We start from the raw sequence: 57,671 nt of genomic DNA, 5'->3' as shown, positions 1-57,671 counted from the left end.
AGGTGATCATATTGTTGCACTTAAATTACACTCAGATATTATTCAAGATTTTTCTGATAATTTAATTACTACTTTAAAACAAATTGCTCGCGAAAAAGAATTTTTATTATTCGAAGACCGAAAATTTGGTGATATAGGAAACACTCAAGAATTACAATTCAAAAAATCTATTTATAAAATTTCTGATTGGGCTGATTTAGTTACAGTACATCCTATTGGAGGTTTAGAATCATTAAAAGTTTTTGAAAACACTGGAGTTATAACTATTGTTGAAATGTCTTCTAAAGGTACTTTAACTGATGATTATTACTTTACAAAAGCAATTAATGTTTCGGAAGAATCTGGAAATGTATTAGGAGCTGTTGCCCAACGTCAAATCCCAGATAATTTATTACTGTTCACTCCTGGAGTAAATATTTCTTCTTCTGGAGATAATAAAGGACAGCAATACAATACTCCTGAACTTGTATTTAAAAACTACCATACAGATTTTATGATAGTTGGTCGTGGAATTTATAAAGCTGCTGATGTAAAAACAGCTGCAAAAGAATACCAAACATTAGGTTGGATTTCTTATTTACAAAGTTTAAATGATTAATTTTAAATTTATATATTCAATAAAAAAGCAAGCTAAAATAGCTTGCTTTTTTATTTATTATCCTTTATTAATATTTTAATTGAAATTTTACGTAAGTAATTTTTTTACCCTCTTCTAAAAATTTTGATTCATAATATGTTTGTACATCAGTAACAATATCTGGAATATCAGAATGATCTGGATGATAAACATCGTGTGTAGAACGAATAACTTTATGACCTTCAATATGAATTACACCATGTGTATAACCATGAAGAAATTCTGAATCAGTTTTCAAATTAACTGTTCCTTCTGGTTTTAAAATTTTATTATATCTTCTTAAAAATTCAGGATCGGTTAAACGATGTTTTGTTCTTCTAAATTTTATTTGAGGATCTGGGAAAGTAATCCAAATTTCACTTACTTCATTTTCAGCAAAAAGATGATCTATAATTTCAATTTGAGTTCTCAAAAAACCTGCATTATCAATACCTTCTTCTAAACAAGTTTTTGCCCCTCTCCAAAATCTAGCTCCTTTTATATCAACACCAATAAAGTTTCTGTCTTTATCTTTACGAGCCATAGCTACAGTATATTCACCTTTACCACAACCAAGTTCTAAAACAATTGGTTTATCATTTTTAAAAAAGTCTTTATTCCAATTTCCTTTTAATGCAAATTCATTTGTAGCTTCTTCTCTTGTAGGTTGAACTACATTTTCAAAAGTTTCATTTTCATTAAATCTTCTGATTTTATCTTTTCCCATATCGGATAATATTTTGCGCAAAATTACATGATTTTGATTAATCTAAAAAACTGTTCTAAAAACACATATATATCAGTAAATAGTAATAATGTAAAAAGGTTTATTATTTTTGTATCGAAAAACAAAAATTAAAATAATGGATTTTATCAAACAATTTCATAGTGGATGGGCTTATTTAGTGATTCTTATGGGAGTTATCTTTATTGTGTCTACACTAATTTATGCTATATCTAAAAATCAAACAACACCTTCTTTGAGAAAAATTGGATTAGTAACAACAATCGTATTTCATGTTCAATTATTAATTGGTTTAATATTTTACATCATGAAATTCACAGCTTTAGAACCTTCTAATATAATGTCTGACCCTGCGTTAAGATTAACTTTTGTTGAACACCCAATGATGATGATTGCTGGAGTTGTATTTATGACAATTGCTAATGCAAAATTAAAAAGATCTCCAATTGTAAAAATGAATGTAGTAATTTTTGCTATTATAGGTTTAGCTTGTATTTTAAGCAGAATACCATACGACATTTGGTTATCTTAATAAAGTAAATTTATTTCATCTCTAACTACTTTTATAAATTATAATTTTTGGCACTTCATTTGTGTGTGTATAACAAAATGAATTAAAATGAAATACATTAAATATTTATTTTCGCTACTATTAGTCTTTTCTTGTATGAATATTTTTGCTCAAGGCTTTCATACAGCTAATATAAAAGTGGACTACGAACAAGAGACAGGAACACTAAATATAACTGCTCGTACATTTACAGATCAGTTAGAAAAAGTTGTAGGTACAGATGTTTCTAATAAATCTACTTTTGAAAACAAATTAAAATCTTATGTAAATAATAATCTTGACCTTAAAGTCAATGGTAAATCATTAGGAACATCATATTATGGATATCAAGTAAATGATAAGTCTACTAGAATTTTCTTCAAATTTGAAAATGTTTCTGATATAAACTCAATTGAATTAAAGATTAGTTTATTAACTGATGTATTTTCTGATCAACAAAACATTGTAACATTTGATGTTAAAAACAAGAAAAATACAACTTTCCTTACAAAACAAAATACAGTAGTTAGTTTAACTTTTTAAAGAATTAAATAGAAACTATTAAAAAAAAGCCTGATAATTATCAGGCTTTTTTTTACATATTTTAGATATTATTTTTCTCCATTAAGAACTTTATGCATTTGCTCTTTATCTAATTGACCTTCCCAATTTGATACAACAACTGTAGCAACTCCATTCCCTATAACATTTGTTAAAGCTCTACATTCTGACATAAATTTATCTATACCAAGAATCAAAGTCATCCCTGCTATTGGAATGTCTGGGACCACTGCTAATGTTGCTGCAAGTGTAATAAACCCAGCTCCTGTAACTCCAGCAGCTCCTTTTGAACTTAAAATTGCAACACCTAATAATGTTGCCATTTGCGAAACACTTAAATCTATGTTACAAGCTTGAGCAATAAAAAGAGCAGACAATGTCATGTAAATATTAGTACCATCCAAGTTAAAAGAATAACCAGTTGGTATTACTAAACCTACTACACTTTTTTCACATCCCATGTTTGTAAGTTTACTCATCATTCCAGGAAGCGCTGGTTCAGAAGAACTCGTTCCTAAAACCAAGAAAACCTCCTCCTTTATATAAGCAATGAATTTAAATATATTAAACCCATTTAGCTTTGCTACAAAACCTAGAATAACAGATACGAATATAAAAGACGTAAAATAGAATGTTAAAACTAATCCAAATAAATTTTTAAGAGATTCTATCCCAAATTTACCAATTGTAAAAGCTATAGCTCCAAAAGCACCAATAGGAGCTAACTTCATTAATATTGCTACAATTTTAAATACAGGAATCATACAAGCATTTAAAAATTCTGTTACAGGTTTACTTTTTTCTCCTGTAAGAGCTAAACCAACACCAAATAAAATTGCAACAAATAAAACTTGAAGAATAACATCACCAACCAAAGGTTGAAAAAGTGAATCTGGTATTATATTAAAAACAAATGACTTTAAATCACTCTCTTCAGCAGCTTTTACATATTTTGATATCTGAGAGGAATCTAAACTTGCAGGATCTATATTTAATCCTTTTCCTGGTTGAATAAAATGACTAACAATTAATCCAACTATTAAAGCTAACGTAGAAAAGAATATAAAATAACTAAATGCTTTTCCCGCAACTCTTCCAACTTTTTTAAGATCATTCATTCCAGCAATTCCTGTAGAAACAGTCAAAAATATTACTGGAGAGATAATCATTTTAATTAATTTAATAAATCCATCCCCAAGAGGTTGCATTTTTTCTCCTGTTTCTGGATAATAATACCCTAAAGCGACTCCTATAACGATTGCGAAGATCACTTGTACATACAACAATTGATAAAACTTTTTAGGTTTTTTCTCTTGTGTTTCTTCTAAATTGATGTGCATTATGTGGTTTTTTTATACCCTCCAAATATATAAATCTTTTGAAAAATTAAAGGTTATTAGTTATTTTATTTAAATATATTAACTAATTCTCTAAAAAATGTATAATTATTATACAAATTGAAAATTATATGCTTAATTACATTAAAAATCATCATTAAATAATAAAATTATTAAAACAAATCATAAAACAACTTGTTTTTTCAAACAAAAAACACATAAAACACTGTTAATCAGCACGAAAATTTTACGAAAACTGTACTTTAAAATAAAAAAATCATATAATAAACCTTAATAGTATACTTATTATGAATTTTTTATAATCATTTTTTTTCATGAAATTTGTCATAACAAACAAAAGAATTAAAAAAATATGTCAATAGCAAAAACAGCAAAAGAATCTTTTTCTGTGATGACCAATCTCGTTTTACCAAGTGAAACAAATAATTTGGGAAATATGTTTGGTGGAGAATTATTAGCATCAATGGATAGAATTTCATCTATTTCTGCAAAAATGCACGGAGGAAGCTTCTTAGTCGTTACTGCAAGTGTAAACCACGTTGCGTTTAACATACCTATTCCTATGGGAAGTACAGTTAAACTTGAATCAAAAGTTACACGAGCTTTTAACTCCTCTATGGAAGTATATGTAGATGTTTTTGTTTATGATTATGAAAACAGTTGCTATAACCAAACAAATACAGGTATCTATACATTTGTAGCAGTAGATAAAGATAATAAACCTGTAAAAGTTCCTGAATTGATTCCTGAAACTGAACAAGAAATAGAACGATATAATGGCGCACTAAGAAGAAAGCAATTGAGTTTAGTTTTATCTGGACGAATGAAACCAGAAGAAGCTACTGAATTAAAATCATTATTTATCAAATAGAAAAATCTGTCCAAATTTGGACAGATTTTTTTTTGACATAAATACAATAATTTATTTTAATATTTAAAGAATAATATTCTGTTTTTATAATCTCATATCTAATTCATTAATAAATGCATACATTCACTTAACTATCATTATTTATAAATTCAATAATGATTAAAGTGGAAATTCTTTTCTCATTAGATACATTTTAACTTCGGTTCAATTACCAATTAAGAAGTAATTGTAAGTTAAAGCCAAATATGGAGAATGAACATGGTAAAAAATAAAAATGCTGAGCATTGCCCAACATTTTTAGATTTAGTTCTTATAAAAAAACTATTATTTTACGACAACAGTTGTTGTTGCTTTTTGTATTTCACCTGTCTTTTGTGACTCAACATCCAATTGTAACTTATAATTTCCTTTTGTTGTAAATGTATAAGATAAAACTCTTTGATTACTTATTATTGTATTACCATCTGTTAAATTTGTCCAAGTATAAGTAGCCAAAGGAAAACCTGTTATATTTGGTTTTATATATGTTTGTACATCAACTTTTGTACTATAGCTAGAGTTTAATTTCACACTATCATACAATTGTATTGTTGTTTCGTCTTCGCTACAACTTTGTAAAAAAGATAAACCCAATACAACTGCTACTATTTTTGAATATTTCATATTTTCTTATTTTTTACTTATATAAAAAAGCAATGTGCCCCGGAATAATTCCTGTTGCTACTTTTGTTTTGTAAACTCCGTTTTTATCAAAAGAATAAAGATAACCAGAAGATGTATAATTACCAGCATCTGTGATATAAATATCTTTTGAAATTGGATTAACACTAATACTATACGGCGATACAATATCTTTCACATTAGAATCAGTAATAAAATCACTTGAAGTCACTGTCTCTGTTTTTGTATTTATTAAACCATAAGTTGCTGAAGAAGTTACATAACTATATGAATAATAGTAAAGTTGATTATTGTCTATTGTAAAATTAGAAATAGGTAAATTAAATGTTTTTTTGACTTGATGGCTTTGTGAATCTATAACATACAAATTAGATGAAACATCAGAATAATTTCCTCTTGAAGAAATATATAAATCATTATCTGAATCTTTTTCTATTTGATTTAAATTAATACCAACTTCAATTTTAGATGTTTCTACGAAAGAACTTAAATCTATAACAGATACCGTATTTTCATAATCATTTGTAGTTGTATATCCTCCAGAATTAGCTACAAACAATTCATTTCCTACAATTTCTAAACCATCTGGCTGACGACCTACTTCTAACTCTCTTGTAATAGCTAATGTTAATGTATCTATTTCTACAACTTTTCCATTAGAAGAACTTATATCTGTTGATATTGGAGCATATGATGTTGCATAAGCTTTACCATTTGCGAATTTTATATATCTTCCATTATCTAAAGAAATAGTCGCTAAATGTTTTGCTGTTTTTGCATTCATAACTTCAATGATATTTGAACCATTGATGATAGCATACATTTTACTTCCATATATTTTCACGTCATTACCTGTATCTCCTAATTCTTTTACAATTGTTGGGTTAGCAGTTGCATAAATATCAGATTTATAAACTCCATTTTCAAGATCCATAAAATCTAAAGAAGCACTATTTGTTCCATAATTACCTTCGTTTAATACATAAAACCCTGATAGCTCTGTATTTTCAGGATCAGTAACATCAGTATCATCTCCATCAAAAACATAGTTATCTTGTTGACAACTGTATAAAGATATTAGTACTATAATAAAAGAAAAAATTAGTTTATAATTTTTCATAAATCTATATTTAATATTAATTTAAATTGACGCCCAGGCATTGGATAATTTAAAACTACATCATATTGTTGATTCAATATGTTATTTAGTTCTAATGAAATTTTTAATGTTTTATTGTTTAGTTGAAACATTTTTTGTAATCCTAAATCATTCGTAAACCAAGGATTTAATCTATTTTTTTTGATATTATCCATATGAACATTGTATCTTTCTCCTACATAAATAAAACTATAATTTAAATTCCATGTTTTCCAAGTTGAATTAAGAACAAAAGATCCACTATTTTTCGGAGTATATGAAATTTGATTTTTATAATATGAATCTTTTGAATTTGTTACATTTATAGCTTCAAGATAACTATAATTAATCATTGTAAAAAAATCTACATTACCTAAAGTAAATTTTGTATTAAATTTTACATCAATACCTTTCATTTTTGTACGCCCAAGATTCATCATTGTCCATCGGAACATATTCCCAGATGGTATTGCTACAATTTTATCTTTTACTTCATTATAATAGGCATCTGTGGACAATTTAATTGATTTTAAAAAACCATCAAACATTTTTGTATAAGAAAATCCTAAATCATATTGTGTTGTATATTCTGGCTTTAGATTTGCATAACCTATATTTGTATAATACAAATCATTGAAAGTTGGCATTCTAAAAACTCGCTTGTAGAAACCTTTTAATTCGAAATCTTGATCTTGAAATGGTTTATAAGTTGCTATAAAAGTTGGTGTCCAAATATTTTTATCTGGGGATGCTGTATTTTTTTCAACTTTATCTTTTACAAACGTCCCTAATAAACTTCCTTGTACATTTACTTTTCCAAAACGATATGTAGAAGCTAAAGCGATTAAGTTTGTATTCCTTGTAGGATAAGAAAAATTACCTAAATCAGCATCCATATTATTGTATTGATGATCGATAGAAAGATTTACATCCCAATCCTTATTTATTGAATATAAATTTGACCATGATATGTAAAATTCTCTTTGTGTATATCTATTATTTGTTTTGTAAGACGATATTGTATCTATATAATGTGTAAAATCATAGGCAAATTTTGCATTAATTTTTGATTGAAAATTTTTAATTCTTCGCTCATAAGTTCCTTGTAGAAAATAATCTTTGTCTTGTAATGTTTGCCCTCTTGTATCAAATTGATTACGAACAATTGCAGCTGGTATTCCTCTATCAGAATTATATAAATAACCTTTTACATTCCAGTTAGAATTATTCCCTTTTCCAAACAAACTTAATTCGACTCTTTTTGCATCTACCTGGCCATCTCTTCTTTTTAGTACAGTATCGTAAGCAATTTTACCATTTCTAAAATACCTCTTATAACGATATTTATATACTCCATTTGTTTTAATATATTCAGTACTTAAAACAGCTGACAATTGATTATTAATTTTATATTCTACTCTTACAGAAGGATTAATTAATTGTATAGATCCTAATTTATAACGTAAAAATGCATTAACAGATTTATCCTCTTTAAAAATAGGTTTTTTGGACTGTAAATAAATAGAAGATGCAGTAGAATAATCCTTTGCTGACTGAAAAATATTACTTTTCTGCCCGTTATATAATGAAATAGATTCTAAGTCATCTAAAGAAAATTTACCTAAATCAACAATTCCATTCTGTGCATTACCCAATTGTATTCCATCATAAAAAACACCAACATGTTGTGATCCCATTCCACGCACATCTACTGTTTTTAAACCTCCTGTTCCCCCATAATCTTTTATCTGCACACCAGAAAAAAATCGAATAGCATCAGCAACAGAATGGCTATTAAGAGATTGAAGTTGTTCTCCTTTTAATATTTGTGCTGGAATAACTGATTTTTGATTTGCAGAAAGAATTTCAACTTGTTGTAATTCCAAAATACTATCTCGATTAATTTGTGCAAACGCAGAATGAATCGAAATGATAAATAATAAAAAGCTATATACTATTTTTTTCATTGAAATTATCAGTTAACAAAAAGAAAGAATGCCCAACATTTCTTCTTTCTACTTTATAAAGTTAAGACAAAGTTAAAATAAAGATATTTAATACACTAGGCAAAACAACTTATTAGCTTCTACTTTAAAATAATTTTTAATCTCTAAAAGTTGATAATTAGTAGAGTAAGTTGAGTATATATAAATAATATAAGTGTTTAAAAAAAGTTAATCTATTTAATTATCAATATATTATAAATAAAAAATAGTATCTTCATTAAAATTGTCAAACTTAATTTTATTAATTCATGAGTATAAAAGACCAATTATTAGAATTAGCGAACAAGAAAAATTCGCCTTCAGTAACAATCGCTTTCAATACACACAGAACTTCGCCTGATAATCAAAAAGATTTGATTCAATTAAAAAACCTTGTTAAAGAGGCTGAAGAAAGAATCTTGAAAGAATACGATAAAAAAGAAGTTCAGGATATTTTAGAAAAATTAAATCAATTGCCTGATGAACTTGAGGTTCACAAAAATTTAGAAAGTATAAATATCTATTTATCAAAGAATACTTTCGAGTTTATTCGTACAACTTGGCCTTTAACTACAGAAGGTGTTTGGATTGATGATTCTTTTGCTATCCGCCCTCTTATCAAGGAAATCAACAGAAATAAAGAATATTTTGTTCTATACCTTACTCAAAAAGGTGTTCATCTATACGAAGCGTTAAATGATTCTATTGTTAGAGAAATAGAAAATGATGATTTTCCATATACAGAAGCTAATTACGATCTGTCTCACTTATTCTCAAAAGGAAACAAACAATCTAATCAATTAAAAGAATTTTATAACCAAGTCGATAAAGCATTACTTCGTGCGAATCCCGAAGCTTCTTTACCTTGTTTGGTTGTTTCTACAGAAGAAAACTATAGTCTTCTACTTGCAGTAGCAGATAATCCATCAATTTACATCGGAAGCGTTTCTACAGATTTCAATTCTCCAACTCAAAAAAATGAGTTCATGAAATTGGCTTGGGAATTTATAAAAAAATTACAACATAACGATCGTGCAAAATATATTGCAGAAATGCAAGAAGCTGTTGGTAAAGGACAAGTTATTACTGATCTACAAGAAATTTATCAAGCTGCATTAGATGGAAAAGGAGATTTGTTAATTGTACATCAAGATTTTCATCAACCTGTAAAATTTATAAACGAAAGAACTTTCGAAATTATTGATGATGCTACAGAAAATGGAGCTGTCGATGATATAACAAGCACAATTGCTTGGGAAGTAATAACCAAGAAAGGTAAAGTATTCTTTACGAGTCAAGAAGAAATAAAAGATTTAGGAAAAATTGTTTTAAAAACGAGATATTAAAAGTAATCTTCTCGAATTAAAATAGGGTAGAAAGATAAAATCTTTCTACCCTATTTTAATTCGTACCAAAAACATTCAATATCCCAATTAACTAAAGGAAATGAATGTGTAACTTCAAATCCTATTTTTTCTAAAACATGTCTAGAAGCTAAATTATCAACATGCGTAATTGCATTCAATTTAAAATGCGTCATATTATTTTTGTAATAATCTATACATGCTTTTGCAGCTTCTGTAGCATATCCTTTTCCCCAAGCTTCTTTTCTGAATCGATAACCAAAATCCAAATAATCAAATTTATTGTCTATTGCCTCTTTTTCCTCAATAAATTTAAAGCCTGTCCAACCTATAAACTGATTGGTTTCCTTTTCAATAACCGCAACTCTTGCAACGCCAAATTTTTCGTATTGTTCCAATAAAGCATTTATAACCTCTGTTGTTTCATCTAAACTTTGTAATGGCTCAGCTCTCAAAAAAGTATGAACTTCAGGTTGAGAATCCATTTCATAATATGCTTGTAGATCATCAATGGTGATTGGACGAATAATTAATCTATCCGTTTCTAAAACTGGTGTATAATTCATTTTTAATATTTTAATAAAAATATTTATATTTGATAAGATATGAAATTTTATATTTTTAGCCTACTTTTTTCTTTAAATCTATTATTAAGTTTTGGACAAACAGTCTACAAAACACCTTCTGGAAGTAAGTATCATACTTCTAGTTGTCGTTATGTTAAAAATGTTTCTAATAAATTAAGTATTTCCGAAGCAAAATCAATAGGATTAACTCCTTGTAGCCAATGTAATCCAACAAAAATAACTTCAAATAATAAATCTACAGGATTAGGAATAAGAGTTAACGAAGCAAAAGGAGTTTCTAGTAGAGCTGTACAATGTAGAGGAAGAACAAAATCTGGGGTTAGATGTAAAAGAATGACAAAAAATAAAAACGGTTATTGTTTTCAACATGAGCAATAAATTTTGATTAAAATAAGAAACCCCAATATTTAAAATATTGAGGTTTTTTTAATTCATTTATTTCAACTCTAAATACGAGAAGCTTTCTTTATCCTACAATGTTAATAATCTTTCCTGGAACGATAATCACATTCTTCGGTGTACGATCTCCCAATTGTTTTATTGTACGTTCATCTTTCATTACAATTTCTTGTATTTCATCTTTTGATAATGATAAAGGTAATTCTAATAAGAATTTCATTTTACCATTAAAAGAAACAGGATATTCTTTAGAATCTGCAACTAACCATTTCTCTTCAAATACAGGAAAATCAGCATTAGCAACAGATGTTTCATGTCCTAATTTTTCCCATAATTCCTCAGCAATATGTGGTGCATAAGGAGAAATAATAATTGCTAAAGGCTCTAAAATTGAACGCTTATTCGTTTTTAATTTTCCTAATTCATTCACAGCAATCATAAATGTAGAAACAGAAGTATTAAAAGAGAAATTATTTACATCTTCATCAACCTTTTTAATCGTTTGGTGCAACACTTTCATTTCTTCTTTTGTAGGTTCTTCCTCAGAAACTAAAAATGCTTCATTTTCTCCTGAATGGAATAATCTCCAGAATTTTTTCAAGAAAGAATAAACACCAGATAAACCTTGTGTATTCCATGGTTTTGTTTGCTCTAATGGTCCTAAGAACATTTCGTATAAACGTAAAGAATCTGCTCCGTATTCTTCGCAAATTGTATCAGGAGAAATAACATTATATTTCGATTTAGACATTTTTTCTACCTCACGTCCTGTGATGAATTTTCCATCTTTTAAGATAAATTCTGCATTAGCAAATTCACCATTTTTAAATTTTCTAAATTCATTAATATTCAATTCATCTCCTCCATCTTTTAAGATATTAACATCTACATGGATTGGAGTAAATTTAATAGGACCCATTAAAACTAAATCTCCATTATAGGCATCTTTTATTTCTTTATTATAATTGATAAATTCTATTCCTAAATCAGAATTTAATTGTGATTTGTTATATATATCAACTATATCTTTTGAAAAGAAAAATGTTTTATGTTCAAAATCAACTTCTTTATCCGGATCAGCGTCATAACTAAATTGAAAATTTAAATTTGCTCTATATGCAAAAGCACTCATTCCCAAAATCATACCTTGGTTAATCAGTTTTTTTGCATATTCGTCTGTAGGAACTAAACCTTTATCAAACAAGAATTTTTGCCAAAAACGAGAATACAATAAATGTCCTGTTGCATGTTCAGAACCTCCCATGTATAAATCTACATTTTGCCAATAATCTACAGCTTCCTTAGATACAAATTCATTGTCATTCTTTGCATCCATATAACGTAACCAATACCAAGAAGAACCTGCCCAACCTGGCATTGTATTTAGTTCTATTGGGAAAATAGTTTCGTTATTGATTAAAGTATTATCTACAACTTGATTAGTTGTTGTATCAAAAGCCCATTTTGTTGCACGCCCTAATGGTGGCTCACCTTCAGATGTTGGTAAATATTCGTCCACTTCAGGTAAAATAATTGGTAAAGCTTCTGTAGGAATTGTGTAAGGCATCCCGTCCTTGAAGTAAACAGGAACCGGTTCTCCCCAATATCTTTGACGAGAGAAAACAGCTTCGCGTAAACGGAAGTTTGTTTTTCCTTGTCCAAAACTTTTTTCTTCTAAAGCTTCAATCGCTTTTGCAACCGCTTGTTTATAATCTAATCCGTTTAAGAAATCAGAATCTTGTAATTCGAATCTACCTTTTTCTGTAAAAGCAGCTTCAGAAATATCTTGATTTTTGAAAATATTAATAATTGGTAAATTGAAATGATTTGCAAAAGCAAAATCACGTTCATCACCAGCAGGAACAGCCATTACAGCTCCAGTTCCATAAGAAGCCAATACGTAATCACCAATCCAAATCGGAATTTGTTTTCCTGTAAATGGATGAATGGCGTAAGCCCCGGTAAATTCTCCTGTAATATTTTTAGCATCCGCTAAACGATCACGTTCAGAACGTTTTGAAGTATAATCGACATAAGCATCAACTTTTGCTTTGTTTTCTGCTGTTGTAATTTGAGAAACTAAAGGATGCTCTGGCGCTAATGTTACATAAGAAACACCAAAAACAGTATCAGGACGAGTAGTAAAAACTTCAATTTTGTCATCGTTTCCTACAACATCAAAAAAGATTGATGCACCTTGCGATTTACCAATCCAATTTTTTTGAGATTCTTTGATCGGATCTGGCCAATCTAATTTATCTAAACCAGTTAATAAACGATCAGCGTAAGCCGTGATACGCATCATCCATTGTGTCATTTTTTTGCGCACAACAGGGAATCCTCCACGTTCAGATAATCCGTTAATTACTTCGTCATTCGCTAAAACAGTTCCTAAATCTGGACACCAGTTTACTTCTGCTTCTGCTAAGAAAGTTAAACGATATTTTAATAAAATAGCTTGTTGTTCCTTCTCTGAAAAAGCATTCCATTCCTCAGCAGTAAAAATTTCGATATCTTCATCAGCAACAGCATTCACATTTGCATTTCCTTCTGCTTGGAATTTCTCTATTAATTGACTGATAGATTCTGCTTTATTTGAATCATTATCATAATAAGAATCAAATAATTCATTAAAAATCCATTGTGTCCATTTATAATATTCTGGATTTGAAGTACGAATTTCTCTATCCCAATCATATCCTAATCCAATTTTTTTCAATTGATTTTCATAACCAGCAATTTGATTTCCTTGTTTATCAACGCCACCTTCAATGTTCACTTTTGTTGTAACACTAGGATGTTGACCAGTCTGTATTGCATATTGCTCTGCAGGAAGACCAAAAGAGTCATATCCCATTGGATGTAAAACGTTAAACCCTTTTAATCGTTTATAACGAGAATAGATGTCAGATGCAATATATCCTAGTGGATGACCAACATGCAATCCTGCTCCAGAAGGATAAGGAAACATATCTAACACATAAAATTTAGGCTTATCTGATTTATTTTCAGCTTTAAACGTTTTGTTATCGAACCACTTTTGTTGCCATTTTTGTTCGATTTCATTCGGATTATATTGCATTACTGATGATTATATTAAAATTAAATTTTTCACAAATTTACATTTTTTATACTTCTTTTTAATTAGAATATAGATATTTGTATAAGAGAAGTAACCACCTCTTAGAATTTTAACTATGAAAAAAGAATTAATATTATATTATATTGGGGTCTTTATATTTTTTACTGCTTTAATATTTTCAGTACGACATGTTGTAAATACAACTCGTATGTTTGTTAGTTTTGAAACAGGATTTAATCCTGTACTTATAAAATGGGGTATTGATAAAAATGATTCAACATTACGAATTAAGGATCCAATACATCTTAGAAAAGACTATCACCTAATAAAATATGATGACAATTCTTTTATCCAAAATGATTCTGTTTTATTTGCTGATTTAGAAAGTGATTCTATTCCTAATAAAGGTAATTTACTTAATATTCAACCTCCTTACTATATTTGGAAAGAGGCTAATAATGATACTTTAAAAGTTTTTAAACATGGCGTAACACTTAAATTTACAAGCAATCTAAAATAATTATTATGTTTTAGGTAAATAAAATGAAAACACTGAACCTTTTCCTACTTTACTTGTAACATAAATTTTTTCATTATGAGCTTCTAAAATATGTTTTACAATAGCTAAACCTAATCCTGATCCTCCATTATTTCTATTTCTAGATTTATCTACACGATAGAATCTTTCGAAAACACGATCTAATTCATCTTGTTTAATTCCAACTCCTTGATCTTTTACCGCTATTTGAATTTTATGATCAAATTCTTCAAATTCAATGCTAATTTCAGTATTGGGATTAGAATAATTAATTGCATTTACAACTAAATTAATTAATACTTGTTGTATTTTCTGAATATCCCCTTTTACTTTTACAGGTTGATTAACTGGATGATTTAGTGTAAGTTTAATATTATTTTTTTCGGCTTTAATTTCTAATAAATCTATTACATCTTGTACAAGAGCTGAAATATTAAATGTAGAATACTCTATATTAATCCTTCCTTTTTCTAATTCAGAAATCATATCCAAATCATTTACTAAATAAATTAGTCGATCGACAGATTTATTAATTCTATTTAGATATTTATCTCGAATATTTTCATCATCTAAACCTCCTTCTATCAGCGTTAGAAGATAACCTTGTACTGAAAATAGAGGTGTTTTAAGCTCATGAGAAATATTACCTAAGAAATCTCTACGATAATTTTCTCTCTCATTAAGGATAACGATTTCTTCAGATTGATCTTTTGTAATTGTTGAAATTTGCTGAGAAAGTTCCTCAAAATCGATTTGGTTCGATTGAAATTGTGGAATATTTTTAGATAATTCTGTAAAATCTTTTCTTCGTTGATTTTTTAGAAAAAACCAATAAAAAATAGTCAACCCTAGTAATAAAAATATAGCAAGACTTATAAAGAAAACTTTTTCTTGTAATATAATATCTATGTTACCAAACCAAAGAAATGCAAAAAAAACAAATCCTGTACCTAAAAAAAGTGTGCTAAAAAAAGCGTATAAAAAAATATTCTTAACTCTAAAAGTAGAAGCCATTTTAGCTTATTAATCGTTTATCTTGTATCCTATTCCTTTGATAGTAGAAAATCTCTCGTTACCAAATTTTTCTCTTAATTTCCTCATATGTACATCAATTGTACGACCTCCTACAATAACTTCATTTCCCCAAACTTTTTCTAAAATTTCTTCTCTTTTAAAAACTCTTTCAGGATTAGAAGCAAGAAGTGCTATTAATTCAAATTCTTTACGAGGTAATGAATAATCTTCTCCTTGGAAATTCACTTTATAAGTTTGACGATTAATTTCAAAATTCTTAATTTTAATATAATCATCTTTTAGATTATCTGTTGGTTGTTTTAATTTTAGTAAAGCATTCAATTTACTAATCAAAACTTTTGGTTTTATAGGCTTAAGAATGTAATCATTTGCTCCTGCCTCATAACCAGCTAATTGAGAAAAATCTTCTATTCGAGCAGATAAAAATACAACTAATGTATTCTGAAAAGAATCTAATTTTCTTAATTCTGTACACATTTCCATACCATCCATTTGAGGCATCATGACATCTAATAGAATTAAATCTGGTCTAAAAATTTTTGCTTGTTTTAATCCTTCAACTCCATTCTGGGCTGTTTCTACTTCAAAACCTTCCTTTTTTAGATTATAACCAATAAATTCTAAAATGTCTGGTTCATCGTCAACTAATAAAATCTTAATGTTCTTCATAATTTGTTTGTAATAACTAATAAATAATTAGCTGATGTAAAATTAAGCTTAAATCTTAGGCGAATTTTAATAAAGAGATTTCTTAACATTCATTTAAAATTACACTTTTTTTATAACAATTGCATAACAAATTGTTTACATTATTTAAAAACGTTTCTCATTCAAATAAAGCAATTTTGATTCCACAAACACGAATTAACGATAAGAATGAAACGCAATTTAACATTACTACTATTAGTGGGATCTTCTGCTTTATTTGCTCAAACAAATATAAAACTAGAAGGAACTTTATTTGATCAGAAAACAAATCAGCCTCTAAAAGAGAAAACTTTTGTCATAGAAAATCTTAATATACAAGCTAAAACTGATAAAAAAGGACATTATGAAATTTCTATCCCTGATGATGCTGTAGAGATTGATTTAAAAATAGATGGTTATCAAACAATTACTCAGAGTTTAACAGATTCTAATAATTATAATTTATATCTAAATCCAATCGATATTAGTAATATAGATTTATCTACAGCTGTTGTAACTGCTACAAAAAATAAATCTTCTGAAGCTAATTTGCTGAATATGCAAAAAAAATCTTCTGAAATTGTTGAGAGAATTGGAGCAGAACAACTAACTAAGCAAGGTGTTAGTGATGTTGCTACAGCTATTACTAAAGCTTCTGGAACGATAAAACAAGAAGGATCAGGAATTATTTTTGTTAGAGGTTTAGGAGATCGTTTTAATTCTACTACTCTTAATGGATTATCTATTCCATCTGATGATCCTGAAAATAAGAATTTAAACTTAGAAATTTTTAAAACAAATATGGTTGATTATATTTCTTTAGAAAAATCATTTTACCCTAGAATGATAGGTGATTTTGCTGGAGCAAATATTGATATTGTTTCTAAAGAACAAACTGGTAAGGCTTATGTAAGAGTTGGTTTAAATTCTTCTGTTAATTTACAAACAATAGACAATAATAAATTCAAATTACAAGATGGACCTAATTTTTATGGGTTCAAAAAAAATGAATTACCGACTAATATTAATCCTGTAAAACAATATGCATTTGATACTAGTTGGGATTACAAAAGAGGAAAAAATACTTTTAACAGTGGTTTAGATTTAGAAGCTGGTGGTAACTTAAAAATAGGTTCACAAGGAAGATTATCTATTTATGGTTATGTAGGTTTTGATAATGATTATAGATACAGAGAAGGAGAAGAGAATGTTGTTTCTGCTGTAGGAAATTATCTAAAACAATTAAATGTAGAAAGATCAACTTATTCTACAAATACAAATGGATTACTAAACTTAATTTATCGTATAAACCCTAAACATAAATTAATGTATACATCTAATGTAATTCATTCTTCTGTACAAGATTTTAGAATTTTTAGAGGTTATTTAATGGATACTGCAGAAAATGGTAAAGGATTAATTCACAGAGCTGATAATAAAATAACTACTGTTTATGCAAATCAATTATTTGGAGAACATAAATTAGAAAAAAATTGGAATCTTAATTGGGGAGGTTCAATAAATTATATAGAAAGCGAAAGACCAAATCGTTTACAGAATACAATGTTATTTAATGATAATGTTGGTGCATATACACTTGCTATCAATTCTCCTGGAGATAATCAGCGTTATTTTGATAAACTAACAGGCTTTGATTATCAAGGTAAAATTGATTTATCAAAAAAATGGGATCGTTTAAAAGTAACAGCGGGTGCATATGGAATTTATAAAAGACGAGATTTTGATGCAACGCAAATTAATTTACGAGCAAGAGCAAGTAATCAAATAGTTGATCCTAATAATTTAGATGCATTTTTTAATGCAACTAATTTTAATAATGGCTTAATAGAATTATCTACACTAAGAGGATTAGGTACATCAAACTTAACTAATTTACTTGATCCTTTAAGCTATATAACTGAACAAAAAATATATTCTGGATATTTTAGTGCAGAATATGAAATAAATGATCGTTGGTTAATACAGGTTGGTTTACGAAATGATTATATCAATTTAATGGTTGATTGGGATACTAATATTGGACAATTAAAAGGTAGAATTAATAATGATTATAATAAATTACTACCTGCTCTTAATGTAAAGTATAGTATAAATAATAATCAAAATTTAAGATTTTCAGCATCTAAAACTTATAGTTTACCATTAGAAAAAGAAATGGCTCCATTTGCTTATAATGATGTTACAAATACTACATACGGTCAACCAAATTTATATCCAACAGATAATTATAATACTGAGATAAAATGGGAATTATTTCCAACAAAAGACGAAGTAATATCTATATCAGCCTTTGGTAAATATATAAAAAATCCTATTTCTCGAGTAAATGTAGCTTCTGCTTCAGCAAATGATTTGACTTATGTAAATACTGGAGATTATGGATATGTATATGGTACTGAAATGGAACTAAGAAAAAACTTAATAAAATTTTCTAGTAATTCTAAAATCTACACAATAATAAATGCATCTATTTTAAACTCTTCTCAAAAACTAGATTTTGAGAAAGTAAGAAACGAAACTGGCATAGCTACAGCATTTACAAAAAATGATGAACAAATGATGGGGGCATCTCGTTTTTCAGGAAATGCAAGTCTTGGTTATTCAGCTGATTTAGGAAGAAAGAAAACAATAGATGCAATGATTGTATATGGTTATGTTGGTAAAAATGTATACGCTATTGGTACACAAGAGAGAGGTTCGCAAATTCAAAAAGCAATTAATTTATTAGATGCCAATATAAAATTAAACCTTAGTGAAAAAACTTCTATTAGTGTTTATGGAAAAAACTTATTGAATCCTAATTATAGCATACAACAAAAAAATTCTGGAACTAACTATAATTTAATTAATTATAATAGAGGTATTCAATTAGGGATAGGTTTTTCTCATACACTTTAATTAACACAAATAACAAAACATAAAAACAATGAAAAAAATTATTTTAAAAGCAATTTTTTGTTCTACCTTATTAACTACAACTGTATTAACATTTTCATGTAGCACTGATGATAATTCTAGTACAGATGTTAACCAACAGGAGCTAACTACTGATAACTTTAAAGGTACTATTAAATCAGGTCAAAACCTTACATTAGATGCTACAAAAATTTATTATCTAACAGGCATTGTAACAGTAGAGAATGGAGCTACATTAACAATTCCTGCAGGTACAAAGTTTGTTGCAACAGGTGGTACATCTTCATACTTAATAGTAGATAGAGGTGGTAAAATATTCGCTAATGGAACTGCTACAAATCCAATTGTTTTCCAAGGAGTTAATCATACTCCAGGGGAATGGGGTGGTTTAGTTGTACTTGGTAAAGCTACTTCAAATCGTAGTACTTCTGGTGAATCTACTTCAGAATTAGGTGATAAGACTTATGGTGGAAAAGAAAATTCAGATAATTCAGGTTCTTTAACTTATGTAATTATAAAAGATTCTGGTGCTAAATTTAGTCCTGAAAAAGAGTTTAATGGACTTTCATTATTTGGAGTAGGTAGCGGAACAAAGGTTGACAATATATATATAGAAAACGGTGCTGATGATGGTATTGAATTTTTTGGTGGAACTGTAAATGCATCTAACATCATTGTAAATGGAGTTGGAGATGATTCTTTCGATTGGACTGAAGGTTGGTCTGGAACAGGAACGAATTGGTATGCTAAAAGAAGACCATCAGCTATCAATGGAGAAATGGGAAATAGAGGTATAGAAGCAGATACACAGGATACAAACCCAAATGCTAACCCTGTATCAAATCCTACAATAAAAAACATAACAGTTGTTGGTAGTAAAGAAGGACAAGAATCTCAAGGAGCTAAATTAAGAGCTGGTACAAATGGGAATATTGATAATTTTGTTATCGCTAATTTCATAACAGGTATAGACATTGAAACTGATAGATCTTTAGAGTGGTTTAATCAAGGAGGAAAATTAACAAATGTTCGTTTTATAGATGTTACAACTAAAGCTAAAGGAACTAATACAGCTAAAGAAAGTATTGATGTTACCAATGCATTTAAACCTTATGAAAACGAAAATGCTACTGGAGCTGGTAATGGAGCGGATATCCCTACATGGGCTTATTGGACTGGATTAAAATAAATTATTATACAATAAAACTTTTTTAATAGAAAAGTTCTTCGTGTTTGTAAAATCGCTTTTTTAGGTTCTCTAGAAGAGCGATTTTTTATTGAATTATAGATAGATAATTTTAACTCATTAAAAATAGTTATTTATAAAAAGTCTACTTAAAATAAAGTATTTGTACATTTGTAAAAGAATAAGATTTAGTAAAATGGCATTAACAGAAGAACAATTAGATTCGATAGGCGAAAAATTAGTAGAAAAATTTAAATCTGTCTTCGATCCAGAGATTCCAGTTGATATATATGAATTAGGTTTAGTTTATGATGCACAAGTAAATGCTGATGGAGAGGTAAAAGTAACAATGTCTCTTACATCTCCAAACTGTCCAGTTGCAGAATCACTACCTAGAGAAGTAGAACAACGAGTAGAAGAAATAGAATATGTAACAAAATGTTATGTAGAAATCACTTTCGATCCTCCATGGGAAAGAGATATGATGAGCGAAGAAGCTAAGTTTGAATTAGGAATGTTATAATGTAACATTCCTTTTTTTATTGTTAAGATAATCGTTAGGTCATGGATTTAAATTACAATCTTTACCATATCGTAAAGAATATCCATTTCAACCTTAATAAATCTAACTACAAATTAATCATAAAAAATAGTCTGATGAATTCATCAGACTATCAAATATTGTAATTGCTTAATTTATTAAGATCGAGCTCTCCTTATATATAAGAAAATTGTTATTATCCCAAAGCTTATATTGGGTAACCAAGAAGCTATTAATGGTGAAACATAGCCTTTCTCAGAGAAAATTGAAGTTGTCTGTGAGAAAAAAATATAAATAAATGCAAGAGTAATACCGACAGCTAAATTAATACCAATTCCTCCTCTCCTTTTCTTGGAAGAAAGAGACAAAGCTAAAATAGTTAGAATAATAGTAGAAAAAGGTGTACTTATCCTATTGTTCAATTCATTTTGATAAGCATTAACATTCGCAGAACCTTTCGATTTTTGATTTTCAATAAAATCTCTCAACTCAAAAGTATTCATTGTCTCTGCTACATATCCTTCTGGTAAAATTTCATCAGGTGTTACTGGCAACTTAAAATTTTCAGAAGCTTCGTATTTTAATTTTTCTGTATGATCTTTATTAATTTCTCTTGTATAAACACTAACCAAAGCATAAGCAGAATCTTTCTCATTCCAACTAAAACTTGCAGCAAGAACTTGTTTTTTTAATTCTGTTGAATCAAATTTTTGATATGTGAATGCATTCCCAAGTTTATCTGTACGATCATAACTATCAACAAAAACAAATTCATTAGGAGAAATTTGAGAAGCTATACGCTGTCTTTTGTAGTATTCTTCTTTATTTTTACTACTTAATAAATGCTTGTACTCGTATTTATTCTTTTTAATATTAGCCCAAGGTAAAATAACATTCCCAACAAATAATGCTGAAAAAGCAAGAAAAAGTGAAACCCAAACATAGGGTAAGGTAAATCTATAAAAACTAATTCCACCAGATAATACCCCTACAATTTCAGTTTGCATCGTTAATCGAGAAGTAAAATAAATAACTGTAATAAAAACGGCTATTGGTAAAAACGTATTGATAATCCAAATAGACCAATAAGGGTAAAATTGGGTTAATGCAATAAAAGCTGTTGATCCACTATCGTTTATACGTCCTAATTTCTGACTAAGATCGACAATTACGGCAATAGTAGAAAGTATCAGAACCATGAATACAAAGGTTCCTATAAAATTTCGGACAATATATTTATCAATTATTTTCAAATTACATTCTTTGTTTTAGTTGTGGAACTATTTGCTCTTTCCATTGTGCAAAATCTCCTGCTAATATATGCTCTCTTGCAACCTTTACCAAATCTAAATAAAATGCAAGATTGTGAATAGAAGCAATTTGCTTACCTAAAGCCTCATTAGCATTAAATAAATGGCGCACATAGGCTTTCGTATAATAGCTATCTACATAACTTGTTCCACTTTCATCTAATGGTTCAAAACAATCTTTCCATTTTGCATTTTTCATGTTCATTACTCCATTCCAAGTAAATAACATCCCATTACGTGCATTACGAGTAGGCATTACACAATCAAACATATCTACACCAAGTGCAATACATTCTATAATATTCCAAGGCGTACCAACCCCCATTAGATAACGAGGTTTGTCCTGAGGAAGAATTTCTGTAACAATATCTGTCATTTCATACATCACAGGCTCTGGTTCTCCTACAGAAAGACCACCAATAGCGTTACCTTCAGCACCAAAGTCAGCAATATATTTTGCAGATTCTTGACGTAAATCTTTAAAATCATTCCCTTGTACAATAGGGAAAAGAGTTTGTTTGTGGCTATAATATTCTGGATTATTATTTAACCAAGTTCTACAACGTTCTAACCAGCGATGTGTTACATGCATAGCACGTTTTGCATCATGATATTTTGCTGGAATACCAGTTAATTCATCAAATGCCATAAAAATATCAGCTCCAATAAATCGTTGTATTTCCATCGATTTTTCTGGAGTAAACATGTGGTAAGAACCATCTATGTGAGATTTAAAACGAACCCCTTCTTCAGATTTTTTACGACTAGTAGCTAATGAGTAAACTTGGAATCCTCCTGAATCTGTAAGAATAGGCTTTTGCCAATTCATAAATTGGTGTAATCCTCCAGCTTTATTTAAAATATCTGTTCCTGGTCTTAAATACAAGTGATAAGTATTTCCAAGAATTATTTGTGCTTTGATGTCCTCTTCTAACTCACGTTGATGTACAGCTTTCACTGTACCAACTGTACCAACAGGCATAAAAATAGGTGTTTGTATTTTTCCATGATCAGTTTCTACAACACCAGCTCTTGCCTTAGAAAATTCATCTTTTTTATCAATTGAAAATTTCATAGTGTGCAAAGATATTAATTGTTTAGTTTGATATGAGTTGGATTATAAAAAAATAACAAAAAAATATACATGAAAGACTATTTTAACAAATAAATTATTTTTTTTGAACACTATTTTTTTTGATATAGTTATACTTTGGTATTATTTTTATGGATTAAAATAGTAAAAAAACGAAATGAACGAACAAGATCAAGTAGATAGTTTAAAAGATGTAATTGAAACTCCATTTAAAGATTTAGAATACTTAACAAATCTTATTATTACAGAAGGAGCAAAATTTGGTTGGGGATTGTTATCAGCATTAATCACTTTAATTATAGGTTTTTGGGTAGCTGGTAAAATAAAGAAAATGATTGAAAAGAGAATGATTTCAAGAAATGTAGATCTTTCAGTTCGCTCTTTTTTAATTCCTATTATCAATATACTTTTAAAACTTATTGTAGTAATTTTTGTTGTAGGAAGATTAGGATTAAATGCTTCAGGTTTTATTGCAGCACTTGGTGGAGCTGGTTTAGCAGTTGGTTTAGCTTTACAAGGATCATTATCTAATTTTGCCGCAGGTATTCTTATCATTCTTTTTAAACCATTTAAGGTTGGAGATTATATAGTTTCTCAAGGAAACGAAGGTACTGTGGAATCTATTAGTATTTTAAATACAGTTATAGTTACATCAAAAGGATTGGTAATCACTTTACCTAATGCAAATTTATTTAATAATCCTATTACAAATTATTCTGTAAAAGATCATCGTCGTTTAGATGTTAATGTTGGTATATCTTATGATGATGATTTTGATAAAGCCCAAAAAATACTATTAGGTGTTTTAAACCAAAATGAACTGGTAGATGATTCAAAACCTAAAACAGTAGAAATTCTTGAGTTTGCTGATAGTAGTGTAAATCTAGCTGTACGTTGTTTTGTGAAAAACGGAGATTATTGGACTGCATATTGGCAAATTTACAGAGCTGTAAAATATGCTTTAGATGAAAATAATATATCTATTCCTTATCCTCATACAGAGATGATTATTAATAACAATAGTGATAAAGCTGCTCAAGATGCTTAATCTTGTAATAAAATAATGAAATATTTTTTAATACTATTTCTATCAATTATTTCTTCTGTGCATTCTTTTGCACAGAATGAAATAATTGACAAAGAGATACATTCTGATTTTTATAAAACACAATTTACGGGGCTTTATATTTATAATCCAGAAACAAAAGAAGAAGTATATAGCTATAATGCAGATAAATATTTTACGCCTGCATCCAATACCAAAATTTTTACGCTATATACAGCCATGAAAACTTTAGGAGATTCTATTCCTGCTTTTAAATATAAAATTTTAGGAGATGAACTTCATATAGAAGGAACAGGAGATCCAACTTTTCTAAATCCAATTTATAAGAATACTCGTGTTCTTGATTTCTTAAAAAACAATGGAACTAAAATAGTTTTTCATTGGAATAACTTTGATGAGGAGTCATTTTTGCCAGGTTGGACTTGGGATGATTTCAGAAAAGATTATGCTCCAGAAAGAAGCCAATTCCCAATTCATGAGAATATTGTTTCTATCTCAAGATCCGGTAATTCAATAAGTACTTTTCCTGCATATTTCAAAGATCTTACAGAGATTAAAGAAATGCCAGAACCAAGAAATTTTTATGAGAATAAATTTTATATAGGCAATAGAAAACGTTACGAAAAAGTTCCATTTATTGTAAATGAAGATGTTATAGAGAAGTCTTTATCACAAATTGTTGGTAAACCTGTAGATATGGTAAAAACAAATATTTCATCAGATTACAAAATATATTACAGCGAAAAAGCAGATAATATTTATAAAGTAATGATGGAAAATAGTGATAATTTTCTAGCTGAACACTTACTCCTATTAATTTCTAGTACGCTACCAGGTAAATTAAGTGCTACAGAAGCAATAGATTATTCAAGAAATAATTTTTTAAAAGGTTTAAAACAACAACCAGAATGGTATGATGGTTCTGGATTATCTCGTTATAATTTATTTACACCACAAAGTTTTGTACAGGTTTTAGAAAAATTATACAATGAGTTTCCTGAAGAAAGATTATTTTCTATTTTTCCAAATGGAGGAAAAACAGGAACAATTAAAAATAGATACAGAGATACTAAGGAGCCTTATATATTTGCTAAAACAGGAACACTTAGTCATATTGTCTCTTTAAGTGGTTATATCATTACAAAGTCAGGGAAAACATTAATTTTTAGTCTGCTGAATAATAATTCGACCAAAGATTTAACATTAGTAAGAAATCAAAATGAAAAACTTTTGAAATTAGTAAGAGATAATTATTAATCTAAAAACTGTTTAAATATCATGTAATTTGAAATCGATATTTTTAAAATAAAAATAAAAAAGCTGACCTTTTTAGGTCAGCTTCTTTTATTTGTTTAAAAGAATAAGAAAATTATTTATTAATTTTTACATCCTTTAATTGTTCAAATTCTTCTTGAGAGAAAATGGTATAATTAACTTTGAAAGTCTTCCCTAGAGGAACTTCTAATGAGAACCCTCCTGCTCCAATTGCATCAATAACATCCAATTCGAAATGAGCATGCTTCCAATAGTCAAATAAATCTTTATCTACCCAAAACTCTACATCGTCAATTTCTCCAATACAAACATCCTTGTATCGAAGATAAAAATCTCCTTTTTTGAAACATTGCGGCTGAGTTCCTTCACAACAACCACCAGCCTGATATAACATTAAGTCACCATGTTTATGTTTCAGTTCCAGAAGAAGTTCTTTTGCTTTATCAGATGCAGATATACGATCAATTGATTTCATATAGCGAAATTTTAATTTTAAGCTGTTCCAGCTATGTCCAACACTATTCGGCCATCTATTTGACCTTTTTTCATTTTCTCGAAAACGTCGTTAATGTCTTCCAATTTTGCTGGAGTTACAGTAGCTTTTACTAAACCTTCGTTTGCAAAGTCCAATGCTTCTTGCAAATCTTTTCTTGTACCAACAATAGAACCTCTTACTGTGATTCTTTTTAATACAGTTTCAAAAATTGGTAATTCGAATGATCCAGGAGGTAATCCATTCAACGCGATCGTTCCTTTACGTCTTAATACATCAATACCTTGTTTAAATGCTATTGGAGAAACCGCAGTAATTAATGCACCATGCATTCCACCAACTTCTTTATGTAAAAATTTTCCAGGATCGGTATTTTTAGCGTTTACTGTAATGTCAGCACCAAGTTTTGTTGCTAAATCTAATTTGTCGTCAGCAACATCTATAGCAGCAACTTTCAATCCCATTGCTTTTGCATATTGAACTGCGACATGTCCTAGGCCCCCAATTCCAGAAATAGCAACCCATTCTCCAGGTTTTGTATCCGTTTCTTTCAATCCTTTATATACTGTTACACCAGCACATAAAATCGGAGCTATTTCTAGAAAGTTTGCATTCGATTTTAAATGTCCTACATACCTAGAATCTGCAATTACATATTCAGCGAAACCACCATCTACACTATATCCTCCATTCTGTTGAGCTTCGCAAAGTGTTTCCCATCCAGTAATACAATAATCACAACATCCACAAGCACTATATAACCAAGGCACACCAACAGCATCACCTTCTTTTACTTGTGCTTCTGGTCCACATGCCACCACAATACCAACACCTTCGTGTCCAGGTATTAACGGCATTTTGGCTTTTACAGGCCAATCTCCATCAATTGCATGTAAGTCTGTATGACAAACACCACATGCGATTACTTTTACAAGAACTTCATATCGCCCAGGAGTTTTTACTGGAACTTCTTGAATTTTTAAAGGTTGTCCATATCCTTGTACAACCGCTGCTTTCATTGTTTTTGGAATCATAATTTTATGGTTTTGAATTATTATTAATTGAATGAATAGTAGCATTTAAAAACAAAAAATGTTTTATCCTCATAAGAGAATAAAACATTTTTAATATTTTGACTAAAAGAAGCCTAATTTCTTTTTACTGTAAGAAACTAACATATTTTTAGTTTGACGGTAATGATCTAACATCATTTTATGATTTTCACGACCAATTCCAGATTGTTTATAACCTCCAAACGGAGCACCAGCAGGATAACTATGGTATTGGTTCACCCAAACACGACCAGCTTCTATAGCACGAGGAATTTGGTATAATTGGTGTGCATCTCTTGTCCAAACACCAGCTCCTAATCCGTAAATTGTATCATTTGCGATTTGTAATGCATCTGCTTCATCTTTAAAAGTTGTAACAGCCAATACAGGGCCAAAAATTTCTTCACGGAAAATTCTCATGTTGTTGTTTCCTTTAAATAATGTTGGTTTTATATAATATCCATTTTCAATATCTCCTCCAAGATGATTTGCTTCTCCTCCAGCTAATAATTCGGCACCTTCTTCTTTTCCTAATTTAATATAACCTAATATTTTGTCATATTGAATTTGAGAAGCTTGTGCACCAATCATTGTTTCTGGATCTAAAGGATTACCAGCTTTTATAGCATTTACACGAGCAACAACACGTTCTATGAATTTATCATAAATAGATTCTTGAATTAATAAACGTGATGGACAAGTACAAATTTCTCCTTGGTTCAATGCAAATAAAACGGCACCTTCTATTGCTTTATCTAAGAAGTCATCATCATGATCCATTACAGATTCAAAGAAAACATTCGGAGACTTCCCTCCTAATTCCAATGTAACAGGAATAATGTTTTCTGTAGCATATTGCATTACATAACGTCCTGTAGCTGTAGAACCAGTAAATGCAGCTTTATTAATTTTAGGATTAGTAACCAATGGTCTACCTAACTCAGCTCCAAAACCATTTACAATATTTACAACACCAGCAGGTAATAAATCACCAATCAATTCAAATAAATAAAGAATAGAAATAGGTGTAGATTCAGCAGGTTTAAGAACGACACAGTTTCCTGCTGCTAATGCAGGTGCTAATTTCCAAACCGCCATTAGAATAGGAAAATTCCAAGGAATAATTTGTGCTACAACACCTATTGGCTCATGTACAATAATAGATACAGTATCTTTATCAAGCTCGTTGATAGAACCTTCTTCTGCACGGATAACAGAAGCAAAATATCTAAAATGATCAATTGCTAAAGGAATATCTGCATTTAAAGTTTCACGAACTGGTTTCCCATTGTCATACGTTTCTACAGCGGCAATATCTTGTAAATGTTGCTCCATACGGTCAGCAATTTTATTCAAAATGATACTACGTTCTGTAGGAGAAGTATGGCTCCATGTTTTAAAAGCTTCATGTGCAGCGTCTACAGCAATCTCCAAATCTTCTTCAGAAGAATGTGCAGCTTGTGTAAAAACTTTACCTGTAACAGGAGTTATAACGTCAAAATACTTTCCTAATTTAGGTGCAAGAAATTGACCATTGATGTAATTATCATATTTTTCTTTAAATTTTGGAACATTTACTAATTTTCCCATGATTTCGATTTTTTTGATTTATCTAATTTAGCTTATTTCAATTTTAATTTATGTTTAAAAAAAGTTAATTTTTGAACATAAAGTTGTACATTTGCCATCCATCACTATTTTTGTGATGATTTTACTTAAGGGGCTGACTGGTTTTGACAGCAGGTCCAATGGGTAAGTAAGCATGCAGTGAAATGTTGTGTACTCACTTTAATCAGGCACTTCAACTTTTTAACTGGCAACGAAGAGTACGCTTTAGCTGCATAATTCTGAATTTTAGTAAGAATACGCCACGTCTATACTAGGTATAGAAGCTGAATGTCCCTCAAAAGCCTTGACTTACGGCGTTTGATACAGGGACACGGGAAAGTAAGAATAGAAACCTTAGTGCATCGGATAGGTTTCGAGATTTTAGATGATAAGCGGATGACAGAGTGTTTATTCTCAGGATTTCGTCGAAAATTAATAATAAACTAAGCATGGAGAAAGCTTATTTGTTGCTTGTTTGGACGCGGGTTCGAATCCCGCCAGCTCCACTAAAACAAATTTTACTAAGTTTTAAAAAACACACAAACACACTAATATCAGTGGGTTTTGTTGTTTTAAGACTTAAATAAAAAAAACAGGGATAAGAAATGAATTTCTTATCCCTGTTTTTTATTAAGCAAAATTCTGCATATTTACGAGATTTGCATAAGCACCTTTTTGTTCTATAAGTTGTAGATGATTACCTTGTTCTATGATTTTACCAGCTTCCATTACAACAATCTTATCAGCATTTTGTATGGTCGATAAGCGGTGAGCAATCACTAAAGAAGTTCTATTTTTCATCATATTATTCAGAGCAACTTGTACTAATTTTTCTGATTTTGTATCAAGAGCAGAAGTTGCTTCATCTAATATCATAATAGGAGGATTTTTGTAAACAGCACGAGCAATACTTACACGTTGTTTTTGTCCACCAGAAAGCTTTCCTCCTCCTTCACCAACAGATTCTTGGTATTTCTCAGGCATTTTAATAATAAATTCTTCCGCATTTGCAATTTGTGCTGCATGCTCTACTTTTTCTTGACTAGGATGTTTATCACCTAAGGCAATATTATTGAATAATGTATCATTAAATAAAATAGAATCTTGTGTTACTAAACCAAATAAAGTTCTATAATCATGTAATTTGATGTGTTTAATATCAATTCCATCAATTAGTATTTGTCCAGATTTCACATCCCAAAATCTTGTAATAAGATTCGCTAAAGTAGATTTTCCTGAACCAGATTGTCCCACAAGAGCCACAGTTTCTCCTTTGCTGATAGTTAAATTAAAATTCTCAATAACATCATGCTTTCCATAAGCAAAAGTTACATTTCTGAATTCTATTTTATCTTCAAAACTTTCGATTGATTTTGAATTTGGTAAATCTTTTATGGCAACATCAGCATCTAATACATCAAAAATACGTTGTGCAGAAACTTCTCCTTTCTGTACATCCGATAATGCTTTAGAAAAACGTTTAATAGGATCTAATAAAGTATAAAAAGTAGCAATATAAAATATGAATTGAGAACCACTTAATCCATTTCCTTCTAAAGAAAGTTTACCTCCAAAAAATACAATTAGACCAATAGTTACAGCTCCTAAAAACTCACTTGTTGGAGATGCTAACGCACGCTTTTTCATAACACGTTGTAAGTATTCTCTGTACTTATTGATCGATTCATTGAATCTACCTTTTACTTGGTCTTCTGCATTAAATATTTTAATAATTTTTAATGAAGTAAGTGTTTCATCAACATAAGTTATAATATTAGATAATTCATCTTGTGCATTTGCTGCTGCTCGTTTTAAACTTTTACCTATTAGAGAAATAATAGTTCCCATAATAGGAAAAACAAGAATAGCAAAGATTGTTAATTGATGACTTACAGTAAATAAAACAGTTACAAAAACAATTATCATGATAGGAGATCGTACAATCTCCACAATAGAATTTAAAATATTGCTTTCTACTTCGTTGACATCATTAGAAATTCTATTAATCATATCACCTTTTTTCTTTTCTGTGAAATAAGCAACAGGTAATTCTATAATTTTATTATGTATATCAACACGTAAATCTTTTGTTACTCCAGATCGTAAATCAACTAAACAAGTTTCAGATAAAAAACTAAAAATATTTCTAAATAAAAATGCTATAATGAATACAATACAAGAAATGGCTAACACATAAATAGGTCCTTCAGTATGTGAAAGATTGTTCATGTAATAGGCAGAATAATCAGAGAAGAAGTCCTTTAGATCTCCTAAGTTCCCAGAATAAATTGGTTTTATAACAATGTCTTGATTATTCTCGTCAAATAGAACACTAAGAATAGGCATCATAAATCCTAGGGCTACAATATTAAATATAGCATAAAGCAAATTGAATAATATTGCAGTTATGAATGATGATTTGTATGGTTTAGCATATGAAAATGCTCTTTTATATAAACTCATGTATATTTTTTTCCAGTTACAAATTTAAACAAAAAAAATAATGACTACTCCTCTTCAGAACAGTCATTATAATGTTAATTTTGTGGTTTGATTACTCAGAGCAACCTTTTCGTTTTTGTTTTGATTTTTTATTTTACTCGATACCAAGTTTGTGTTCTTCCTACTAGAGAAATTCCAACAAAACCTCTTACATCAAGTTTGTCATTTCCATTTAATGACATTTTAGCTTTGTATTCTTTTCCTTTATTTGGATCTAGAATTTTACCTCCAGTCCATTCTTTACCACTTTTCTTTAATCCAGATAATATCTGCATACCAAGAATAGGTTTATTTTTTAATGTACCTGAACATTCTGTACATTTTGCATCTTCTTTACCTTTTGTTAAAATCTTAGTTACTTTTCCATAAAGAACTCCATCTTTTTCGAAAATTTCTACATAAGATTTTGGTTGTTTAGTTTCATCATCTATTGTCTTCCAAGTTCCTATAGGTGATTGAGCAAACATAAAAGATGTTAACATAAAAAATAAGTTGAATAAAATTATCTTTTTCATCTTTCTTATTGTTTAATTATTATAATACTAAATTATGTAATTTTTTGGTGTAAAAAAAACACTAATTAAAATTAATTTAAAAATTTAACAAAAATTTCAATAAATATTAATTAAAAACCTGATTAACAATATATAAAATCAAAATGTTTTTTTTATTAAAAAATAAATCATTTATTTTATTAGGCCAATTTAGTGTAAATTTATTGTGTTTATGGATAATTTAACGAAGTTAATGTTTTCTAAAATTAGTTTGAATTGAATTAATAAGTAGATTATTTTATTATATTTGTCTAGTAATTTTATAGAGTTAATAGTTTTTGTAAAAATGACACGTTTGAATAAGTATAATATTCCTTTCAACAAGTTTGAATTAGAGCCTTTAATAGATTCAATTATTTATGATGAAATTTTTCAGCAGCCTAATTTTAATTATAATAAACAAGAATTATTAGAAAAATTCAATGATATTCTTTTAAAAATATTACCAAAAGAAAAAGCTGAAAAAATTTCACTTTTCTTTTTTGATCAATTTGATACTATTAGAAGAGAGTTAGAGCATTTAATTTTTAATTTTTATGCAAATGATCCAGCATCTAATTCTGAGATTGAAATAATATTAGCTTATCCAGGATTTTTTGCAATTGCGATTCATCGGTTGGCAAATGTTTTATACAAATTACAAACACCTATTTTACCTCGCTTCTTTTCAGAATATGCGCATTCTAAAACTGGAATAGACATACATCCAGGAGCAACTATTGGTAGTAATTTCTATATCGATCATGGTACAGGAATAGTAATCGGAGAAACAACTATTATTGGGAATGACGTTAAAATTTATCAAGGAGTCACTTTAGGAGCTTTTTATGTTTCTAAAAATTTATCGAATAAAAAGCGACATCCAACAATAGAAAATAACGTAACAATTTATGCTGGAGCTACAATTTTGGGAGGAACAACCGTAATAGGAGAAAATTCTGTAATAGGAGGAAATGTTTGGATAACAGAAAGTATAGAAAAAGATTCTATAGTTTATCAAGAACAATCACCAATTATAAAAAAACAAAAAACAGAAAACGAACACAATTACATCATATAAAAAATTAAATTCTATGATTTATAATAATATTTTAGAAACAATAGGAAATACGCCAATTATTAAATTAAATAAATTATTTCCAAATAATAATGTTTATATAAAAGTTGAAAAACAAAATCCAGGAGGTTCTATAAAAGATCGTATTGCTTTAGCAATGATAGAGGATGCAGAAAAAGCTGGAATATTAAAGCCAGGAGGAACAATTATAGAACCAACATCTGGAAACACAGGAATCGGATTATCTTTTGTTGCGGCTGTAAAAGGTTATAAAATTATTATTACAATGCCAGAATCTATGTCTATAGAACGTAGAAAAATTATGGAAGCTTATGGAGCAGAGTTTGTTTTGACTCCCAAGGAATTAGGAATGAAAGGAGCTATTGCAAAAGCACAAGAATTAGCAGAAACAATTGAAGGAGCATGGGTTCCTCAACAATTCGAAAATAATTCTAACCCAACTGTACATTATAATACTACGGCTAAAGAAATTATTACAGATTTTCCAAATGGCGTGGATTATTTAATTACAGGAGTAGGTACAGGAGGTCATTTATCTGGAATCGGGAAAAAATTAAAAGAAATTAAACCAACAACGAAAGTAATCGCTGTAGAACCAATTGATTCTCCAGTTATTTCTGGTGGAGATCCTGGTCCACATGCTATTCAAGGAATTGGAGCTGGTTTTATCCCAAAAACTTTGTCTACCTCTGTGATAGACGAAACTTCTCAGATTACAAAAGAAGAAGCTTTTGAATTTGCAAAAAAAGCAGCAAAGGTAGAAGGTCTTTTTGTAGGGATATCTACAGGAGCTTCATTAGCAGCTGTTTCTAAAGCTTTAAATAAAATAGAAAAAGATGCAACAATTCTTACAATAAATTATGATACAGGAGAGCGTTATTTATCTGTAGAAGGTTTGTTTTAAATAGATTTATTTAATAATTATGAGGAGAAAAAAAGGAGATGTTGTCAAAATGTCTTCTTTTTTTATTCAATATAGTCAAAAAGTCAGATGTTTTTAAATCTTTTAAGTTTGGAATTTTTTTTGATGAGATAAAAATATCAAACAAAAAACTATAAAAACAATATGGATTTTAATCAATTTACTATAAAAGGTCGTGAAGCTATACAATCTGCACAGCAGATAGCTGTAGCACATAAAAATCAAGCAATTGAACCCGCTCATATTTTAGGAGGAATGATAGATGTAGACGAAAATGTACTATCATTAATTTTAGAAAAACAAGGTATTAAGATGGACTTAATAAAGCCCGAATTAGATCTTGAAATTAATAAATACCCAAAAGTTGAAGGTCAACAAAATAATCATCTTTCTAATTCATCTAATCAGATTTTACAATCTGCACAAGAAATAGCAAAAGAGATGAACGATGATTTTATCACATTAGAACATTTATTATTAGGTATAATTAAGAATGTATCGCCTGTAAGTCAAATTCTAAAAAATAAAGGTGTAACATTCGATAACACAAAAAAATTAGTCGTAGAATTGAGAAACGGAGAAAGAGTAACTTCTGAAAACGCAGAAGGAACATATAATTCATTAAATAAATATGCTAAAAACTTAACAGATTTAGCAAAAGAAGGAAAATTAGATCCTGTTATTGGACGTGATGAAGAAATTCGTCGTGTACTACAAATATTATCTCGTCGTACAAAGAATAACCCAATTCTTATTGGTGAACCAGGTGTTGGTAAAACAGCAATTGCTGAAGGTTTAGCACACAGAATTATTAGTGGTGATGTACCAGAGAACTTATTAAATAAACAAATTTTCTCATTAGATATGGGAGCTTTGGTTGCTGGTGCAAAATACAAAGGAGAATTTGAAGAACGATTAAAGGCTGTTGTAAAAGAAGTTACAGCATCTAATGGTGAAATCATTCTTTTTATAGATGAGATACATACTTTAGTTGGAGCCGGAGGAGGAGGTGAAGGAGCTATGGATGCTGCAAACATACTAAAACCAGCATTGGCTCGAGGTGAATTACGTTCTATTGGGGCTACAACTTTAAATGAATATCAAAAGTATTTTGAAAAAGATAAAGCATTAGAACGTCGTTTCCAAAAAGTAATGGTAGAAGAACCAGATGAAGAATCTGCAATTTCTATTTTACGTGGAATTAAAGATAAGTATGAACAACATCATAAAATTGGAATAAAAGACGAAGCAATTATTGCTGCTGTAAAATTATCTACAAGATATATTACAGATCGTTTTTTACCAGATAAAGCAATTGATTTAATGGATGAAGCTGCTTCTAAGTTAAGAATGGAAATGAATTCTAAACCTGAAGAGTTAGATAAATTAGATCGTAGAATTATCCAATTAGAGATAGAAATTGAAGCTATTAAACGTGAAGATGATGAAAAGAAATTGAATCTTTTAAAAGAAGAATTATCAAATCTTCAAGATGAAAGAAATCAATTAAACTCCAAATGGGAAGCTGAAAGAAATCGTGCGGATGAAGTTCAGGATTTAAGAAAAGAGATAGAGAATATAAAATTTGATATCGAACGTGCTAAACGTGATTATGATTATGCTAAAGCATCGAAATTAGAATTTGAAGATTTGGTAAATGCCAAAAAAGATTTAGAAGATGCTGAGCTTAAATTAGAAGAAAATAAACAAAATAAATTAGTTAAAGAGTTTGTTGATGCCGATGATATCGCAGAAGTTGTATCTAAATGGACTGGAGTTCCAGCACAAAAAATGATGCAGTCTGATCGTGAGAAATTATTGAATCTGGAAACAGAATTGCACCAACGTGTATTAGGACAAGAAGAAGCTATTACAGCTGTTTCTGATGCAATTCGTAGATCTCGTGCTGGACTTAGTGATGAAGGTAAACCAATTGGTTCTTTCTTGTTCTTAGGATCTACTGGGGTTGGTAAAACAGAATTAGCAAAAGCTTTGGCAGAGTTTTTGTTCGATGATGAAAACGCAATGACTCGTATAGACATGTCTGAGTATCAAGAACGTCATGCTGTCTCTCGTTTAGTTGGAGCACCTCCGGGTTACGTTGGTTACGATGAAGGTGGTCAGTTAACAGAAGCAGTACGTCGTCGTCCTTATTCAGTTATCTTATTAGATGAGATAGAAAAAGCGCATCCAGATGTATTTAATATTTTATTACAAGTATTGGATGATGGACGATTAACTGATAATAAAGGTCGTTTGGTGAATTTCAAAAACACAATTATTATTATGACGTCTAACTTTGGTTCTCATACAATTCTTGAGAAATTCTCTGGAATTGATGAAACAAATGTTGCTGAGGTTTATAATGATACAAAAGATGTTGTTTTTGAGGAATTAAAACAAAATTTCCGTCCAGAGTTCTTGAACCGTATCGACGAAATTATTTTATTCCGTCCATTGACAGAGAACCAAATTTCTGGGATAGTAAATATTTACTTGAAAGGAGTTGCTAAAAAATTAGCTTTACGTGATATTACATTAGATATTACACCAGAAGCTGTAGATTATTTAGCTAGAAAAGGATATGATCCTCAATTCGGTGCTCGTCCATTGAAAAGAGTTATACAACAAGATGTGTTGAATGAGCTTTCTAAAGAAATTTTGAAAGGAGAAATCAATGACAACGATGCTGTTTTAATTGATTATTTTGAAGAAAAACCTGGAGATAACAAATTAGTTTTTCGTACAGGGTTATAATATTGAGATTTTATTTAATGTGAATAAAGAATCCTACTTGAGAAATTGAGTAGGATTTTTTTATCTATTTTTTTTCAGAATATGTCTATTATCTAAATTATTTTGGGGGCAATTGCTATTACAAATTACAGAATAAAAAAGATGAATTAAATAATTTCAATATATAACTTTTGTATTTGTTATATGGTATTTTAATATTTTCAAATAACTTTTTAAAAATCAGATTTTTTATTCTCTTTCTTCTTCATCATTTCTATTATCTAAATGATGATATTCTTTGATTTCTTCTTCAAGTTTCTTTCTATTTTTTCTTTTAATGTAGTCCTTAATCGTCATATAAGTTAATAAAACAACTAATGCAGCTACCATAATATAGTTGATATATGTAAAAACATTATTAATTATATCTGCAACAATTTCATTTGGATTATCTGCAATTTGTTCTTGTTCTCCCATAACTTTTAATTCTTGATAAAAATAGGTAAAAGGTTTAACAATACAAACAACTAATTGTATCTTTGCATTTATAGATTTTAAGTAAATGTGTCAACCAAAGAGATATACGATTACCGCAGCATTACCGTATGCTAATGGTCCTTTACACATCGGTCATATGGCTGGTGTATATGTTCCATCAGATATTTATGCTCGTTTTTTAAGAAGAAAAGGAAAAGATGTAGCCTTTATTGGAGGTTCTGATGAACATGGTATTCCAATTACTATTCGTGCAAAAAAAGAAGGTGTAACACCTCAGGATATTGTAGATAGATACCATGAAAACATTAAAACAACATTAGCTAATTTTGGTGTAACATTCGATATTTATTCACGTACTACTTCGGAAAAGCATAGAGAAGTATCTCAGGATTTCTTTAAAACTTTATACAACAATGATAAGTTTACAGAAGAAGTTACAGAACAATTTTATGATGAAGATGCACATGAGTTTTTGGCTGATAGATATATTCGTGGAGAATGTCCTAAATGTGGAAACCCTGATGCTTATGGAGATCAATGTGAGAAATGTGGATCTACATTAAGTCCAGAAGAATTAATAAATCCTCGTTCTGCTTTATCTGGAAATACACCAATCAAAAAAGAAACTAAGAACTGGTATCTACCATTAGATCAATACCAAGATTTCTTAAAGGAATGGATTTTAGTAGGACATAAAAACGATTGGAAATCTAGTGTTTATGGTCAAGTAAAATCATGGTTAGATGACGGATTAAAACCTCGTGCAATGACTCGTGATCTTAACTGGGGAGTTCCAGTACCTGTAGACGGAGCAGAAGGTAAAGTAATGTATGTTTGGTTTGATGCACCAATTGGTTATATTTCTTTCACACAAGAATGGGCTGAAAAAACAGGGAAAAACTGGAAAGATTACTGGCAAAATGAAGAAACTAAATTAGTTCATTTCATAGGTAAAGATAATATTGTTTTTCACTGTATTATATTTCCAACAATGATGAAAGCTCATGGAGATTATATTATGCCAGATAATGTACCTGCAAACGAATTTTTGAATTTGGAAGATGATAAAATTTCTACTTCAAGAAACTGGGCGGTTTGGGCTCATGAGTATTTAGAAGATTTTCCAAATCAACAAGATACTTTGCGTTATGTATTAACAGCTAACATGCCAGAGAATAAAGACAATAACTTTACTTGGAAAGATTTTCAAACAAAAAATAACTCAGAGTTAGTTGGTATTTTAGGAAACTTCATAAATCGTGTAATGGTTTTAACACACAAATATTACGATGGAATTGTTCCTGAAAAAACAATAGAATTTGAAGAGTTAACAGAGATAAAATATTTTGCAACACGTATTGCAGAGCATATCGAAAAATATGAATTCCGTGCAGCACTTACAGAGTACATGAATTTGGCTCGTTTAGGAAATCAGTTTTTACAAGCACAAGAGCCTTGGAAAAAAGGAGATGATCCGGAAACTGTAAAAGGAATTATGTATACAGCGAATCAAATTGCTGCTGCATTAGCACAATTAGGAGAACCTTTTATTCCTTTTGCATCAGATAAAATGTTATCGATGATGAATTTGGAGAGAGAAGATTGGAATGATTTAGAATCTACAGACGAATATGTACCTGTAGGTCATCAATTAGGTCAATCAGAATTAATTTTCTCTAAAATTGAAGACGAGGCAATAGAAGCACAAATTAATAAGTTGAACGAAAGTAAAGTCAAAAATAATATGACAAACCCAAATGCTGAACCACAAAAAGAATTGATTTCTTTTGATGATTTCCAGAAAATGGATATCCGTATAGGAACTATTTTAGAAGCAAAAAAAGTAGAGAAAGCAGATAAATTATTCGAGTTGAAAGTTGATACTGGAATGGATATTCGCACAATTGTTTCTGGTATTGCAGAGCATTTTACTTTAGAGGAAATCGTAGGTAAACAAGCAATGGTTTTAGCTAATTTAGCGCCACGTAAAATTCGTGGAATAGAATCGCAAGGAATGTTATTATTTGCTGATAAAGAAGATGGTAAATTAACTTTTGTTAATCCAGAAGCTGAAACTCCAAATGGAGTACAGGTAGGATAATAACTGTTTGATTTTAAATAAATATAAAAAGCCATCTCAAATGAAGAGATGGCTTTTTCTTTTTCTATTATTTAGTTTGATTTTATCTTTAAATATTCATAAAAATCAATGCTTTAAAATTTTATTAGCTTACATATATTTCGTATTTTTGCGTACTAGTTAAAATTCAAAAAAGAAAGATGATAAACATTTCTCTTCCAGACGGAAGTGTAAGACAGTATGAGAGTGGTGTAACTCCAATGGAGATTGCACAAAGCATTAGTGAAGGTTTAGCACGTAATGTAATATCGGCTTTGGTTAATGACAAACAAGTTGAGACAACAACCCCAATCACGACAGATGCAACGATCAAATTGTTAACCTGGAATGATGAAATGGGTAAAAAAGCTTTTTGGCACTCATCTGCTCACTTATTAGCACAAGCTATTATGGAGTTTTATCCTCATGCAAAATTAACAATAGGACCTGCTATTGATAAAGGTTTTTATTATGATGTTGATTTTGGTGATGATAAATTTACAGAAGCTGATTTTGCTAAAGTAGAGAAAGCAATGCTTGAAAATGCAAAAAAGAAAGCTGAATTTAAATTATACCCAGTTTCTAAAGCAGAAGCATTAGAAACATATAAAGATAATGAGTACAAAACAGAATTAATCTCTAATTTAAAAGATGGAGATATTACATTCTGTACACATGATAATTTTACAGATTTATGTCGTGGAGGTCATATCCCGAACACAGGAATCGTAAAAGCTGCTAAAATCTTAAATGTTGCAGGAGCATATTGGCGTGGAGACGAGAAAAACAAAATGTTGACTCGTGTTTATGGAATTACATTCCCAAAACAAAAAGATTTAACAGAATATCTTGAGTTGTTAGAAGAAGCTAAAAAACGTGATCACCGTAAATTAGGTAAAGAATTAGGTTTATTTGCTTTTTCTGAAAAAGTAGGAGCTGGTTTACCATTATGGTTACCTAAAGGAGCTGCTTTGAGAAGAAAATTAGAAAATTTCTTATTGAAGCAACAACAAAAATTAGGTTACGAAATGGTTGTTACTCCTCATATTGGTCAGAAAGAATTGTATGTAACATCTGGTCACTATGCAAAATATGGCGCAGATAGTTTTCAACCAATAAAAACACCAAACGAAGGAGAAGAGTTTTTATTAAAACCAATGAACTGTCCACATCACTGTGAGATTTATAGAACTTCTCAATGGTCGTACCGTGATTTACCAAAACGTTATGCAGAATTTGGTACAGTATATCGTTACGAACAATCAGGAGAATTACATGGATTGACTCGTGTTCGTGGATTCACTCAAGATGATGCTCATATTTTCTGTACTCCAGATCAATTATTAGAAGAATTTAAAAAAGTAATTGATTTAGTATTGTATGTATTCAAAAATTTAGGATTCGATAATTATTCTGCTCAAATTTCTTTAAGAGATCCAGATAATAAAGAAAAATATATCGGTTCTGATGAGAATTGGGCAAAAGCTGAACAAGCTATTATAACTGCATCTGCTGAAAAAGGTTTACCAACAGTTGTAGAATATGGTGAAGCTGCTTTTTATGGTCCAAAATTAGACTTTATGGTAAAAGACGCTTTAGGACGTCAATGGCAATTAGGAACAATCCAGGTTGACTACAATTTACCAGAACGTTTTGATTTAACATATACTGGAGCAGATAACGAAAAACACAGACCAGTAATGATTCACCGTGCACCATTCGGTTCTATGGAGCGTTTCATTGCTATCTTATTAGAAAATACAGCAGGTAATTTACCTCTTTGGTTAACTCCAGATTTATTCACAATTTTACCAATTAGTGAAAAATATGTGGAATATGGAGAAAAAGTATTAAATTTGCTCGCTGAAGAAGAAATTAACGGATTGATTGACAGTAGAAATGAAAAAACTGGTAAAAAAATTCGTGATGCAGAAATCAACAAAATTCCTTTCATGTTAGTTATAGGTGAAAAAGAAGCAGAAAACGGTACAGTTTCTGTAAGAAGACATGGAGAAGGAGACTTGGGAGAGATGACAATAGAAGAATTCATCGCTTTCATGAAGGAACAAATCAAATTAAAATAATTTAAAAACAGAATACTATCGCAATAAGAAGAAAAGGCGGCAGAGGTCCAGCCAGAGTAATTAAGGAAGATCAACACAAGATCAATGATAAGATTGACGCAAAAGAAGTTCGCGTTGTTGGAGAAGGCATAGAGCCTGGTGTATATCAAATTTCTAAAGCTTTACAACTAGCAGAGGAGCAAGGTTTGGATTTGGTAATGATCAGTGAAAAAGCCGTTCCACCTGTTTGTCGTGTCGTAGAATATAAAAAATATTTATACGAACAAAAGAAAAAAGAGAAAGAACTAAAGGCTAAGCAACAAAAAGTTGTGGTAAAAGAAATTCGTTTTGGTCCTCAAACTGATGATCATGATTATGAATTTAAAAAACGCCATGCAAGATCTTTCTTAGAAGAAGGTTCGAAATTGAAAGCTTATGTTTTCTTTAAAGGACGTTCTATTATCTTTAAAGATCAGGGTGAAATCCTATTGTTACGTTTAGCTCAAGAATTGGAAGATGTTGGAAAAGTAGAACAAATGCCAAAACTTGAAGGTAAAAGAATGATTATGATGATGGGACCTAAGAAATAATTAGGTTCTTATCATCTTACAAAAAATAAAAAACGTTTTAATTTTAAATATTTGTAATCATGCCAAAATTAAAAACAAAATCTGGAGCGAAAAAACGTTTCAAATTAACAGGAACAGGTAAAATTAAAAGAAAACACGCTTTTAAAAGCCACATCCTAACAAAAAAAGAGACTAAACAAAAGAGAAATTTAACTCAAACTGGTTTAGTTGATCAAGCTGATGTTCATTCAGTAAAACAACAATTAAGATTAAAATAAGAACGTGTTCTTATTTGGTTTATTAATTCATTATTAACCCTGTCGATGGGCCTTAAAGCAGAGCAATCTCGCCCACTACAAAAAAATTAAAAATTATGCCAAGATCAGTAAACGCAGTTGCGTCAAGAGCTAGAAGAAAAAGAGTTTTAAAACTTGCAAAAGGATATTACGGAAGAAGAAAAAACGTTTGGACTGTTGCTAAAAATGCAGTAGAAAAAGGTTTAGTATACGCTTACCGCGATAGACGTCAAAAGAAAAGAAATTTCCGTGCGTTATGGATTCAAAGAATTAACGCTGGAGCAAGATTACACGGATTGTCTTACTCTAAATTTATGGGAGCTATCCACAAAGCTGGAATTGAATTAAATCGTAAAGTTTTAGCTGACTTAGCGATGAACAATCCAGAAGCTTTCAAAGCAATCGTAGAAAAAGTAAAATAATTTATTAAACAATATATTAAAACGTTTTAAACTTGGCTATTTAGCCAAGTTTTTTTTTGATAAATTTGAACCTAAACTTATTATTAATGCATCAACAAAAAGATCTATTTCTACGTATTTGGCCATTTTTTGTAGTATTTTTTATATATAATTTTGCAGCGGTTGCTCTTACTCAATATTTTGGTAGAGATGAATTGCATTTATATTTTAATCAATTTAGTAATCCTTATTTTGATAAATTTTTTGTTTACTATACAGATTTTGGAACATTATATTTATTTTTTATTTTATTAGGGTATTTATTTTGGACAAATACAAGAAGAATGTTTCTCTATCTTTTTACTGCTGAAACAGCTGCATCATTAATTAGTGTTTTTTTTAAGAATGTCTATTTCTCAGAAACTTTACGACCTGGCTATTATTTTACACATAAAAATATAAATATTATTCTTGTAAAAAATTATGCAATACAAATGGCTGCAACTTTCCCATCTGGACATTCATTAACTGCTACAGTAATTGCTATGACACTTTGCTTACTGACTAAGAATCGTTGGTTACAATTGTTTTTTGCACTATTATTCCCAAGTATTGCTATAAGTCGTATTTATCTTTCAAGGCATTTTGCAATTGATACAGTAGGAGGTTCTATGATTGGTTTTTTTATTTTTATATTTACGTATTATATCATCAATACCATTAAAAATAATAAGATAGATGAAAAAATCATTAGAAATAGAACGATTAAATAAACTTTGTATTTCTCTTATAGAATATAATCTTATTTGGGAAGATGCAGAAGCTAATCAACGTTATCTTGATAATTTACTTAATAATCATCAAACAGATATAATTCTTTTACCTGAAATGTTTTCTTCAGGCTTTTCTATGAATGTAGAAAAGGTAGCAGAGAAACCTTTTGGCGATACTTTTGTATGGATGCAAAAAAAATCAAAAGAATTAAATGCTGCAATTGCTGGTAGTATTTCTACAAAAGAGAATGAAAAATTTTATAATAGATTCTATTTTGTATCTCCAAATGGTTCAGTTTTTATTTATGATAAGAAACATTTATTTAGTTATGGTAAAGAAGCGACCGTTTATTCCTCTGGAGACAGAGTAGTTACGATAGATTATAAAGGTTGGCAAATACGACCAATTGTTTGTTATGATTTGCGTTTTCCTGTATGGATAAGGAATACAGAAAAAAATCCATATGATTTATTACTTTGTGTAGCTAATTGGCCAAAGGCTAGGAGAGATGCTTGGATAAGTTTATTAAAGGCTCGTGCAATAGAAAATATGAGTTATGTAGCTTCTGTAAATAGGACAGGAGAAGATGGATATAAATTAGATTATAGCGGAGATTCAAAAATGTTTGATACATTAGGAAAAGAATTAATACCTATAAATAATCATCAGGAAATATTACAATTTGAAATAAATAAAACTGAACAAAATGATGCAAGAAAGCATTTTAATTTTCTTGAAGATAGAGATCAATTTTATTTTGGATAAAATATTACAAAAAATAAGCTAACCATTTAGTTAGCTTATTTTTTTATAAAGTTTTTGCAATAGTGATTGAAGCGACATCCTTTTTAGATTGTTCATTGAGCGAAGTTGAAATGTATTCAATCAAAAAAGATATAGCGTAAAGCATACCCCGTAGGGATTGCCCTTCAAAAAATAATTATTTTTTTTATTTAGAAATTGATTAAAAGATCTAACCTAGTTCTATTTCCACTTCTTTTATAACTAGGATCAATACCATTTAAGCCTTTTATTTCTTGCATAAAAAAGTTACGACTTCTTAAACGCATCCATTTATTTAATTGACAAAGAATCATAAACTCAGGACCTTGTATATTTGTTGAATTCCATCTTGCCAAATCATATTGTGCATAATAATCTAAAGCAGCATATTTTTCCATATATAAATAAGCAAGACTTGTTTTAAATTCTTTTTTAAATAATGAAAAGTCAATACCTATATTACCATAAATCCCAAAATTCTGCTTTGTGAAATCAGGAGCTTCGGAAGGATTAAATACATTACCTTCAGAAAAATAATTATTTCCTGATTTATCTGTAATTAAATTTGAAGGAGGATTTGTTTTGTAATTTTTAAAATTGTAAAATACATTTACATTAAAATTAAGATTTGACAGTTGTTTCAATTTTATGTCTAGATGACTTGTCCAAATAGAGTAATCAGGAGCTAAATCTCCAGGATAAAAAAAGTTAGCAACATCGCTATAATATACGTTAGGTAATTTTTCTGCCATTAGAAGACCTGAACTTAATCTCCAAGATTTCATTTCATCATCTTTTCCAAAATTAGCAGAGATACCATACATTTTTCCTTGTTTTTTAAACGAGGCATTGTCTACATATTTTTCAATAAAAAGAGCCGATTTTATATTTAATAAATAATTATTGAATTTATAATTAGAAACATAAGAAATCCCATCATGATTAATCCAATCAAATTGTTCACCAATATAATTATCCCATATTCTAGAACCTGTTTGACGACCAAATCGTATAGCTTGGTTTTTAGCAGGTTTATATTCCACCCAAAGCTCATTTAATAGAATAGAAAGTTTACTATCTGATTCACCTCCAAAAGCAAAATAAGGATGAGTCATTATAGATGATCTAAAGCTAAATTGCTCTGTAATATCTGTATCCAAATTCAAGTAAAATAAAGCTCTGGACCAAAAACGAGTTGTGGGTTTTATTCTTTCTCCAGTTTTTATATCCATATTATTTTGATTCCAATCCATTTCACCTAAGCGCATGATTGCATCAAAACTAAGTTTAGAGCGATCTATTAAACTTGATTTGTTTTTTTCTTGATTAATTTTTTCTTTTGATAAAGCTTCTAATTGATTAATTCTATTCTTTAAAAGTTTTAATTCTTCATCATAATTTTTCTCAGGAATAGTATCTAATTCCTGAGAAAAGCTAAAACTACTAGTAAGTAATAAAAGCGGATACAAATATAATTTCATTAGGTAATAGGGTGGTTTAGAGTAAGGTTTGTAATAGGTTTATTTTTGTTGGATTTTTTTTAGGTATTTTGGAGCTTGATCTTCAAAAATTTCTTGTATTCTTTCATAATTATTTTGATTAACTAATTGCTCTAAGCCAAAATTTGAATAACAGTAAGTAACAAATTCATTTACTTTATAATCAGGTATAGATAAATTTTGTGTAAAATAATCTGTTGTATAATAATTTTGTAAGTTGCTAATTTTATTAACTTCTTTAAAGTATTGATCTTGTTGTTTTGCTTTCTTTTTTCGACCAGAAATCATAGAAACCCATTGAGATGGATCTAAAACTCCATTTCCGTTTAAAACTGAAGAAGCATTTGGATCCACTTTTTTATCCTTTATACTAGGATCTAAACCAAGGTTCTCATAAAGAATAGTTTCTTTAGATTTTTGATTTTTAATATTATTAATCCAATTTTTATCTAATTGATTAATATTTGCCTCCCCTAATTCTACAACTTCTATATTTAAATGAACAACAATAAATCCTTTATTTAGCATTTCTTGAGTTACTTTTACTGAACGCTCTTCATAAAAGTCATTACTAAAATTCAATAAATCTCCTACAGAAACATTAATAGAAAAAATTCCATTTTCATTAGTAAGAATTTTTGCATGAGTTTGTTCGTTTTCAACCAATATTCCAGGTATAACATCCTGTCCTTCTATAGCATCATCTACAACAACACGCCCTGTAATAAGGCTAGTTTGTGCAAAAGAAAAAAGACTGATCAAACTAAAAAGTAGTGTATAAATTAATTTTTTCATCCAAATGTATGTTAGTTGTTATTAACAATATTTCTTAAAATCAAAAACCTTACCATTTGATTTTATATTGAGAATAAGAATAAATTACATTTATTTACTTTTGTTCATATAATTAATATATATTGGTGCTTGAGTTTGAAAAATTTCTTCGATTTTATCATATTTATTATCCTTAACTAATTTTTCCAATCCAAAATTTGTGTAACAGTAATTAACAAAATTTTCAACTTTGTTTTCTGGAATATGTAAATCTTCTGTAAAATAATAATCTGTAAAAAAATCTTGTAATTCTTTGATTTTATCAACTTTCTTAAAGTATTGATCTTGTTTCTTTGCCTTCTTTTTCTGTCCAGAAATAACACCAAACCATTCTGTTGGATCCATAATTCCATTATTATTTAATAGAGCAGTTGCATTAGGATTTACTTTTGCATATTGCATATTAGGATCGAGTCCTAAAGCTTCGTAAAATTCTGTTTTTTCAGTCTTTTTTACTTTTATGTTATTTTTCCAATTTTTATCTAATCTATTTACTTTTGCTTCGTCTAATTCTACAACTTCTATATTCAAATGAATTGTTATAATTCCTCGATTCAACATTGCATCAGAAATTTTTACAGAACGTTCTTGGTAAAAATCATGTTTGAATAATAGTTCATCTCCAACTGAAACTCGGATTGAAAAATCACCATTGATATTAGTTGTTGTCTTAGCATCTGTTTGTAGATTTTGAACTAAGATTCCGTCAAGTACATCTTGTCCAACAACTTTATCATCAATTATAATTTTTCCTGTGATCATTTTAGATTGGGCAAACGATAATGTATTTATTAGGCAGAATAGAATAGTGTATATGTATTTATTAATCATTTTTAATAATATTAGTATTTATTTTACTAAGGTAAATAGGGGCTTGTTCTTCGATAACCGAAAGGATTTCATCATATTTGTTCTCTTTCAATAATTTTTTAAAATCATATTTAGTATAACAATAATCTAGAAAGCCAATAATACTAATTTTTGGTATTTTTAATTCTTCAATAAAATAATATTCAGTATAAAATTGTTTAAGGTCTTTAATTAATTCTTCTTTAGTTTTCTCAATTTCTGATTTTGAGTTAATTTTTTTATATGATCCACTCAATAAACTAAATAATCCCATAATATTAACACCTCCAATTTGATGAATTGTTCTATTAACTTTTTCTTCTTCATGTTTTAAGTTTAGTTTTATTTTATACTCCAGAGTATTAATTCCCATTTGAGTATTAATTTTTTCTTGGAATACCTTTTCCTTACCAAGATCATTTAGCATATTTTTATCTAATCGATTTACATTCGCTTCTCCCAATTCTATAACTTCTATATTCAAATGAATTGTTATAAATCCACGGTTTATCATAGCTTCAGAAATTTTTACAGATCGTTCTTTATAAAAATCATGTTTAAATAGCAATTCATCTCCAGCAGAAACATTAATAGAAAAAATTCCATCAACATTAGTTATATTTTTAGCATCTGTTTGTAAATTTTGAACTAAAATTCCGTCAAGAACATCTTGTCCAACAACTTTATCATCAATAATAACTTTTCCTGTTATCATTTTATATTGAGCATGAGATACAACTAAACATGAAATATTAATAGATACAAAAAATAAAATTTTATTCATCTACTTTAATTTTAGCATTTATTTTGTCAAGATAAATGGATGAATCTCTACTTAGCATTTCTTCTATTAATTCAAAATCATTTTGTTTGATGATTTCTTCGAAATTATTATTTGAATCAGAAAATAATAAGAATTCATCAATCTTATTTTCAGGGATTTTTAAAGTAGTTGTAAAATAATACTTGTTATAATAATTTTCAATCTTTTCGAGAACGTTTATTTTATTAAAATATTTTAAATTTTGTTTTGCTTGTTTTCTTGAAATATTTGTTCCCATTGACCTTAGATTGAGAGGAATATCTTTAAATCTTATTGAAGGATCTAAACCTAAATTTATATATAAAGAATCTATAAAGTCATATTTCAATTTTACATTTTTTTGCCAAAATTTATTCAATGTATTTACATTAGCTTCAGCTAATTCTATAACCTTTATATTTAGATGAACAGATATAAATCCTTTTTGTAACGTTGTAGAAGAAATTGAAATTTTTCTTTCATCTATACCTTCTCCTTTAAAAAGTAATTCATCATTTTCATTTACTTTAATTGAAAATATTCCTTTTATATTGGTTTTTGTTCTTGCATTGCTCGATAAGTTAGTAATTTCTATTCCTTCCAATTCCATAGACTCATCTTCATCAATTAATACTTTTCCAGAAATCAAAGTATTTTGAGCTTGTAAATAGGATAATGATAAAACATAAAAAAATAAAAGTATTTTCATTCGCATTAAAATTTTGACTAAAAATAAATGAGATTTTCTTTGATTATCAATATTTAACAAAATTTTACCTTAAAGTATATATATGTTAAAAAGAAAAAATAATTTCTTAACTATTATTCATTTTATCATATAATTCATTTTAAAAACAATAAAAAAAGACTTGATTAAAAATCAAGTCTTTTTTTATTGTTTTATATATTTTTTGAATAAATTATTGAATAAATTCTTCTGCTTGTTTTAATGAAGCATCTAATCCATTAACATCTTTACCTCCTGCAGTCGCTAAAAAAGGTTGTCCACCTCCGCCACCATTAATATGTTTAGCGATTTCTTTTACAATATTACCAGCATGTAAACCTTTATCTTGAACTAGGTTTTTAGCAATAGAAATTGTAATAGATGGTTTTACAGCATCATTTGTACCAACAACTATAAATGCATTTTCTAGCTCATTTGTTAAGTCAATAGCATTCTGCTTAGCTGTATTCGTATCTAAATTTGTTTTGATTGCTAAGAAATTAATTCCATTAATAGCTTTAACTCCAGCTTTCCAAGTTTCTTTTTCAGCTTTTGCTTGTTGAGCAACAAATTTTTCAACTTGTTTTTTCAACGCTGCATTTTCATCTAATATAGATTGAACAGCTTTTAATGCATCATTTTTAGTTTTTAAGGCAGCTAAAACTTCATTATAGCTTTTCTCTGCATCTTTTAATGCATTAATAGCTGTATCTGCTGTAATTGCTTCTATACGGCGAATACCTGCTGCTGTAGATGATTCTGATAATATTTTGAATAATCGTATATCAGCTGTATTTTTTACGTGAGTTCCTCCACATAATTCTACAGAAGTACCAAAACGGATTACACGAACTTTATCACCATATTTTTCACCAAATAATGCCATTGCACCTTCAGCTAATGCTTCTTCCATTGTAGATTCTCTTTTCTCTACTAATGGTAATGCTTGTGCAATTTTCTCATTTACTTTTTGTTCTACCAAAGCAATTTCTTCGTCTGACATTTTAGAGAAATGAGAAAAATCGAAACGTAAATAATCATCACCAACATAAGAACCCTTTTGCTCTACATGTGTTCCTAATACTTCACGTAAAGCTTCGTGCATTAAATGTGTGGCAGAGTGATTATTTGTTGTTGCATTACGTTTAGAAACATCTATTTTAGCTTGGAATGTTCCATTCACATTCTCAGGTAAAGTTTCTACAAAGTGAATGATTAAATTATTTTCTTTTTTAGTATCAACAACCTCTATCGTTTCGTTAGGAGAAATAATAACACCTTTATCTCCAATTTGTCCTCCAGATTCAGCATAGAAAGGGGTTTGATTGAAAACTAATTGATAAAATTCACCTTTTTTATTTTTTACTTTTCTGTATCGTGTAATTTTGACTTCTGCTTCTGTATTGTCATAAGCAATAGAAGTTTCGTTTCCACTATCATCTAAAACAACCCAATCATCCGTTACTAAAGCAGTTGCTTTTTTAGAACGTTCTTTTTGTTTTGCCATTTCAGCCTCAAAACCAGCTTCATCAATTGTAAAACCATGATCTTCTGCAACAATACGAGATAAATCAGCAGGGAAACCAAATGTATCGTATAATTCAAAAACAACATCTCCAGGAACAACTTTAGATTCACCTAATTGTTCAATAATTTGGTTTAATCTATTTAATCCTTGCTCAATTGTTCTTAAGAAAGAAGCTTCTTCTTCGCGAATTACACCAGTAACAATACCTTCTTGTTTTACTAATTCTGGGAAAAAATCTCCCATTTCAGCTTTCAAGATTGGGTATAATTTATAAATAAATGGTTCGTTTAAGTTTAAGAAACGGTAGCCGTAAGAAATAGCACGACGTAAAATACGACGAATAACATATCCTGCACCAGTATTAGAAGGTAATTGACCATCCGCAATTGCAAAAGAAACTGCACGTAGATGATCTACAATAACACGAATAGCAATATCTGTTTTTTCATCAACACCATATTTAAAACCAGAAATTTCTTCTAATTTTTGAATCGTTGGTTGAAAAACATCCGTATCATAGTTAGATGTTTTTCCTTGTAAAATCATTGCTAAACGCTCAAATCCCATTCCAGTATCAATGTGTTTTGCAGGTAAAGATTCAAGAGAACCATCTGCTTTACGTTGATATTGCATAAATACAAGATTCCAAATCTCAATAACTTGAGGATGATCCATATTTACTAATGATTTTCCATCCACTTTAGCACGATCTTCAGCTGGTCTTATATCAACATGGATTTCAGAACATGGACCACAAGGACCAATATCTCCCATTTCCCAGAAGTTATCTTTTTTATTTCCAAATAATATACGATCTTCAGCAATGTGTTCTTTCCAAAGATCTAATGCTTCTTGATCTAGTGTTGTACCATCTCCTTTGTCACCTTCAAAAACAGTTACATAAATTTGATCTTTAGATATACCGTATTTTTCTGTTAATAATTCCCAAGCCCACGCAATTGCTTCTTTTTTAAAGTAATCACCAAAAGACCAGTTTCCTAACATTTCGAACATAGTATGGTGGTATGTATCTTTCCCAACATCATCCAAATCATTGTGTTTACCAGAAACACGAAGACATTTTTGAGTATCCGCAATACGATTACTTTTGGGAGTTCCATTCCCTAAAAAGAATTCTTTGAATTGTGCCATTCCAGAATTATTAAACATCAATGTCGGATCATTTTTCAAAACAATAGGTGCAGAATCAACAATTAAGTGCCCTTTTGTTTCAAAAAAATGTAAGAATTCTTTTCTTATATCTTTGGATTTCATTTAATTAAATTATTTTTATCATTTGATTAACATGTTTGCTCGTACAATATTTATTACTTTGCAAACGTTTTACAAAGATAATAAAAAGGATAGTTAAGTAATGGAAAATAAAAACTATAAGTATAATTCTATAAATTTTGTTTTGAGTTGGTTGAAAAAAAGAGTTCAAAAAACTCCTAAAACAGCACTATATACATTACTTTTTTTATGTATCTCTATCGTTTTATCGGGAATAATTGGTTATAAGTTCAATACTTCTCAAAGTATTTCTAAACATAAAGAAAATCAATTATTAGCTGAACTGGAAAGAATGGAAAATGAAAACCAAGAATTACATAAAAAGTTTAAAAAAGTTGAAGCTGCTTTATCAGAAATAGAGGAAAAAGACCGTAATATTTATAGAACTATTTATGATTTGAGAGTAAAAGAGAATATTGATTCTGTAGATAATGCAATCAATAACTATACAGCAGAGGATATAGAGAATCTTATTGAACATATTGATAAAGAATCTAAATCTTTAGATGAAGTTTTTCGTACAATTGGTGTGAAAGATGCAAATCTATCTTCTATGCCTGTTTTAAAACCTATTGCAGATAAATATGTTAATCGATTAGCATCAGGATTTGGTACACGTTTTCATCCTATTCTTAAAGTGAATAAAATGCATAAAGGGTTAGATTTTACAGCTAAAGTTGGAACACCAGTTTATGCAACAGGAGATGGTACAGTAAAAACTGCCGAATTTAATTCTGGTTATGGTAATATGGTTGTCCTTAAACATGGGAAAAGTTACGAAAGTTTATATGCTCATATGTCTCGAATAAAGGTTAGAAAAGGTCAAAAAATTAAAAGAGGAGATGTAATTGGTTATATTGGAACAACAGGTCTTTCTACTGGAGCTCATTTACATTATGAAATTCATAAAGATGGCGAACCTGTAGATCCTATCATGTATTTTTATAATGATGTTGACCCAGATGATTTCATAAAAATTTATCAAAATTCTAAAAAAATGTCATTATCTTTGGATTAAACCCTGATAATGAACACTAACCTGCCTGATAAATTGTATTATTCGATTGGCGAAGTTGCCAAAGCTTTTGATGTAAATGCATCTTTGATTCGTTTTTGGGAAAAAGAATTTGATATTATTCATCCTAAAAAAAATAAAAAAGGGAATCGTTTATTTACTAAAAATGATATAGAATGTTTTAAAAATATATACTATTTAGTAAAGGTAAAAGGTTATACATTAGAAGGAGCAAAACAAGCAATTGGTAAAAAAGGAATAGAAACAACAACAGAAGAAATTGATGTTGTGAAAAGGTTAGAAGATATAAAAAATGAATTAATTAAATTAAAAATGAGTTTTGATGAATTTGAAACAATTCAAGATTCTAAATTAGAATAAAAACAATGACCAATCCTTATTACAAGGAATTATAAAATATATTTAAGTTAGATAACATATAAAAAAAGTCTTTACATTCATGTAAAGACTTTTTTTATATGTTATAGAAAATTATTTTTTTGGTAAACGAACAATTCTACTTGTATCATTTCTATATGTTTTTCCTCCGTTTATTTTTTTGTAAGAAAATTTAGAAGCTAGACCAATACTTTCTGATGAAATATTATTTGTAATGTCTCCTTTATTATTCATACGGTTTACAATGTCATAAGTTACGTCATAACCTAATTGTTCATATCTTGTTGGAAATTCACAATAAATTTCATTAAAATCTTTTAAAACATTTTGTACTTCCTGATCTCTCGTATTAATCAATCTTGCAGTACTATAAACAAAACCAAAATCTCTAAAAGAATCTATATTTTTAGCATTTTCAGGGCTGTAAACATCATAAACAGAAACAGATTTAATGCCATAAGCTTTGATATTATCTTTATCAAATGTTTTTAGTTTTTCTAAATATTGTTTTCCTAAATTATCATTATCTCCCACAAGAACTGTAATTATAGGAGTAAAATAATTCTCTCCATTTACACTATCATGAGGTTGAACAATTTTAGAAACATTATCTACAATTAAAACATTTGCTTTCAGATTTTTTTCTAATTCCCTTTTTGTATAATTAGCAAGCTCTTGATCATCTCTATCTGTTAATAAATAAATCTGTTCTCCAGCAAAATTTTTACCAATTTCTTCTATAATTTGATCAGCAACAACTTCATCTTTAGGATTTGATATAATTAAATCATTAAAAGAGTTTAAACTATCATCATTCGCATAAGGAGAAATAACCATAATCCCTGAATTACTAAAGAAATTCGAAACTTCAGTAACATCAGATGTATTTAAAGGTCCTATTACAGCATCGGTTTTACTAAAATCATTACTAGCTAAAATGTCTTGTAAATTTCCATTTTTTGTATCAATTACCTTAACATTTACATTTTTTCCTGTTTTAGCTAAGCGAGTTAAAGCTAACTTAGATCCGATAAAAAATTGCATTGCCTGAGAGTTTTTTAATTGTGGATTTTTTACCACATCAAAAGGTAACATAATTGCAATATTTATTTCATTATCATTCGCTCTTTTTAATTTTCCTGAAGTACCATATTTTACAATTTTAGCATTTTTTTGTAAAGGTATTTTAAGAACCATACCAGCTTTTAGACCATTAATTAAATCAGGGTTAAGACGTAATAAATCATCTAAAGTAGTATTGTACTTTTCTAGAATACTATAAGCAGAATCTCCATTTTGAACCGTATAATTAATAGAATTATCTTCAATTACAACAGAACCTGATTTCTTAGGAATTGTAATTACCATTCCTTCTCTTACTCCTTTTTGTAAATCAGGGTTTTCTGCATAAAGATCATCTACACTAACTTTTAAGTCTTTAGATAATGAATATAAAGTTTCTCCCTTTTTAATAAGATGAGAGCCTTGTGGGATTGAAATAGCAGGATTTGAATTGTTTTTAGGAATACGAACTACATCACCAACTTCTAATCCTTTTTGCCCAATTTGAGGATTTAATGATTTTAATGTTTCTTCAGAAACTTTATATTTTTTTACAATATTATATACTGTTTCTTTAGGAGCAATAGTTATATAAATATAATTATCATCTTCTGAATTTGATTTAGTAATGCTGTTATCTGTAACAACTTTATTATCATTCGTATTAACAGATGTTGTATTTTCCGAAGGAATAATAATTAAATCTCCAGGATGGATTCCATTTTTTTCTATTTTAGGATTTGCTTTATATAATTCTTCTTGAGAAATACCATATTGTCTAGAAATACCATAAACGGTTTCTTTGGCTTTCACAGTGTGTGTTCTTTGCTGTGCAAAAAGAGCTGATGAACCTATAAATAATAATAAAGCTAATATTTTTTTCATTGAGATGAATTTTCGTTATCAAATATACAAAATATGTTTTGTTTAAGGTTTTTCATTAAGTGTATTTATAATAAATTCAAATGCAAAAGGTTGTATACTATCATATATAAAATCAATGAAATAGTGTAAATCTACATAATCAAAGTCCGAAAAATTCTTAATACGTTCTTGCAATCCATTTTGTTGAGATAAACAAGTTAATAGCGAATCAATACGATTCAATAATTCTTCATTTTTCTTAACTTCAGCATGAATTAAACGTTTTTTTACCTTCTCAAAACCTTTTAATTGTTTTGTTTTTTGTGCTTGTATCATATCAGCAAAAGAAGATTCCGTTAACTCACTTAATTTCTCTAATTTCTCAAAAATCTCTTTTAATTCATTTTCTAATTCTGGTAATTGAGGTGCAATTTTAGAAGAATCAATAGCTCTTTTTTTTGTAATATCTAAACTATTTAAAAATAATTCTTCGTTTAATAAACCTATTTTTTGTTGTTTTTCTAATTGCTTTTCAGTTCTAATTAACATAGAATTTCTAAGTACAAGTAATGGAAAATCCACGTTGAAACTATTAAACATTTCTTTTAATTGAAACCAATAAGCAATTTCTCCACCGCCACCGATATAAGCTACATTCGGTAAAATAGTTTCTTGGTACAGTGGACGTAGAATTACATTAGGACTAAATTTTTCTGGGTTTTCATGTAAATCATTAATAATTTCTTCTTTAGAAAATTTAATAGAAGTGTTATTTACAAAGTAATTTCCATTTTGTTCAACAATTCGTTCTCTAGAATTATCATTCGGAAAATAAAATAAATTAATTTCTCTTGGATTTACTTGTATAGAATAGCCTAATTCTTCAAGTTTTTTATTTTGAGGAATTACATGTTGATAAGATGTTGATTCTATTAACTCTTTCTCAAAAGTAGGAACCATTATTTTTTTCAATTCTTTATCATCTCCATCAATCATTAGTAAACCATAATCTTTAAATAACAAGTGAACTAATTTTCTTGTAGCATCAGTCAATTTATCATTTGATAGATAAGATTGATTAATTAATTCTTTAAGTTGCTCCTTTTTATTTCCATTTGGAATTAGCATAAAGAAATAATCAAAAACTTCTTGTAGTCCTTCGGTAGATAATCTCCCTACTGGACCTCCAAATTGTTTTGACCAATGAATAACACGTTCATTGTATTTAAAATGATTGATTTCTTCAAAATCATGATCTTCTGTTGCCATCCAAAAAATAGGAACATAATTTATTTCATCTTGTTCTTTATTTAACTCTTTACAAGCTTTAATCACTTGCATAATTTTGTAAAAGAAAAATATAGGACCAGTAAATAAATTTAATTGATGACCTGTTGTTATGGTAACTGTATTTTTTTCTGCAAGTTTCTTTAGATTTTTCTGTTGCTTCTTGGATAAATCTAAACCTTCCATTTGTTGTGAAATTTGTTTAACTAAAATTTCACGATGATTATAGTTTTTAAGCTTGTTTTTAGCTTGTTCTATGTAATTATTTTTGTTTGGGAAAAGTTGATAAAAATTTTTCAAACTTTCATCCTGATCGATGTAATTCAACATCAATTTCGAAAAATAATTAGAATCTTTATACGATATTGTTTCCATTTAATTTTTATTAATTGTTTGATGAACAAAAATTGCTCTGTCTGTAGCAAAGATATCAACTCCATCTTTCTCTAAATCTCGATATAACTGACCATTTTTTGCTAAATTACTTTTGTCTAAGTTTCCTAAAGTACCGAATATTACAAGAATATTTTTATCATGAATTTTATCTAAAAATGATTTTTTATTTCGTTTTGTTCCTGTAAATGCAACCATTTTGTCTGTAGGAATTCCACTATTCATCATTTCATTAAATTCATGTTCATTTCTCATAGAAACTGACAAAAGAATATTTGGTGCAATTTGGTGCAATTTTTTTGCTTGACCAACTGTATAAGTTACCAAAACAACTTGATTTTGCATTTTATTTTTTTCAATTAAAGAAACGATGTCATTATAATCAACGCCTTTTTTTATATCTACCATAAAATATATCGACTTATTTTGCCCCCATTTTAAGGTTTCATCAAATGTTGGAATTTTAAAAGATGTTTTATTCCCAAAATCATCAACAAGATAATATTTTTTGACATTATTTAATTTTAATTGATTAACATCTTGTTTTCCAGTACTTGTTCTTTGTAAAGAATTATCATGCATTAATATAAGCTGCCTATCTTTAGTTTCTGCAATATCAATTTCAAATATCTGTATTCCATTATTATACAAATAGTCAAAAGATTCTATACAGTTTTCAGGATAACCTTTTATACCACTTCCTCCTCTATGCGCACTAACATAATTTTTATTTTTGGTTAGATATTTGAAGTTTATTTCTTTGTTGATATTATGTTGAGTGTTTTCAATTGTCAATTTCTTAGGATTACAACTAAAAACAACTAACGAAAGCCAAAACAAAAAATAATATCTCCTAAAATGCTTAATAATCATAACTTTATATTAGTTTATTATAAATTATGGTGTAAATTTAAACTGAATATAATCAATAAATAAATTATTATGGGACTTAAAGACTTTTTTAACCGACTATTAGGAAAAACTGAAAATGCAATTGATGCAGCACAAGATAAATTACATGATGCTGGATCTTCAATCAAAGAAAAAACATCTGAGGCTTCTGATT

General features: G+C 28.9%; 50 protein-coding genes and 1 other RNA gene (1 of these 51 cut by a window edge). 25 read left to right on the top strand and 26 right to left on the bottom strand.

Going from position 1 to position 57,671, the window contains the following annotated elements; translation table 11 throughout:
- Window positions 1-598, top strand: partial view of an orotate phosphoribosyltransferase gene (locus RT575_RS05465; RefSeq protein ID WP_313384877.1) — the 3' end only. It extends 758 nt beyond the left edge of the window; 598 of the gene's 1,356 nt are visible here — the last part of the coding sequence; its start codon lies off the left edge, out of view; it ends in the stop codon at window positions 596-598.
- A gap of 67 nt (window positions 599-665) precedes the next feature.
- On the opposite strand, the gene trmB is transcribed toward RT575_RS05465, so the two are convergent.
- Window positions 666-1,343 (bottom strand): tRNA (guanosine(46)-N7)-methyltransferase TrmB, encoded by a 678-nt coding sequence (trmB, locus tag RT575_RS05460; protein WP_313579405.1) that lies wholly within the window; start codon window positions 1,341-1,343, stop codon window positions 666-668.
- Between the two features lie 136 nt (window positions 1,344-1,479).
- Between trmB and RT575_RS05455 the strand changes: the two genes are divergently transcribed.
- Both RT575_RS05455 and RT575_RS05450 read left to right on the top strand, forming a co-directional pair.
- The gene (locus tag RT575_RS05455; RefSeq protein ID WP_313579403.1) at window positions 1,480-1,893 is read left to right on the top strand and encodes a hypothetical protein; all 414 of its coding nucleotides are present in this window, start codon (window positions 1,480-1,482) and stop codon (window positions 1,891-1,893) included.
- 87 nt (window positions 1,894-1,980) lie between these two features.
- A complete protein-coding gene (locus RT575_RS05450; protein WP_313384874.1) occupies window positions 1,981-2,454 on the top strand; it encodes a DUF6702 family protein in 474 nt (157 codons plus the stop codon).
- Between the two features lie 68 nt (window positions 2,455-2,522).
- On the opposite strand, the gene RT575_RS05445 is transcribed toward RT575_RS05450, so the two are convergent.
- Window positions 2,523-3,812 carry a dicarboxylate/amino acid:cation symporter gene (locus RT575_RS05445; protein ID WP_313384873.1) on the bottom strand — a complete coding sequence of 430 codons (1,290 nt, stop codon included), beginning with the start codon at window positions 3,810-3,812 and terminating at the stop codon, window positions 2,523-2,525.
- Window positions 3,813-4,182: 370 nt separating this feature from the next.
- On the opposite strand from RT575_RS05445, the gene RT575_RS05440 reads away from it, so the two are divergent.
- Window positions 4,183-4,701, top strand: coding sequence for an acyl-CoA thioesterase (locus tag RT575_RS05440; protein WP_313384872.1), 519 nt, complete (start codon window positions 4,183-4,185; stop codon window positions 4,699-4,701).
- Window positions 4,702-5,025: 324 nt separating this feature from the next.
- On the opposite strand, the gene RT575_RS05435 is transcribed toward RT575_RS05440, so the two are convergent.
- From RT575_RS05435 to RT575_RS05425, 3 genes are read right to left on the bottom strand one after another with little or no spacing between them, the layout of a single operon-like run.
- Window positions 5,026-5,364, bottom strand: coding sequence for a PKD domain-containing protein (locus RT575_RS05435; RefSeq protein WP_313384871.1), 339 nt, complete (start codon window positions 5,362-5,364; stop codon window positions 5,026-5,028).
- A 13-nt stretch (window positions 5,365-5,377) separates the two neighbouring features.
- A complete protein-coding gene (locus tag RT575_RS05430) occupies window positions 5,378-6,502 on the bottom strand; it encodes a YncE family protein (RefSeq protein WP_313579400.1) in 1,125 nt (374 codons plus the stop codon).
- A complete protein-coding gene (locus RT575_RS05425) occupies window positions 6,499-8,487 on the bottom strand; it encodes a TonB-dependent receptor domain-containing protein (protein WP_313579398.1) in 1,989 nt (662 codons plus the stop codon). The genes RT575_RS05430 and RT575_RS05425 overlap by 4 nt, the downstream gene beginning before the upstream one ends.
- A gap of 287 nt (window positions 8,488-8,774) precedes the next feature.
- On the opposite strand from RT575_RS05425, the gene RT575_RS05420 reads away from it, so the two are divergent.
- Complete coding sequence (locus RT575_RS05420; RefSeq protein WP_313579396.1) at window positions 8,775-9,851, top strand: hypothetical protein; 1,077 nt, start codon at window positions 8,775-8,777, stop codon at window positions 9,849-9,851.
- Window positions 9,852-9,901: 50 nt separating this feature from the next.
- Here the strand turns inward: RT575_RS05420 and RT575_RS05415 are convergent, their stop codons facing one another.
- The gene (locus tag RT575_RS05415) at window positions 9,902-10,435 is read right to left on the bottom strand and encodes a GNAT family N-acetyltransferase (RefSeq protein ID WP_313579394.1); all 534 of its coding nucleotides are present in this window, start codon (window positions 10,433-10,435) and stop codon (window positions 9,902-9,904) included.
- Between the two features lie 39 nt (window positions 10,436-10,474).
- Between RT575_RS05415 and RT575_RS05410 the strand changes: the two genes are divergently transcribed.
- Window positions 10,475-10,834, top strand: a complete 360-nt coding sequence (locus RT575_RS05410; protein WP_313579392.1) for a DUF5763 domain-containing protein — start codon at window positions 10,475-10,477, stop codon at window positions 10,832-10,834.
- An 88-nt stretch (window positions 10,835-10,922) separates the two neighbouring features.
- Here RT575_RS05410 and RT575_RS05405 read toward each other — a convergent pair whose 3' ends face one another.
- The gene (locus tag RT575_RS05405) at window positions 10,923-13,937 is read right to left on the bottom strand and encodes a leucine--tRNA ligase (protein WP_313579390.1); all 3,015 of its coding nucleotides are present in this window, start codon (window positions 13,935-13,937) and stop codon (window positions 10,923-10,925) included.
- A gap of 115 nt (window positions 13,938-14,052) precedes the next feature.
- On the opposite strand from RT575_RS05405, the gene RT575_RS05400 reads away from it, so the two are divergent.
- A complete protein-coding gene (locus RT575_RS05400) occupies window positions 14,053-14,457 on the top strand; it encodes a hypothetical protein (protein ID WP_313384864.1) in 405 nt (134 codons plus the stop codon).
- 3 nt (window positions 14,458-14,460) lie between these two features.
- On the opposite strand, the gene RT575_RS05395 is transcribed toward RT575_RS05400, so the two are convergent.
- Window positions 14,461-15,489 carry an ATP-binding protein gene (locus tag RT575_RS05395; RefSeq protein WP_313384862.1) on the bottom strand — a complete coding sequence of 343 codons (1,029 nt, stop codon included), beginning with the start codon at window positions 15,487-15,489 and terminating at the stop codon, window positions 14,461-14,463.
- A gap of 9 nt (window positions 15,490-15,498) precedes the next feature.
- Window positions 15,499-16,179, bottom strand: coding sequence for a response regulator transcription factor (locus tag RT575_RS05390; protein ID WP_313384861.1), 681 nt, complete (start codon window positions 16,177-16,179; stop codon window positions 15,499-15,501).
- Window positions 16,180-16,386: 207 nt separating this feature from the next.
- On the opposite strand from RT575_RS05390, the gene RT575_RS05385 reads away from it, so the two are divergent.
- The 3 genes from RT575_RS05385 to RT575_RS05375 all read left to right on the top strand — a co-directional run bounded on the left by RT575_RS05385 (window position 16,387) and on the right by RT575_RS05375 (window position 20,843).
- Window positions 16,387-19,116, top strand: a complete 2,730-nt coding sequence (locus RT575_RS05385; RefSeq protein WP_313579387.1) for a TonB-dependent receptor domain-containing protein — start codon at window positions 16,387-16,389, stop codon at window positions 19,114-19,116.
- A 28-nt stretch (window positions 19,117-19,144) separates the two neighbouring features.
- The gene (locus tag RT575_RS05380) at window positions 19,145-20,323 is read left to right on the top strand and encodes a hypothetical protein (RefSeq protein WP_313579385.1); all 1,179 of its coding nucleotides are present in this window, start codon (window positions 19,145-19,147) and stop codon (window positions 20,321-20,323) included.
- Between the two features lie 193 nt (window positions 20,324-20,516).
- Window positions 20,517-20,843 carry an iron-sulfur cluster assembly protein gene (locus RT575_RS05375; protein ID WP_313579383.1) on the top strand — a complete coding sequence of 109 codons (327 nt, stop codon included), beginning with the start codon at window positions 20,517-20,519 and terminating at the stop codon, window positions 20,841-20,843.
- Between the two features lie 176 nt (window positions 20,844-21,019).
- On the opposite strand, the gene RT575_RS05370 is transcribed toward RT575_RS05375, so the two are convergent.
- The gene (locus RT575_RS05370; RefSeq protein ID WP_409515945.1) at window positions 21,020-22,060 is read right to left on the bottom strand and encodes an LptF/LptG family permease; all 1,041 of its coding nucleotides are present in this window, start codon (window positions 22,058-22,060) and stop codon (window positions 21,020-21,022) included.
- Window positions 22,061-22,115: 55 nt separating this feature from the next.
- Window positions 22,116-23,246, bottom strand: coding sequence for a tRNA guanosine(34) transglycosylase Tgt (gene tgt, locus RT575_RS05365; protein ID WP_313384852.1), 1,131 nt, complete (start codon window positions 23,244-23,246; stop codon window positions 22,116-22,118).
- 175 nt (window positions 23,247-23,421) lie between these two features.
- On the opposite strand from tgt, the gene RT575_RS05360 reads away from it, so the two are divergent.
- Window positions 23,422-24,312 (top strand): mechanosensitive ion channel family protein, encoded by an 891-nt coding sequence (locus RT575_RS05360; protein ID WP_313384850.1) that lies wholly within the window; start codon window positions 23,422-23,424, stop codon window positions 24,310-24,312.
- 15 nt (window positions 24,313-24,327) lie between these two features.
- Window positions 24,328-25,587, top strand: coding sequence for a D-alanyl-D-alanine carboxypeptidase (locus RT575_RS05355; protein ID WP_313579380.1), 1,260 nt, complete (start codon window positions 24,328-24,330; stop codon window positions 25,585-25,587).
- A gap of 112 nt (window positions 25,588-25,699) precedes the next feature.
- Here the strand turns inward: RT575_RS05355 and RT575_RS05350 are convergent, their stop codons facing one another.
- From RT575_RS05350 to RT575_RS05340, 3 genes are all read right to left on the bottom strand, one after another.
- Window positions 25,700-26,080, bottom strand: a complete 381-nt coding sequence (locus RT575_RS05350; protein ID WP_313384846.1) for a DUF779 domain-containing protein — start codon at window positions 26,078-26,080, stop codon at window positions 25,700-25,702.
- Window positions 26,081-26,097: 17 nt separating this feature from the next.
- Window positions 26,098-27,132 carry an alcohol dehydrogenase AdhP gene (gene adhP, locus RT575_RS05345; protein ID WP_313579378.1) on the bottom strand — a complete coding sequence of 345 codons (1,035 nt, stop codon included), beginning with the start codon at window positions 27,130-27,132 and terminating at the stop codon, window positions 26,098-26,100.
- Window positions 27,133-27,234: 102 nt separating this feature from the next.
- Window positions 27,235-28,740 carry an aldehyde dehydrogenase family protein gene (locus tag RT575_RS05340; RefSeq protein WP_313579376.1) on the bottom strand — a complete coding sequence of 502 codons (1,506 nt, stop codon included), beginning with the start codon at window positions 28,738-28,740 and terminating at the stop codon, window positions 27,235-27,237.
- A gap of 129 nt (window positions 28,741-28,869) precedes the next feature.
- Between RT575_RS05340 and ssrA the strand changes: the two genes are divergently transcribed.
- Window positions 28,870-29,267, top strand: a transfer-messenger RNA (tmRNA) gene (gene ssrA / locus RT575_RS05335).
- Between the two features lie 121 nt (window positions 29,268-29,388).
- On the opposite strand, the gene RT575_RS05330 is transcribed toward ssrA, so the two are convergent.
- Both RT575_RS05330 and RT575_RS05325 read right to left on the bottom strand, forming a co-directional pair.
- The gene (locus tag RT575_RS05330; RefSeq protein ID WP_313579374.1) at window positions 29,389-31,221 is read right to left on the bottom strand and encodes an ABC transporter ATP-binding protein; all 1,833 of its coding nucleotides are present in this window, start codon (window positions 31,219-31,221) and stop codon (window positions 29,389-29,391) included.
- Window positions 31,222-31,349: 128 nt separating this feature from the next.
- Window positions 31,350-31,775: a DUF2147 domain-containing protein gene (locus RT575_RS05325; protein WP_313384840.1), complete on the bottom strand. Its 426-nt coding sequence runs from the start codon at window positions 31,773-31,775 to the stop codon at window positions 31,350-31,352.
- Window positions 31,776-32,100: 325 nt separating this feature from the next.
- Between RT575_RS05325 and epsC the strand changes: the two genes are divergently transcribed.
- The 3 genes from epsC (at window position 32,101) to clpB (ending at window position 36,571) form a co-directional block, all read left to right on the top strand.
- Window positions 32,101-32,874, top strand: a complete 774-nt coding sequence (gene epsC / locus RT575_RS05320; protein WP_313579372.1) for a serine O-acetyltransferase EpsC — start codon at window positions 32,101-32,103, stop codon at window positions 32,872-32,874.
- 13 nt (window positions 32,875-32,887) lie between these two features.
- Window positions 32,888-33,796, top strand: a complete 909-nt coding sequence (cysK, locus tag RT575_RS05315; RefSeq protein WP_313579370.1) for a cysteine synthase A — start codon at window positions 32,888-32,890, stop codon at window positions 33,794-33,796.
- Window positions 33,797-33,958: 162 nt separating this feature from the next.
- Window positions 33,959-36,571 carry an ATP-dependent chaperone ClpB gene (clpB, locus tag RT575_RS05310; protein WP_313579368.1) on the top strand — a complete coding sequence of 871 codons (2,613 nt, stop codon included), beginning with the start codon at window positions 33,959-33,961 and terminating at the stop codon, window positions 36,569-36,571.
- Window positions 36,572-36,799: 228 nt separating this feature from the next.
- On the opposite strand, the gene RT575_RS05305 is transcribed toward clpB, so the two are convergent.
- Entirely contained in the window at window positions 36,800-37,027 is a 228-nt protein-coding gene (locus RT575_RS05305; RefSeq protein WP_313579366.1) for a hypothetical protein, read from the bottom strand.
- Between the two features lie 85 nt (window positions 37,028-37,112).
- Between RT575_RS05305 and metG the strand changes: the two genes are divergently transcribed.
- From metG to RT575_RS05270, 7 genes are all read left to right on the top strand, one after another.
- On the top strand, window positions 37,113-39,149 hold the full coding sequence (gene metG / locus RT575_RS05300; protein ID WP_313579364.1) for a methionine--tRNA ligase: 2,037 nt from the start codon (window positions 37,113-37,115) through the stop codon (window positions 39,147-39,149).
- A gap of 179 nt (window positions 39,150-39,328) precedes the next feature.
- On the top strand, window positions 39,329-41,251 hold the full coding sequence (gene thrS, locus RT575_RS05295) for a threonine--tRNA ligase (protein WP_313579362.1): 1,923 nt from the start codon (window positions 39,329-39,331) through the stop codon (window positions 41,249-41,251).
- A 59-nt stretch (window positions 41,252-41,310) separates the two neighbouring features.
- Window positions 41,311-41,820 carry a translation initiation factor IF-3 gene (infC, locus tag RT575_RS05290; RefSeq protein ID WP_313374999.1) on the top strand — a complete coding sequence of 170 codons (510 nt, stop codon included), beginning with the start codon at window positions 41,311-41,313 and terminating at the stop codon, window positions 41,818-41,820.
- Between the two features lie 59 nt (window positions 41,821-41,879).
- The gene (gene rpmI / locus RT575_RS05285) at window positions 41,880-42,077 is read left to right on the top strand and encodes a 50S ribosomal protein L35 (RefSeq protein WP_038337133.1); all 198 of its coding nucleotides are present in this window, start codon (window positions 41,880-41,882) and stop codon (window positions 42,075-42,077) included.
- Between the two features lie 95 nt (window positions 42,078-42,172).
- Window positions 42,173-42,517 carry a 50S ribosomal protein L20 gene (rplT, locus tag RT575_RS05280; RefSeq protein WP_038337134.1) on the top strand — a complete coding sequence of 115 codons (345 nt, stop codon included), beginning with the start codon at window positions 42,173-42,175 and terminating at the stop codon, window positions 42,515-42,517.
- An 86-nt stretch (window positions 42,518-42,603) separates the two neighbouring features.
- On the top strand, window positions 42,604-43,269 hold the full coding sequence (locus tag RT575_RS05275; RefSeq protein ID WP_313579360.1) for a phosphatase PAP2 family protein: 666 nt from the start codon (window positions 42,604-42,606) through the stop codon (window positions 43,267-43,269).
- Entirely contained in the window at window positions 43,235-44,035 is an 801-nt protein-coding gene (locus RT575_RS05270; protein ID WP_313384827.1) for a nitrilase-related carbon-nitrogen hydrolase, read from the top strand. The genes RT575_RS05275 and RT575_RS05270 overlap by 35 nt, the downstream gene beginning before the upstream one ends.
- A 188-nt stretch (window positions 44,036-44,223) precedes the next feature.
- Here RT575_RS05270 and RT575_RS05265 read toward each other — a convergent pair whose 3' ends face one another.
- The 6 genes from RT575_RS05265 to alaS all read right to left on the bottom strand — a co-directional run bounded on the left by RT575_RS05265 (window position 44,224) and on the right by alaS (window position 51,567).
- Window positions 44,224-45,534: a hypothetical protein gene (locus RT575_RS05265; protein WP_313579358.1), complete on the bottom strand. Its 1,311-nt coding sequence runs from the start codon at window positions 45,532-45,534 to the stop codon at window positions 44,224-44,226.
- Window positions 45,535-45,573: 39 nt separating this feature from the next.
- Window positions 45,574-46,347, bottom strand: a complete 774-nt coding sequence (locus tag RT575_RS05260; RefSeq protein ID WP_313384823.1) for a hypothetical protein — start codon at window positions 46,345-46,347, stop codon at window positions 45,574-45,576.
- Between the two features lie 90 nt (window positions 46,348-46,437).
- Entirely contained in the window at window positions 46,438-47,148 is a 711-nt protein-coding gene (locus RT575_RS05255; RefSeq protein WP_313579357.1) for a hypothetical protein, read from the bottom strand.
- Between the two features lie 61 nt (window positions 47,149-47,209).
- On the bottom strand, window positions 47,210-48,019 hold the full coding sequence (locus tag RT575_RS05250) for a hypothetical protein (RefSeq protein ID WP_313579355.1): 810 nt from the start codon (window positions 48,017-48,019) through the stop codon (window positions 47,210-47,212).
- Window positions 48,012-48,746, bottom strand: a complete 735-nt coding sequence (locus RT575_RS05245; protein ID WP_313579353.1) for a hypothetical protein — start codon at window positions 48,744-48,746, stop codon at window positions 48,012-48,014. Before RT575_RS05245 ends, RT575_RS05250 begins: the two co-directional genes overlap by 8 nt.
- Before the next feature lie 211 nt (window positions 48,747-48,957).
- Window positions 48,958-51,567 carry an alanine--tRNA ligase gene (gene alaS / locus RT575_RS05240; RefSeq protein WP_313579351.1) on the bottom strand — a complete coding sequence of 870 codons (2,610 nt, stop codon included), beginning with the start codon at window positions 51,565-51,567 and terminating at the stop codon, window positions 48,958-48,960.
- A 100-nt stretch (window positions 51,568-51,667) separates the two neighbouring features.
- Here alaS and RT575_RS05235 point away from each other — a divergent pair, with 100 nt between their 5' ends.
- Entirely contained in the window at window positions 51,668-52,603 is a 936-nt protein-coding gene (locus RT575_RS05235) for a M23 family metallopeptidase (protein ID WP_313579349.1), read from the top strand.
- A 9-nt stretch (window positions 52,604-52,612) separates the two neighbouring features.
- Window positions 52,613-52,981, top strand: coding sequence for a MerR family transcriptional regulator (locus tag RT575_RS05230; protein WP_313384814.1), 369 nt, complete (start codon window positions 52,613-52,615; stop codon window positions 52,979-52,981).
- A 111-nt stretch (window positions 52,982-53,092) separates the two neighbouring features.
- On the opposite strand, the gene RT575_RS05225 is transcribed toward RT575_RS05230, so the two are convergent.
- From RT575_RS05225 to RT575_RS05215, 3 genes are read right to left on the bottom strand one after another with little or no spacing between them, the layout of a single operon-like run.
- Window positions 53,093-54,946, bottom strand: coding sequence for a LysM peptidoglycan-binding domain-containing protein (locus RT575_RS05225; protein ID WP_313579347.1), 1,854 nt, complete (start codon window positions 54,944-54,946; stop codon window positions 53,093-53,095).
- 42 nt (window positions 54,947-54,988) lie between these two features.
- Window positions 54,989-56,587 carry a bacillithiol biosynthesis cysteine-adding enzyme BshC gene (gene bshC / locus RT575_RS05220; RefSeq protein ID WP_313579345.1) on the bottom strand — a complete coding sequence of 533 codons (1,599 nt, stop codon included), beginning with the start codon at window positions 56,585-56,587 and terminating at the stop codon, window positions 54,989-54,991.
- Window positions 56,588-57,400: a glycerophosphodiester phosphodiesterase family protein gene (locus RT575_RS05215; RefSeq protein ID WP_313384808.1), complete on the bottom strand. Its 813-nt coding sequence runs from the start codon at window positions 57,398-57,400 to the stop codon at window positions 56,588-56,590.
- Window positions 57,401-57,671 lie beyond the last annotated feature (271 nt).

This window comes from Chishuiella sp. (genome assembly GCF_032109125.1).
Lineage (GTDB): Bacteria > Bacteroidota > Bacteroidia > Flavobacteriales > Weeksellaceae > Empedobacter.
This window is presented reverse-complemented; position numbering and strand designations above follow the sequence as displayed.

Bases quoted from the DNA above. Each gene is read 5' to 3' on its own strand.
- RT575_RS05225 (WP_313579347.1), bottom strand. From the start codon at position 54,946: ATGAAAAAAATATTAGCTTTATTATTATTTATAGGTTCATCAGCTCTT.
- RT575_RS05375 (WP_313579383.1), top strand. From the start codon at position 20,517: ATGGCATTAACAGAAGAACAATTAGATTCGATAGGCGAAAAATTAGTA.
- RT575_RS05410 (WP_313579392.1), top strand. From the start codon at position 10,475: ATGAAATTTTATATTTTTAGCCTACTTTTTTCTTTAAATCTATTATTA.
- RT575_RS05440 (WP_313384872.1), top strand. From the start codon at position 4,183: ATGTCAATAGCAAAAACAGCAAAAGAATCTTTTTCTGTGATGACCAAT.
- RT575_RS05275 (WP_313579360.1), top strand. From the start codon at position 42,604: ATGCATCAACAAAAAGATCTATTTCTACGTATTTGGCCATTTTTTGTA.
- metG (WP_313579364.1), top strand. From the start codon at position 37,113: ATGTGTCAACCAAAGAGATATACGATTACCGCAGCATTACCGTATGCT.
- RT575_RS05265 (WP_313579358.1), bottom strand. From the start codon at position 45,534: ATGAAATTATATTTGTATCCGCTTTTATTACTTACTAGTAGTTTTAGC.
- trmB (WP_313579405.1), bottom strand. From the start codon at position 1,343: ATGGGAAAAGATAAAATCAGAAGATTTAATGAAAATGAAACTTTTGAA.
- RT575_RS05340 (WP_313579376.1), bottom strand. From the start codon at position 28,740: ATGGGAAAATTAGTAAATGTTCCAAAATTTAAAGAAAAATATGATAAT.
- RT575_RS05445 (WP_313384873.1), bottom strand. From the start codon at position 3,812: ATGCACATCAATTTAGAAGAAACACAAGAGAAAAAACCTAAAAAGTTT.
- rpmI (WP_038337133.1), top strand. From the start codon at position 41,880: ATGCCAAAATTAAAAACAAAATCTGGAGCGAAAAAACGTTTCAAATTA.
- tgt (WP_313384852.1), bottom strand. From the start codon at position 23,246: ATGAAATTTTCAATTGATAAAAAAGATGAATTTTCTAAGGCAAGAGCT.
- RT575_RS05245 (WP_313579353.1), bottom strand. From the start codon at position 48,746: ATGAAAATACTTTTATTTTTTTATGTTTTATCATTATCCTATTTACAA.
- bshC (WP_313579345.1), bottom strand. From the start codon at position 56,587: ATGGAAACAATATCGTATAAAGATTCTAATTATTTTTCGAAATTGATG.
- RT575_RS05270 (WP_313384827.1), top strand. From the start codon at position 43,235: ATGAAAAAATCATTAGAAATAGAACGATTAAATAAACTTTGTATTTCT.
- adhP (WP_313579378.1), bottom strand. From the start codon at position 27,132: ATGATTCCAAAAACAATGAAAGCAGCGGTTGTACAAGGATATGGACAA.
- RT575_RS05350 (WP_313384846.1), bottom strand. From the start codon at position 26,080: ATGAAATCAATTGATCGTATATCTGCATCTGATAAAGCAAAAGAACTT.
- epsC (WP_313579372.1), top strand. From the start codon at position 32,101: ATGACACGTTTGAATAAGTATAATATTCCTTTCAACAAGTTTGAATTA.
- RT575_RS05325 (WP_313384840.1), bottom strand. From the start codon at position 31,775: ATGAAAAAGATAATTTTATTCAACTTATTTTTTATGTTAACATCTTTT.
- RT575_RS05235 (WP_313579349.1), top strand. From the start codon at position 51,668: ATGGAAAATAAAAACTATAAGTATAATTCTATAAATTTTGTTTTGAGT.
- RT575_RS05380 (WP_313579385.1), top strand. From the start codon at position 19,145: ATGAAAAAAATTATTTTAAAAGCAATTTTTTGTTCTACCTTATTAACT.
- RT575_RS05360 (WP_313384850.1), top strand. From the start codon at position 23,422: ATGAACGAACAAGATCAAGTAGATAGTTTAAAAGATGTAATTGAAACT.
- RT575_RS05450 (WP_313384874.1), top strand. From the start codon at position 1,981: ATGAAATACATTAAATATTTATTTTCGCTACTATTAGTCTTTTCTTGT.
- RT575_RS05390 (WP_313384861.1), bottom strand. From the start codon at position 16,179: ATGAAGAACATTAAGATTTTATTAGTTGACGATGAACCAGACATTTTA.
- RT575_RS05230 (WP_313384814.1), top strand. From the start codon at position 52,613: ATGAACACTAACCTGCCTGATAAATTGTATTATTCGATTGGCGAAGTT.
- RT575_RS05260 (WP_313384823.1), bottom strand. From the start codon at position 46,347: ATGAAAAAATTAATTTATACACTACTTTTTAGTTTGATCAGTCTTTTT.
- RT575_RS05250 (WP_313579355.1), bottom strand. From the start codon at position 48,019: ATGAATAAAATTTTATTTTTTGTATCTATTAATATTTCATGTTTAGTT.
- alaS (WP_313579351.1), bottom strand. From the start codon at position 51,567: ATGAAATCCAAAGATATAAGAAAAGAATTCTTACATTTTTTTGAAACA.
- cysK (WP_313579370.1), top strand. From the start codon at position 32,888: ATGATTTATAATAATATTTTAGAAACAATAGGAAATACGCCAATTATT.
- RT575_RS05405 (WP_313579390.1), bottom strand. From the start codon at position 13,937: ATGCAATATAATCCGAATGAAATCGAACAAAAATGGCAACAAAAGTGG.
- RT575_RS05455 (WP_313579403.1), top strand. From the start codon at position 1,480: ATGGATTTTATCAAACAATTTCATAGTGGATGGGCTTATTTAGTGATT.
- RT575_RS05395 (WP_313384862.1), bottom strand. From the start codon at position 15,489: ATGGCTTCTACTTTTAGAGTTAAGAATATTTTTTTATACGCTTTTTTT.
- RT575_RS05355 (WP_313579380.1), top strand. From the start codon at position 24,328: ATGAAATATTTTTTAATACTATTTCTATCAATTATTTCTTCTGTGCAT.
- RT575_RS05430 (WP_313579400.1), bottom strand. From the start codon at position 6,502: ATGAAAAATTATAAACTAATTTTTTCTTTTATTATAGTACTAATATCT.
- RT575_RS05400 (WP_313384864.1), top strand. From the start codon at position 14,053: ATGAAAAAAGAATTAATATTATATTATATTGGGGTCTTTATATTTTTT.
- RT575_RS05255 (WP_313579357.1), bottom strand. From the start codon at position 47,148: ATGATCACAGGAAAAATTATAATTGATGATAAAGTTGTTGGACAAGAT.
- RT575_RS05385 (WP_313579387.1), top strand. From the start codon at position 16,387: ATGAAACGCAATTTAACATTACTACTATTAGTGGGATCTTCTGCTTTA.
- rplT (WP_038337134.1), top strand. From the start codon at position 42,173: ATGCCAAGATCAGTAAACGCAGTTGCGTCAAGAGCTAGAAGAAAAAGA.
- thrS (WP_313579362.1), top strand. From the start codon at position 39,329: ATGATAAACATTTCTCTTCCAGACGGAAGTGTAAGACAGTATGAGAGT.
- RT575_RS05305 (WP_313579366.1), bottom strand. From the start codon at position 37,027: ATGGGAGAACAAGAACAAATTGCAGATAATCCAAATGAAATTGTTGCA.
- RT575_RS05425 (WP_313579398.1), bottom strand. From the start codon at position 8,487: ATGAAAAAAATAGTATATAGCTTTTTATTATTTATCATTTCGATTCAT.
- RT575_RS05415 (WP_313579394.1), bottom strand. From the start codon at position 10,435: ATGAATTATACACCAGTTTTAGAAACGGATAGATTAATTATTCGTCCA.
- RT575_RS05435 (WP_313384871.1), bottom strand. From the start codon at position 5,364: ATGAAATATTCAAAAATAGTAGCAGTTGTATTGGGTTTATCTTTTTTA.
- RT575_RS05330 (WP_313579374.1), bottom strand. From the start codon at position 31,221: ATGAGTTTATATAAAAGAGCATTTTCATATGCTAAACCATACAAATCA.
- RT575_RS05370 (WP_409515945.1), bottom strand. From the start codon at position 22,060: ATGGTTCTGATACTTTCTACTATTGCCGTAATTGTCGATCTTAGTCAG.
- RT575_RS05420 (WP_313579396.1), top strand. From the start codon at position 8,775: ATGAGTATAAAAGACCAATTATTAGAATTAGCGAACAAGAAAAATTCG.
- clpB (WP_313579368.1), top strand. From the start codon at position 33,959: ATGGATTTTAATCAATTTACTATAAAAGGTCGTGAAGCTATACAATCT.